Origin of the sequence: Coleofasciculus sp. H7-2, assembly GCF_042747725.1 — a bacterium.
Classification (GTDB): Bacteria; Cyanobacteriota; Cyanobacteriia; order Cyanobacteriales; family FACHB-T130; genus FACHB-T130.
Map to the genome: position 1 here is coordinate 1 of NZ_JBHZGO010000002.1, position 57,671 is coordinate 57,671.

A 57,671-nucleotide genomic window follows, 5' to 3' on the forward strand; every position below is an offset into this window, starting at 1 on the left:
CAGTCGCCCGCAATCTAGCTCTCAACCTGTATCGTGATTTAGGCTTTGACAACATGGCTCAAGCTCAGCGTCGTTGTGGGTTCAGCTTGAACCACTTGAAGTCAATCTTTAGAATGAAATAGCCCTGGGGTGAGTATGGTGTAGTAAATAAGGCTGTTTTTGCTGAAAAGTTACTATCTTCAAGAAGGAGTTAGAAAAGGTTGGGCTACTGAATTCCTTAATCAACTCCATACTTCAGTTAAATCCAAGATAAACCCAGGTAAAATATTTTCCCCTGACAAAGTTACAGGATTATTCAGCACTTCCACATCCCGACCTTGCCGATAAATCTCAACTTTCTTGTTTTTCCGGTCAATCAACCAACCTAAAGAAGCCCCGTTTTCCATGTATTCCCTCATCTTGGTTCGCAGGGGTTTCATGTTGTCACTTTCAGAACGTAGTTCCACCACGAAGTCAGGACAAAGAGGAACAAAGCTTTTTCGTTGTTCTGGGGTAAGGGTATCCCATCTGTCTTGACGTACCCAAGCTGCATCCGGAGAGCGATATGCGCCATTGGGGAGATGAAAACCAGTTGAAGAGTTGAACGCCTTACCGAGTCTAGTCTGACGGTTCCACAACCAGAGTTGTCCCTCCATATCCAGATTTCTGTTCCCTGTCTCGCCTCCTGTTGGTGGCATAACAATCAACTCTCCTGTAGCAGTGCGTTCTAATTGTAAGTCTCGGTTAGCGATCGCCAACTGAACGAACTGCTCGTGGGTGACTGTAAGTGTTAGTGTAGGTGGGATATTGACGGCAATGGCTTGGGGTAAGTTGACTTGTGTCATCGTTCAGTCCTCAAACTGACATAATTGTTGCGGTTCAACCCGCACACTACAGAAGCTTGAAATAGTCGGAAGACCTGCTACAGTAATCCTATTTGAGTTGTGAGAGAAGAATTTTTTAACGAACCGCAAAGACACTGCATAGCGCCAAGAGAAGAGAAGAGAGAAGCCTAAGTTTCACAAATGATTTAGGATTGCTATATTTTCAGAGTAACACCCAGACGGGAATCCTTAATGTTACATGGGTATTTCGCGTGTTTAATATTAAATGCAAGATGTCAGTTCACTCAAAAATTATTGGCTTCTGGGTATCGCGCTGAGCAAATGGTAACTCTTGGTTAATCGCATCAATTTCCAGTTGCTCCATTTCATTGATTTGATGGATGTGAGTCCGCAGAACTTGACCCAAACGCGGATTATAGAATCGATGCATACTGTAGTTGGAAGTTGCTGGGAAACCGCGACGTTTTTTATGACGCCCACCAGCACCGGGGTCGAAGCTTTGGATGCCATGTGCGATCGCCCACTCAATCGGCGTGTAGTAGCAGGCATTAAAATGCAGACAGTCAATGTCCTGGTAGCTTCCCCAGTAGCGCCCATACAGTTGATCGCCCTTGGTGAGGCAAAAAGACATTCCAATAGGCTGCCGGTCATCCTGCTCGTCGTAGGCTGCAACAAATAACACTCGATGACGATACTGGGGATGCAGCTGTTCAAAAAATCGCCGAGTTAAATACTTACTTCCCCACCAGCCAAACTTGTCGCACGTATCGGCGTAAAAGTCATACATTAACGAAAACAGCGGCTGAGGAATCTCATCACCCGTGAGGGTTCTGATTTGCAAACCAGCTTTCTCTACCGCTTTGCGTTCCCGTTTGATGTTGCGGCGCTGATTGGCGTTAAACGCGCCCAGGTAATCATCAAAAGTATTAAAGCCCGTGTTTTGCCAAATGAAACTATGGTGCAGCCACGGCGTAAAACCGTGCCGTTCCAGAATCGGTCGCCATTGGGGGTCTACATAGAGAAAATGACAGCCGCTAATCCGGTTCTTTTGGCAAAAATGGTCAATCGCCTCCACCATTAGCTCAGTTAGCTCATCCTCATCTTCACCGGGTGCAATTAAGAAGCGATAGCCTTCCGCTGGCGTCATCGGAGACATTCCCAGCAATTTTGGATAGTATTGCACCCCTAAGCGTTGAGCCAAATCTGCCCACTGATGGTCAAATACAAATTCACCATAACTATGCCCTTTCAGATAGAGCGGTGCAGCCGCAATGAGGTGCCTGTCTCGCCATACAGTCAGGTGAGTGGGTAGCCAACCCGCCTTAGCGCCGACGCTGTCTGAAGTTTCCATATTGTTGAGCCAATCCCATTCTAGGAAAGGCATTTTCAACGGCAGAGCCAGGGCGTCCCACTCGGCTTGGGGCACTTCAGCGATTTTACTAATCCAAGCAACAGAATAGCGGGGTTTAAGTTGTTCCACCATTTCAGGAATCGGGGGTAGAGCGATCGCTAGCGACCTTTCGGACTGGATGGGAAAGCCTCTTCTAGGGTAATGGAACTTTCCCGATCTCATCAAACAGAAGGCGATCGCTAGGGCAAAAACTTCTAAATTATTTTGAAAATTAGGGCGTTGCTAAAATCCTCTGCTGGCTAAGGTCAGGGAGTCACCTACAAAGCCTCGCCTACAAAACCGGACGTGAGACTTTCACCTCCCATTCGGCTCCTCCGTGACTTGGGTAGTTGACAGTACTACCTCCAACCAAACCATCAACGGCTGTTTTTACATCGTCAGGACTTACGCAAAGTTTATATATATAGCGTTTTTTCGGGTTCAATCCCCCTGTGGTTGCTCTCAGATGTGGTGATGTGCGGCGAGTCCTGATTAAACAGACCAGATTTATTCTCTGTTATCCTCCAAATTCTCAAGCTTTTTATGAGCATGAAGTGACGATACAACAGGAGTTTAATCCTAATACTTATTTAGATTTGGATGAGAAGGAGGAGTTTTAGGGGATTAGAGAGAGAACAAGTTCAATCGCCAAGGGCGCAATCTTACCAATTACAACAAAGACAAAATAAATAGATAGTAATCGCCCGTCTTTCAGGCTTTGTTTGTTTAGCTCCAGCATTCGATAGGGCAGACAATATTTTGTCTAGCGAGGCCAGGGAATTCTAGTATCGGCAGCGATTTGGCGAGCGATGACAGCAGCGCCATAGCGATTCAGATGGCTGGGGTCGGCAAAGTAGCCATTTTGGTTTGTCCACTGTCTGGATAAGTCGAGAAAAATGAATCCTTTAGCACTAGATTGGCGGGTCATATAAGGTCTAAATTGTTGCTCAGCTCTGAGGCGAGTTCGATCTAAGTAATCTCCACTTAAAGGCAGGTTGACAAAAAATACGGGAATCCGACGCTGCTTAACAAAGAGCATCAAATTATTTAACGCCACCTCCTGCTTACCTCCAAGTTGTAAGGCACTGTAATCACTGTCATAAGCGCCTGCAACTCGCGGCTTTTGTCGATAGTAAATGGCAGGATTAAATCGGATATTTATGGGGAGAAATCCATTGGCGTCGATTGCCGCTGCCGAGTAGTCGGGAGTCAAGTCTCCTACAGTATTTTGAGCCATTATTGTCTCCCTGGACGGCTGAGGATTCAAAAGGGTGCCATTAAATTGGCTTTCGTCCTTGGGAGTTTCGCCTAGGTTGGTATCGGCAACCCAGTCGGGGTTGGGAGGTGGGGTTGCTGTTTCTAGTGCATCCGGACGATTAGAGGGTGCAATGCCGCTGAAGAGGCGATCGCCCCTTGATAAGCGCTTGTAGCCCGGAGAAGCCAAAATCAGGTTATAAGTCCGATCCACGCGCCCGCTGTTAAAGGCTCGCACTCCATCCGCCCACACAATAAGTTTCGGCAATTGATCTTCGGTTAAGATTTTCCGGAGCAACAAATCAATCACTTGGGCAGTCGCGCCATTCACCCCGAAGTTAAAGATTTTCAATCCCCCAAAGCCTTTACCAGCTAAGGCTTGCTGCATCTGTCTGGGATCGACTCCCTGCAAAGAGCGGGAACTGCCTACAATTAAGATATCTGGTGGGCCAACGGCAGCTACGTAGGACAGATAAAGAACTAGCTGATTATCAAGCAACTGGTTGTTAAAGGTGGGATATTTTAACTGAAAGCTGGTTGCAGCAGCTCTTTTTTGGGCTACCTCCAAAAAAGCCATATACTCGATAATTTTCTTCTGAGCATAGACTCGTTGGGGACTATCGGGTGGCACGGCTTGCAGGGATGCGATCGCGCTCATCCATGTTTGGGCAACTTCATCCCAGTCCGCCGCCGATTTAGCCACTTGAGCCTGGGTAGCAGCGCTGTTAGCTTGGTTAATTGCCTCCGACAAGGAATTACTCTTGGCAGCTGCTGTTGTGGCAGCTAAGGGCTGAACAAGCAGGCTCGTATGGGTGGTTTGGGGTGCTAGCGTTGCCGAACAGCCAATCGATAGCAAGCATCCTGCCACTGAGGCAGCAAAGCGGTACAAGAAGCGATGATTCGCCGCAAAAATAATAAAGAGTCGATATATCATTGAGTTTCTCTCTTGCCTGAGATTGTGCATTCCTGACAGCAAGATAGAATAAATCCAGCAAATTGTTCTCAGTATATTAAGTTAGGTAAGGAGAACACGAATCGCATGGGCAAGGTAGTCGGCATTGACCTCGGAACAACCAACTCAGTCGTAGCTGTCATGGAAGGCGGCAAGCCCGTTGTCATTGCCAATGCGGAAGGCATGAGGACTACTCCCTCCGTGGTAGGCTTCAGCAAAGACGGGGAACGCCTAGTTGGACAAATGGCACGGCGGCAAGCCGTTCTGAACCCACAAAATACGTTTTATGCGGTAAAACGGTTCATCGGACGCAAGTATGCCGAACTCAGCCCCACCTCGAAGCAAGTTCCCTACACGATTCGCAAAGATGACGAGGGCAATATTAAAGTCAAGTGCCCCAGACTGAAGCGGGAATTTGCTCCAGAAGAAATCTCGGCAATGGTGCTGCAAAAGTTGGCAGATGAGGCGAGTCGTTATCTGGGAGTGCCGGTGACGGGGGCGGTGATTACAGTTCCAGCTTATTTCAATGATTCCCAACGGCAAGCGACGCGAGATGCTGGGCGGATTGCCGGGTTGGAGGTATTGCGGATTCTCAACGAGCCAACGGCTGCATCTTTGGCTTATGGTTTAGATCGCCAGGATACTCAGACGATTCTGGTGTTTGACTTGGGCGGCGGTACATTTGATGTTTCCATCCTGGAAGTGGGGGATGGAGTGTTTGAAGTGAAAGCCACCAGTGGCGACACGCAATTGGGCGGTAACGATTTTGACCGAAAAATTGTGGATTGGCTGGCAGAGCAGTTTCTGGAAAAAGAAGGGGTGGATCTCAGACGCGATCGCCAAGCCTTACAACGCCTCACGGAAGCCGCCGAAAAAGCCAAAATTGAGCTATCTGGCGTCACGGTGACGGATATTAACTTACCTTTTCTCAGTGCCACGGAAGAAGGCCCCGTACACTTAGAAACCAGGCTGACGAGGGCGCAATTTGAAGGATTGTGTGGGGATTTGGTGAGCCGATTGAAGGCACCCGTCAAACGCGCTTTAGTTGATTCTGGTCTCAATCCCTCCAAGATTGACGAAGTGGTGTTAGTGGGCGGTTCTACTCGCATCCCCTTGGTGAAACAGCTGGTTCGCAGCTTAATTGACAAGGAACCGAACGAGAACGTTAACCCAGATGAAGTGGTGGCAGTGGGTGCCGCAATTCAAGCGGGAATCCTCGCCGGTGAGGTCAAAGACGTGCTGTTGTTGGATGTCACGCCTTTGTCCCTAGGACTGGAAACAATTGGCGGCGTGATGAAGAAACTCATCCCCCGCAATACGACAATACCCGTGCGGCGATCGGATATCTTCTCCACCGCTGAAAATAACCAAACTTTAGTAGAAATTCACGTACTCCAAGGGGAACGGGAAATGGCGGCTGATAACAAGTCGCTAGGGCGGTTTAAGCTCACCGGCATTCCCCCAGCACCGCGAGGAGTGCCCCAAGTTCAGGTATCTTTTGATATTGATGCCAACGGCATTTTACAGGTGACAGCCTTAGACCGGACGACGGGGCGAGAGCAGAGTATCACGGTTCAAGGGGCTTCCACTTTAAGCGAGGCGGAAGTTAACCGGATGATTCAGGATGCCGAGCAATATGCCTCAACGGATCGGGAACGGCGCGAACGGGTGGAAAAGCGCAACCGCGCCGAAGCACTTGCTTTCAGTGCGGAACGGCAACTCAAAGAGGTGGCGCTGTCTTATGGAATGCAGTTTGCTGCCGGTCAGCGGCGTCGCATTGAGAACCTGGTGCAGGAAATGCGCCAGAGTATTGCCCGCGACGACGATCGGGCTGTGGATCGGGCACAAGGCGATCTTCAGGATGCTCTCTACGAGCTAAACCGAGAGGTGCGGCTGGAATCAATGGAGGACGAGGACGACTTTTTCGGATCGATCCGTCGCACGTTTTCTGGCGAAGGCGATTCCTTGTTTGGCAATTCGACACAAGATCGGTCTGAGGGTAGCCGCTATCAAGAGCGGTCTGAGGGTAGCCGCTATCAAGAGCGGTCTGAGGGTAGCCGCTATCAAGAGCGGTCTGAGGGTAGCCGTTCGCGCGATCGCTATGACGATGACCGTCGCAATAGCGGCTCTACAGGCGGTCAGCGGTATAGTCGGGATAGCGACACGGCTCCCCGCCGGACTTCGAGAACCGTTCAACCTGAGGATGATTGGGATGATGATGATGATTGGCTGTAAATTAGCTATAGCTGTTAGCAATTGAAGCGGTCTGGCACGGATAGTAGAGTATTTGTCTGCTAAAACTGTGAATATCTAGCGCTCAATCAGCTAATCGGTAACAGCTAATCGCTAAAAGCTAATCGTTAATTAACTATGCAAAATTTTCGGGACTACTACCAGATGCTGGGCGTTGCCAGAGATGCCTCCGGCGACGAAATTAAGAAAGTTTATCGGCGGCTAGCTCGGCAGTATCACCCCGATCTGAATCCTGGCGACAACACAGCAGAAGAAAAGTTCAAGGATATCGGTGAGGCTTACGAAGTTCTTTCCGATCCTGGGAAGCGATCGCAATACGATCAGTTCAGCCGTTTCTGGAACCGGAGCGGGTTTAAGGGCGCAAAAGGGACGAAGGGGAGTAAAGCCTGGGGGACTCGCTCTAACAACGGTCGCAACGACACACAGGAATTAAAATACGACGATTACCCGGACTTTAACAGCTTTGTCGATACTCTGCTAGGGCGTCGGGAAACCCGTGTAGCCACCGAGGCACCCAGTCCCAGCGCCAGGGTTGCCTCATCCGATCCCTTCCGCCCTGGCAACACAAAAACATCCTACACAGTGAGTTCGCGCCCTAGTCGCCGCGATGTCGAAGCCAGACTGACGATGCCCCTGGAAAAAGCTTATCAGGGAGGACGAGAGCGGATTCGTCTGGAAGATGGGCGATCGCTGGAAGTGGATATGCCACCCGGAATGGTCAACGAGCAACGCATCCGGCTGAAGGGTCAGGGCATTGAAGGTGGCGACTTATACCTCAAAATTACTGTATCGCCCCACCCCTTCTTTAAAGTAGAAGCTTCGGATATTTTCTGCCAATTGCCAGTCACTCCCAGCGAGGCAGTGTTGGGGGGAGCCGTGGAAGTGCCTACCTTGGATGGTTTGGTGAAAATGACGCTTCCTAGCGGTGTCGGACACGGGAAGCGCCTGCGCCTTGCTGGGAAAGGCTACCCGACAGGTAGAGGCGATCGCGGCGATCAGTTAGTCGAAATTCAGGTTGTGGTTCCCAAAACGGTGACTTCCCAAGAACGGGAACTCTACGAAAAGCTGCGGCAAATCGAAACTTTTAAGCCCCGTCTCGATTTGCCATAACGCTAAAAAATTAGCCCGCGCTAGCAGGGCTAATTTCTTGTATAGCCGCAGACTGAAGTCTGACGGATTCTGGGCTGCAATTGAAATACTGCTGTTTAAGCGCGATCGCGATAGCACAAACCCAACAACGTACCGCTAGCAATCAACTTCAACGCTTCTAATGTCCAGTAGCCCTCGTGCATTTGATTCATCCCGGCAGGAATACCAACAGCGGGTTCAAAAAGATTGAGCTGTAGCCCCATCGCGCTCATTTGTGGGGTTAAGAAATATGTATCAATAATGGCAATTGTCAGCAGGAACAGGGATAAGAAAATTACTCTCTGCCCTCCCAGCTTGGAAGTAGTATGAGTGCGGTGAAGAACCAACAGCCCCGTTAACACTAAGGCTGCACATAATAATTCAATCCGATTAAAAATCCAGAAAATTGAATAGCCAGCTGTTGCAAATCCAGGTTGAGTCATCATCCCTGTTGCAAACAAACTGGGCATAATTACCCAGTCCAAAAGCAGACTGCCGCTAAGCCAGAAAGCTAACGTCAAGGTGACGGTTGTTTGCCATGCTGGTTGCTTTAATCCAGCGCTAGAAAAAGCGGTCATATAATTGTCCTCAACTTTCTGTCTTCTTTCAGCTTATCGAATTGTTTTTAGAAATGATATGAAGTATTTTTTCAATTTTTCGCAGTTTTGATGTTATAAATTTACATTTAGTTAAATTCTCAGAATTTCAGTAAATTCCTCAGTGGCAAAGTCAGGATGCACTATCGGCTTGGTAAAGCGCGATCGCTTGCGAGCGAAAACGGGTGCGAGTCGCTGAATCATCACCGCCTCCAAAGAAGGCGATCGCGCTCCAGACCCGTTTAAGATGTGTGAAACCCTGAAACCAAGATTTCCGTCTAGACGTTTTTTAAGTTGAAATTGCGCCGCAACAGAGTTTGATGACGCTGCTCTAAAAGTTTTTTGGACTCAAGATCGCAAACAGGCTTAACATTTGCCTCGTTCTTCCGATATCGGTCAACTTGTGTTTGCAAATAAAATTAATAAAAAACATCTGTCTAAAGGATGAACTTTATTAGGTAAATATACCTTTAAGACAAGGATGGAATCAGATTTACAGAGTCTTTTGTGGATGCCCTTGCCCAACTAAGATGCTCATCTGGAGAACACTACAGGCTTTTCTTCACTGATGCGAGAAATACAATCAAACTTCGCTTTCTAAGTCTGGAAGTTGCTACTTGTTATCGTTCACCCTAAACCTCAGTCAATCGAAACACACCATAATGAAAGCTATCTTGCCTAAAAATGAAGCTGATCTAGTGTACGCAGCCACTGAGGGCAGCTCAGCAAAGCACTTGCATCGGAAATTCTTCTACAAGGTTGCAGGAGGGCTAGGAGTGGCAACCGTCCTACTGATTACCATTGGTGGGATTTCGTACCGGAGTATCGCCCAACTTGTGCAAGCAAATAACTCAGTAGACGACACCTTTACGATCATTAATCAGCTTGATGATGTGTTTTCCCGAATCAAGGACGCTGAAACTGGACAGCGTGGCTACCTGATCACCGGAGACAAGACTTATCTACAACCCTACTACAGGGCAACACTAGCGATTAATCAACAAGTTGAGTTTCTCAAGCGATTGACTGAAAATAACCTCAATCAACAGCAGAAAATCGATACCTTGGAGTCTTTGATTGCAAGTAAATTTGCTGAATTGAAGCAGTCAATCGAATTACGAGAAAACCAAGGATTTGAAGCCGCACAGCAGTTGGTGAAGACGAATGAAGGCAAGGCGGTGATGGATAATATCCGCCAGCTCGTCAATGACTTGGAAAATGATCAAAAGCAGTTGTTGAAGGAGCGGTACAAACAAGCGAAAAACCAGGCTCGTGACTCTCTGATTACATTTTTAAGCGGTGTATTCCTAAATTTTATGATTGTTTTGTGGGTTTACAGGCTTATTTATGGGGAGATGAGCGATCGCTATCGGACAGAGAATGAACTTCACAAAGAACGCGACTATACATCATTTATTATTCAGACTACACCAGCATTGGTTGTCGGGCTAAAGCTTGATGGGGCGATTACATTTGTCAATCCTGCTGTTGAGCGGGTGACTGGCTACCGCGCCGAAGAATTAATTAGACGCAACTGGTGGGAAATCTTTTATGCTGACGACGAGTACAGCGGCGTCGAGCAGTTATTATCCGCGCTGAAGCAGGGAGGCGTGAGCGACTATGAAACAGTTTTGACCATCCAGAATCGAGAAAAACGGATTATCAATTGGAATGTTCTGAAGCGGTTTGACGAGCAAGACAGATTGGTTGATGTAATTCAATTTGGCAATGATATCACCGAGCGCAAAGCCGCTGAGGAAATTCGCAAGGGCGCAGAACTGCTGCAACTGATTTTAGATAATATTCCCCAATATATCTTCTGGAAGGATAGAAACTCCGTCTACTTAGGCTGTAATAAGATTTCTTGTCAAATCACCGGAATTAGCAATCCAGAGAACATTATCGGCAAGACAGACCATGATTTGTGGTCGCAAGAAATTGCAGAAAAATACCGCAAAGACGACCGTCGCGTGATGGCAACGGATACCCCGGAACTGCATCGCATCGAACGATTGATTCAGCCAAACGATGAAGAATTATGGGTGGATATTAACAAAGTTCCCATTCATGATGCGATGGGGAAAGTCATTGGTATCCTCAGTACGATTGAAGATGTCACCGAACGCAAGCAGGCGGAGAAAGCCTTGCGGCAGAACATGGAGATGCTTGACTTAGCCAGTGACGCGATTATCATTCGGGATTTGAATGACAATATTAGCTATTGGAATCAGGGCGCTGAACGGCTATATGGTTGGACAAAAGCAGAAACACTAGGTCAGTACATCCACACCTTCTTGCAAACTGCCTTTCCCCTACCAAGAGAGGAAGTTCTAGAGATATGCCTGCGTGAAGGGAATTGGGAGGGCGAATTGATCCACACCAAGCGTGATGGCACTCAAATCACCGTAGCGAGCCGATGGACGCTGCAATTAGATGAATTTGGTCAGGTGTCCGCCAGACTAGAAATTAACAATGATATTAGCGATCGCAAGCAAGCTCTTGATGCCTTGCGCCAGTCGGAAGCGAAGGAACGAGAAAAAGCCCAACAGTTGCAGCAAACTTTGCACGAACTCAAAAAGACCCAATCCCAATTAATTCAGACTGAAAAAATGTCCAGTTTGGGTCAACTGGTCGCCGGGGTGGCGCATGAAATTAATAACCCCGTTAACTTTATCTACGGCAATCTCATCCACACCGAGCAGTATACGCAAGACCTGCTCAATCTAATGAAAGTCTACCAGCGATACTATCCCAATCCTGCGCCAGAGATTCAAGAGGAAGTTGAGGCTTTAGACATTGAGTTTGTCCTCGAAGACCTTCCTAGAATGGTCGCTTCGATGAAGCTAGGCGCTGACCGCATCCGCCAGATTGTCCTCTCTCTGCGAACCTTCTCCCGCCTGGATGAAGCAGAAATGAAGCCGGTTGATATCCACGAGGGTATTGATAGCACGCTGTTAATCTTGCAGAATCGGCTGAAAGCTAAACCAGATTCTCCAGGGATTACAGTAATTAGGAAATATGGCACGCTCCCAGAAGTAGAGTGTTATGCCGGACAACTCAATCAGGTGTTTATGAATATCTTGAGCAATGCCATAGATGCTCTGGAAGGGGTAATCTCTAAAAGTCAAAAGCTAATGGGTTCTGGGGGAAAAAGTTCTGATAGCCAATTCCCCATTCCCAATTCCCCATTACCGACAATCCAGATTTGCACTGAAGTTTTGAACGCGAACAAAATTGTTGTGCGAATTGCAGATAACGGTCCTGGCATCGGTGAGAACATCAAGGCACGACTTTTTGACCCGTTTTTCACCACCAAGCCAATCGGTCAGGGCACCGGGCTAGGATTGGCAATCAGCTATCAGATTGTCACAGAAAAACATGGAGGGTCGATAGGTTGCGTGTCGGCACCGGGAGAGGGAACCGAGTTCGTTGTGGAGATTCCGGTGAAACAAAGTCTAAAGCAAGGCAATTGACCAAAACAGGGCTGAGGACTCAGGACTGAGTAACTAGGGCGGAACACTGGCTGCTGTTGGGTTTCCTGCACCTCAACCATTCCCTACACGGAAAGATTTGTCAGTCAGCTAGCCCCGATTACAAACGACGGAAGGGATTTTCAAGGCAATCCTGGTTAGTGCTGTAATCCTTGGAAAGCAGGGCTTTGAAGTTATTTTCCCATTAATTCTCCGCTTTAGGAGCGGCTGTGGGTGGATAGATGAGCGATCGCTTAAAACTGGTTTTTGGGTTTGAGAAAGAAAAGCTTAAAAACCCGTAAAAACACAGTGTTTATTTTCTACAATCCTCTTAAGAATGAGGATTGAGTGAAAGCATGAATCTAAATCAGCGAACTAAAAATTTAAATCCTGATCTTTCATAGTACCACTTAATTTAGGATGCGAAAAGATTATATTTCAAAAAGTTTTGTTTTCATGATTTTGGAAAGTGGCATTATTCTCTAGACGCAGCAAAAATTTAAAAGGTAAACATAACCTTAAACAAAATGCAACAACATCTATCTTGGACACGGAATCGTTCCTACAGACGAGCAGTGACTTGCTTCATCCTAGCCTTGACAGTTACGTACAGTTGTGTAGCCTGTACTCAGCCAAGCGAAAACACCAGAGCCACCTCACCAAGCACCGATCCTCAGCCAGCGAGTGATAGTAGCAATACAGGGGACGAACTAACAACCCTAAATATGGCGGTGATTCCGTGGCAAGTTTCAGCAGAACAGGAAAAGCAACTTCAGCCACTAGCTGACTATCTAAGCAAGACATTAGGAAAACCTGTTAAATTCCAGATTACAAAAGACTACGACACATCTATAGATTTACTGGTGACAGGGAAGGTGGAAATGGCTTTTCTGGGACCCCTGTCGTATGTGAAGGCACATCTTCGAGATCCTCAAGTTCAGCCAATTGTTGCGCCGATTGAAAGAACAACTGGACGACCTTGGTACACAAGCGCGATCGTTGTTAATAATGCCAGTGGTATCAAAACTCTTAAAGATTTAAAAGGTAAGCGATTTGCCTTTGTGAGTAAATCCTCGACTTCGGGTTATTTAGTGCCTTTAGCTCACTTTCAAGACATTGGTATTAACCCCGAACGCGACTTTGCTACAGTCAAGTATGCGGGTAGCCACGACAAGGCAAAAGCAGCTTTATTAGCTGGAAACGTGGATGCGATCGCAGATGATAAACGGTCGTATCTCCAGCAACAAAAAGAGGGAAATATCGATCCTTCAAAATACAAAATTATCTGGGAATCTGACCCAATTCCTCTTTCGCCCATTGTCGTCTCTAGTAAGCTTCCATCCCACCTGATAATCGACCTCAAGAAGGCATTTGTCAATTCTCCAGAAGGACTGCTAGACCCTAGCGGTTCTCAGTCGGCTGGATATACTCTGGTAGAAGATCGAGACTATACACCGATTAGAAAGCTCCAAGAGCGTCTTAAGTTGAAATAAAGCCGAATGTAATGAAAATATTAACTAAGTTTATTGGTTCTTCTATTGCCGTAGTAGGACTAATTTTATCTCTCACAGTTGGGAGCGAATACTGGCTCAACCAAGTGGAAAAATCTACCGAAACCAGCCGAGAAAGAGCCGCTCAAGCTGACCGTATAGTCTTGAATCTAAAAGTTTCTTTAAGAGATCAGATCGCCGCACTGAGGAACTATCTCATCCTCAACCGCGACCCCTCAGACATGGCAAAATATCACAAGGCGATGTCTGATTTTATCATTAACTTGGATGACTTAGAAAGTCTGATGTCGGAAAATTCAGAACTGACAGTTGTTCGCCGTCGCCACAGTTTTCTTGTCCGCTTAGCCACAGAGCTGCGCGATACACCTTCTACCCTTAAAGAGACTCAGCAGGATTTCAGAACGATCAATTCTTTTAAAGAAGATATTGATTTCTCTTTAGATTCTCTGGTTAGTAGCGTTCAGCAGCAGTATACCCTAGCAAGCCAAGAATCAAATAAATTCAAACAGACTACCCACATCATTGGATATGCCACTACAGGTCTGATTCTTCTAATTTTTAGCGTTCAAATGAACTTAATATTAATCCCAGTCATTTTATCTATAAAAAAACTCCAATTGGGAGCCACAAAAATTGGTACAGGCAATTTAGATTATCGCCTAAATATTCAGACAGGAGATGAAATCGAAAAACTTTCTTGCGAGTTTAACCAAATGGCAGAGAAACTTGCAGAATCTTACCATTTTTTAGAGCAAAAAGTAATTGATCGGACTGCTGAACTGATTGCGTTAAACCAAAACTTAGAAATTGAAATTTCCGAACGCAAGCAGGCAGAAACCGAACTTCAGCAAGCTTTGCAAAACTTGCAACAAACCCAAGCCCAGCTTATTCAAACCGAAAAGATGTCTAGCCTTGGTCAAATGGTTGCTGGTGTGGCTCATGAAATTAATAACCCAGTTAACTTTATCCACGGCAACCTTGTTTATGTGAGCGAATACACGCAAAATTTGCTGAGACTGGTGCAGCTTTACCAAAAACACTATCCTAACCCAATTACCGAGATCAAAGAACAGACCGAAACTGTTGAGATTGATTTTATTATTGCAGATTTAGATAAAATCCTATCTTCGATGAAAATTGGCACTGAGCGTATCCGTCAAATTGTCCTTTCTTTGCGGAATTTCTCTCGCCTCGACGAGGCAGACATGAAGGCAGTTGATATTCACGAGGGGATAGATAGCACTCTTTTAATCTTGCAAAATCGATTGAAAGCTAAGCCGGAGCATCCCGCCATTGAGGTGGTTAAAGAATACGGGAATTTGCCTTTAGTTGAGTGTTATGCGGGTCAGATGAATCAGGTATTTATGAATATTATCAGCAATGCTATTGATGCTCTGGAAGCAGTTCATGGTTCATGTTTCATCGTTCATGGCAATGAACAATCAACCATGAACCACGAACAATCCCCTAGGATTAGGATTAGCACTCAAGTTTTGCACCCCGACCGTGTCGCTGTGCGAATTTCTGATAATGGACTAGGCATGACCCAAGAGGTAAGAAAACGGCTATTCGATCCATTTTTTACTACCAAGCCAGTTGGTCAAGGAACGGGACTGGGACTATCAATTAGCTATCAAATTGTAGTAGAGAAGCATTCAGGAATGCTTCGGTGCATTTCCGAAACGGGACAGGGAGCAGAGTTTTGGATTGAAATCCCGATGCGTCAAAGCCAGAGAGGCTCTACTGCAACTGAGCGAGAGAGGTCAAATCGGTCAAAACCTATGGCAATTTCTTAAGGGTTGTCCTCTTATAGTTTAAGGGATGCGTTAGCGAAGCTTAACGAAGTTATTGCTAAAAATTGGACAAATCCTTCGTTCGAGAATTGACAAAAGACTCCAATAATGCAGCCATTAGTACAGCGATCGCAGCGTTAGGAAAGGTACTCAATTTGAGACTGGTTGCGGAAGGCGTGGAAACAGAAGCGCAAAAAGATTTATTGCAAAATCTCCAATGCGAACAGATGCAAGATTACTTTTGCTGGCGACCCCAAGCGGCTGAGGATATTACCAAAATACTCGAAAAATCTTTCTCAAAGATAGCCAAGCATTCTAGTTGTGTATCCGTTTCTAAATGTTCCTGTAGCTTGAGACTTTCAGAGAAGGAGCCGATTCGATGATAGCTTTGGATGAGTAGGAGAGCGATCGCCTTTTTGTCACCAAATCATTCCAAGTCAGGTAGTTCTCCAAACCGTTCCCGATAACGAGCTAGTTTTGCCTCTAACTCTACTGCCTGCCGCTGAGCTTCATCTGCTCGTTGTCGTTCCTGTTGTGCCAATTCTTCAGGTGTTGGCAACAAGTCACCTTCTAGGGTTTCCCAGCGTAACCAACGGGCAGTTATTCCCTGGTAAATTCCCTCCCGGCGTACCAATGCTAATCCTAGCTGCTGGCTAATAAGTCGATTTTGGGCATCGGGTTGAATTTCTACATAGATACCATCTTGCAAGGCAAAACCCGCCCACTCACCGCTAAAAGGGTCGAACCAGAAATAATTCGGGACTCGCAAGCGATTTTGATAAACTTGCTTCTTCTCATTTTTATCCTGCTGGGCGGTGCTGTCTGATAATAATTCAATTACCAAATCTGGCCCTTTGCCTTCTTCCCAAATCACCCAACTCTTGCGTTCTCGCCTCGGTACATCTAGCACCACAAATACATCTGGCCCATTAAAGTCTTTGTTGCGTACTTGTTCCAGGCTGTAGTACACAAACATATTGCCACCAACGAAAACATCCTGGCGCTCTGCCCACAACAGCAATAAAGTGTTGATCAGCAGCTGCATTTGCAAAACATGGCGCTGGCTTTCCATCGTCTCACCATCATCGTAGGGCAGTTCATCTTGTGTGGGAGGAATTGTTATCCCGTCGGCTAATTCTGCTAAGGTCATCGGTTCTGACATTGCCAATCCCCGCGCTTGTATTATTTCAAGTTTAATTACTCAAAGACGATTCCCCAACCCCCCGCTCAATTGGGGGGCTTTAGCGTCAGCTTTTTTTATTAAATTGGTGTTGTAGATTCGATAACGGCTTCGGCTTGGTGAACTAAGTTTCTCAACTTATCCACCATTTCTCGATCGACGTTTTGCCACAATCCCCGCTGATTGGCTTCTAGCAACCGTTCTGCCATATCTCGCAATGCCCAAGGATTCTTCTGCTGGATGAAATCTTGCACAGATTGGTCGAATAAGTACGCCTCTGCAACTCCTTGATACATGAAATCTTCCACACAATTTGCTGTGGCATCGTAGGCGAAGAGATAATCTACGGTTGCTGCCATTTCAAATGCACCTTTGTAACCGTGACGCATGACTCCGGCAATCCATTTTGGATTTACGACACGGGAACGATATACTCGCGCAATTTCTTCGCGCAGTTGCCGCACTTTGGGGTTTTCAGGAAGGGAATTATCCCCAAAATAAGTTTGAGGATTTTTGCCACTCAACGCCCTTACGGCTGCTGTTAAACCGCCTTGAAATTGATAGTAATCATCTGAATCTAGTAAGTCGTGTTCTCGGTTATCTTGATTGTGCAACACGATTTGCATCTGGCGTAGACGCTGCTCAAAGGCTTCTGGGGCGGAGATTCCCCCTAAACCTCCTTTGCTAAGGGGAGGAGAAGAAATGTCTTCGTGCGCCTCCCTTTTTAAGGGGGGATTGGGGGGATCTACGGTGCTAGTGTAGGCGTAACTACTCCAGTTGATGTAGGCACGGGCTAAATCTTGGTCATCTGTCCAGTTTTGGGCTTCGATTAAGCCTTGCAATCCAGCACCGTAGGCACCGGGTTTAGAACCAAAGATGCGATAGCGCGATCGCATTTCTGCCTGTTCCTGATTTAACCCAGATGCTTGCCATAACTCGGTTTCTTGTTTAACTTGCGCTGCTAAAGGGTTTTGTTCTGGCGGTTCATCCAGCGCCGCTACAGCTGTCACCGCTTGATCGAATAGATCGATTAAGTTAGGAAAAGCATCGCGGAAAAAGCCAGAGATTCTCAGCGTGACATCGACGCGGGGACGATTTAAGACAGATATTGGCAAAATTTCAAAATCTACCACCCGCCGCGAGGGACTATCCCACACGGGTTGCACTCCCAACAATGCCAGCGCTTCTGCCAAATCATCGCCGCCAGTCCGCATGGTGGAAGTTCCCCATACGGATAGTCCTAGTGTTTTAGGATACTCGCCATTTTCTTGCGTATATCGTTCAATTAAGGCTTCTGCTGCTTTGCGTCCGACCAGCCAAGCCGTTTCTGTGGGAATAGCCCGAATATCAACTGAGTAAAAATTGCGACCCGTAGGCAGAACATCCGGGCGTCCCCGTGTCGGTGCGCCAGAGGCACCGCTGGGGACAAAGCGCCCATCTAAGCCTCGCAATAGATTGGCGATTTCTTGGGTGGTTTGTTGCAGGGAAGGAAGGAGGGAGTTGCGTATCCACTCCATTTCTCTTTGCGTAAGATCGCCTACGTCTACCCCACCCCAGCCCTCCCCGTTAACGGGGAGGGGGCAAGAAGGAATGACAGGGGGGGGGGCGATGAGTAAATATTCCACCAAGTTAGCTGCTTGTTGTTCTAATGCCTCAACTGCATCTCCGACAGTGCGGCAGGATGTCACCCCACGCCAACCCTCACCGCCGACAGGGAGGGGGAAAGCGGGATCGGCTGTCAAGGGGTCGAAATCTAAACCCCAATCTTGGGCTAGAGCGCGAGTTAAGCCGATACGATGAGTACCGGGATGACGAGCGATCGCCACTATCAAATCCCTGAGTTGTCGCCCCTGCGGACATTGCCCAAAAATGTGCAACCCATCTCGAATTTGAGCTTCTTTCAATTCGCACAGATACCCATCAGCATGGGAGAGAAGAGAGTTTTGAATGCTTACTTTTGAGTTTTGAGTTAAAGAGTCTGCTTGCTCTTGCCACCCTAAATCTTGCTGTAAGTTTTCTTGCAATATTAATTGAGTGATGCGATCGCTTATTACTGGCAGGCGCGACGGATCTAAACTCTGAGCTTCATAATACTCATCAATTAAACCTTCCAATTGTTGCAAAGAACCATAAAGTTCAGCGCGAGTCATCGGCGGCGTTAAATGGTCAATAATTACCGCTTGGGCGCGACGCTTGGCTTGCGAACCTTCACCAGGGTCATTAACAATAAAAGGATAAAGATGAGGCAACGCCCCTAACGCCACCTCTGGATAACAATTTTCAGAGAGGGCAACACTTTTACCCGGCAACCATTCCAAATTCCCATGTTTCCCCACATGAACGATTGCATCAGCTTCAAAATGTTGTCGCACCCAATAGTAGAAAGCTAGATAACGATGAGGCGGTTCCAAATCCGGGGCGTGATAATTCAAACTAGGGTCAATATCGTAACCCCGCGCTGGTTGAATCCCCACAAAAACATTACCCAGAAAAATACCAGGAACAGCAAAAAATCTCTCTTCTTCCCTCTCTTCCTTGGTGTCGTGGGCTTCGCCCCGCTTCGCTATCGCGTCTTGGCGGTTCATCTCCAAAACCGAACTCCAGCGATCGCCTATTCCCTTCTGCACTCCCACTTGCAACGTCGCAAAATACTGCTGATATTCTTCCTCACAGACAAATTGCCGTACTGGGCGCAATTGCCCCTCCGGATCGTTCGTCACCCCAGCCGTTAAAAGCCCAATCAATTCATCTCCAGTTGCCGGAATATTTTCAACCTGATACCCAGCCAACTGCAACGCCTTGAGTATTTCCACACAACTTGCTGGCGTATCCAACCCAACACCATTGGCAAGACGCCCATCTCGGTTGGGATAATTAGCCAAAATCAGGGCAATTCGCCTCTTTGATGGTGGAGTTTGGCGTAGTTTTACCCAATTAGAGGCTAAGTCAGCGACGAACTCAATGCGATCGCGTACCGGCTCATAAATCACCACATCCGTTTCCAACTGAGGATTCCGAGTTTGCACCGCCTTAAACGAAACCGCACGGCTAATAATCCGCCCATCCACTTCTGGCAGCGCTACATTCATCGCCATATCGCGTGGCGATAGCCCCTGAAACCCAGATTCCCACTGTTCCACCGTGCCACCGCTGAGGATTACCTGCAACACTGGTACATCTAAAGTGCTGAGTGCTAATGGCTCATTGCTAATCGCTAATTGACCATTAGCGATTGGTAATGAGCTAATCGCAAAGCTGGTGGTACTGAGCAAAACTTGTATGGGTTCTGCATCTTTGGGTTGGAGTAGTTGCAACACTTCTGCTTGCACATCCGGATCTCGCAGGGAAGAGACAAAAACAGGGACAGGTTCTAATTTGCGTGCAGCTAAAGCTTGGCAAAGAGCATCAATTACAGCCGTATTTCCAGCTAAATAATGGGCGCGATAGAACAAAATACCAACTTTCGCCTCTAACCTCTCCCCCAACCCCTCTGTGGCAAGGAAAGGAGAGTCATTCTCCCCCTGCCCTCGTAGGGAAGGGGGCTGGGGGGTTAGGTTTTTCTTAGCTAACCTCTCCCCCAACCCCTCTCCTTGCCGGAAAGGGGAGTCATTCTCCCCCTGCCCTCGTAGGGAAGGGGGCTGGGGGGTTAGGTTTTTCTTAATTGGAAATAGAAAATCAGTATTTCCTTCCTCATTCTCCATTTCCCATTGATAAAGCCCCACGCGAGGAACTTCTTGCGGTGCTGGGGGATTGTAGCTACCTTCTAGACAAACATCTGCAATAAATTTTAGGGCATTGGCGAAATTTTCCCCTCCGCCTTCGATGAGGTAGCGCCACAACTGGTTAACTACTGATAGAGAAACGGTAGAATGACTGATTAAATCAGGATCGGGGCGATCGTCTCCTGGCAAGACAATCAATGCTGCACCAGTTCGTTGCACTGTCTCGCGTACCACTTCTAACCCGTAAGACCAGTAGGAACGTCCTCCCAGTAGCCGTAGAATAATTACCTGCGCCTGCTCTAGCACTTCCTCAGCGTAAGTATCAATACTGAGCTGTTGCTGCAACTGCAAGAGATTGACGACTCGTAGCGCTGGAAATCCCTCTGGCAATTTGGATATGGCGGCGGCGAGAGTTTGAATATCGGTGTCAGCTGCGGTGAGAAGGACGATGGGAGCAGGGGTTTGCTCGATAAAAATGACACCTTCAGCGTCAGGATTCCATCCCCCAGGAGTAGCGGCTAGACGATGCATAATAGCGATTTTAGATTTTAGATTGGCTCTTGCCAAGGTATGAATTTCTCACACTTAGCTGAAAGTTGATTGCTCAAAGCTCATAGTTCGTTGTTCAATGTTCATGGCATTTGACGATGAACCATGAACCAAAATTCACAACGATTGAACGCTCTGAGTCAAGGTCTGATTGTATCTTGTCAGGCTCCGACTGACTCGCCTCTACATGAGCCGTCGGTGATTGCCGCGATCGCGCAAGCAGCTATCCTGAATGGAGCTGTCGGTGTCAGAATTGATACACCTGCTCATGTGCAGGCAGTACGGGAACGGGTAGCTTCCCCGATTATCGGGCTGTGGAAACAACAGATACCGGGGTACGAAGTATATATTACGCCGCAGTTTGAACACGCGGAAGCGATCGCTCAAGCCGGTGCGGACATTATCGCTATTGATGCTACTTTACGCGATCGCCCAGGCGCGGAAACGGTAGAAACACTCATTACCCGGATTCACGATGAATTAGGCAAGCCGGTGATGGCTGATGTGGATACGATAGAGAGTGCGATCGCTGCTGCTGCCGCTGGTGCTGATATTGTAGGGACTACGCTCTATGGTTACACTGCCCAAACGAAAAATTTTGTCCCTCCTGGCTTCGATCTTCTCGCCCAAATAGTAGAGCAGATAGGCGTTCCAGCGATTTGTGAAGGTGGCATTGCCTCACCGCAGCAGGCTAAACACGCTTTGGAACTGGGAGCTTATGCTGTTGTCGTTGGTACCGCGATTACAGGTATAGATTACAACGTCAAAATGTACCGTGCTGCTTTCCAAAATAGCGATAATTCATAAGTTTTAGCTAAAAAATATTGTAAAAATTACAACTTTAACTACTTAATTATCAGTACTATCCCGGAAACAGAAGTTGGTTTATAGATTTAGTCTAAGCACGTAGGTAGTTACTGGGATATACTACTTTAGGTAGAGGCACTAAAAGATCGCTCTAGTTATCTTGGTGGTCTAAAAAATTGTAAATGTGCTAGGGCGCTACCTAAGGTAATTATTATGCACGCTTTACCACGAGTCATCAGGAAAACAGGATTTTTATGGGCGTTGGTTGCAGTGGGTGCGTTTCAGGGATTGCTGATTACCTGGATGCTGCCAACCCAAAGTTTGGACTTTAAAAATCCGGCGCAATCGGTGCGTGCGGGAAATCGGTAGTTAAGCACAAAAAACAAAAATACCCTCGATGCCTCGAAGGTATGACCAAAAAAAGTATTTTATCTGGATTTGGCGGCACCGACGCAACAACTAACTCGCCGCTAGTAGACGCCGCTTCACAATCACTATCGTGTTTCCCACGACTGGGCTACGCGCTAGCAGGTTGCCTTGAGAATCGGCTAGTTGTAGCTTGCTGAAGTCGAGTTCTCTAGCACGTTGCAGCATTTCAGCAGCTAATTTGTCCTGCTTGGAGACAGGGAGATTGTACCAAGCATCTCCTAGCTTCACGATTAGCAAGCTGCCTGGAAAGTTAGCTTCAATCGACTGAATCAGCCCATTTTCATATTGGCTGGTAATTTCAGCGACTCGATTTTGGATAGACGCAATCAGGTTTTGCTCTGGAGTTAGCACTGGGGGAGGCGGCGTGGCAGTTTCCACGAGTTCCGGTGCTTCAGGCGCTTTTAATTCTGGTGGAGTGGTGATTTGTGAAGTCGGAATCGCCACGTCAGTAGGAGACTTCCCAGGTATCAGGGCGGCTGTTGTCCAGAGTACTACGAGAAGAACGCCTGCGATCGCTCCCGACAAAGCCGTATCAGACAGCTTTTGATTGATTGTTTCTGGCAGAATTGAGCGGATTCTCGCCAGCGTCGCATTCCACAACATCACAAAGCGCATCCAACTCTGACGGAACCTCTCTAGAGGACTCGGCGTCGCTGGCACAGGCACCACCTCAGCAGGCGGTGTCTCAGGTGTTGGCGTGTCCGCAGCTGTCTCTAGGGCTGGCGTCTCTGTAGCCAGTGCTGGTGCTTCTGTCGTCACTTCTTTTGTCTGCGTTGTCACCCCCTCAGTAGGTTGAAATACCACCTTTTCCGGAGGAGAAGGAGTCCTTGAGGGTAACTGTACGGTAGGTTCTGCCTCCAGTTTTTCGACAACCCCTTCCAGCACCTGAATTGTGCCACGCAGAGTTTTAAGGCTTTGCACTTTCAGAACGGGTTGGAATCTAGCCCAAATTTGCTGGAGGGCTTTTCCCGATTGGCTTTTTGCCCCCGTGGGCGTCGGCGTTTGGGATGCTGGTTTGGCTGCTTTTGGCTGTTTCGGTTGATCTTCTGACATCGAATTTCCCCTGAGGGCAGTGCAAATAGGTGCAATTACGGTAAATTTTTACCGAATGCTGCCTTCACAGCCCTAATCTACCACTTTGCTATTCTGCTTTAATCGACTTGCGCCCAACTTACGTAACTCTTAATCAAGTAATCCATGCCCCTTAAACGCCGTGACTTTCTAATTTTAAGTAGCCTCAGTGGCTTCGGCTTAGCTTTTTTGGTCAGAAAATTCCGCAGCCAAATCGCTCAGAGTCAGGATATCAACTCAGCAGAGGCTTTAAAACCCTCTCCCTCCAACTTAGGCTCCAAATCGACAACCGTTAGTTCATCACAATCCCCTCTCCTGCGCTTTGTCTCCGTAGCTGATACCGGCACCGGCTCGACAAGCCAGTATGCTGTGGCGGCGGCAATGGCTCGTTACCACGCGCTAAAACCCTTCGATTTGGCAATTCTTGCTGGTGACAATATTTATAACAACGGTGAAATCGAGAAAATTGTTGATGTTTTTGAGCGTCCGTATCAAGTTTTATTGCAGCGCGGAGTAAAATTTCAAGCTTGTCTAGGCAACCACGACATCCGCACCGATAATGGTGACCCCCAAGTGCGCTATCCAGGCTTTAATATGCAGGGACGACGCTACTACACATTTCGCCGCAACCCCGTACAATTTTTTGCTTTAGATACTAATGATAATGCTGACTGGAAATCGCAACTAAAATGGTTAGAAAAAGAACTCAGCAGTAGCGATGCGCCTTGGAAAGTTGTGTTTGGTCATCACCAGATTTATTCATCGGGTGCATATGGGGTCAATCAACCCTTTATACAAACCTTGACGCCGCTATTTAAAAAGTACGGAGTGCAACTTTACATCAACGGTCACGACCACCATTATGAGCGCACTCAGTCCATCAATGGTACTACCTATCTCATCTGTGGAGCAGGTGCAGGACTCCGCCCGGTGGATAGTTCAGAATGGACGGCACATTCTGCTAGTCAGCTGAGTTTTGCCGCATTTAATGTGTATCCAGACAGAATAATCATTAGCGGTATCGGCACCGATAACCGCATTTTCGACCAAGGCATCATTCCTCTACAATCAGCCTGATTCAAACTATGAAAGTCAAGCGCTTGAAAATGACTTCATTTCGGGGAATCAGCGACATGACGCTAGATTTCCAAACAGATGAGCCAAACGTACTCATCGGTATCAACGGAGTGGGAAAATCAAGTATTCTCGATTGTCTTGCCATTCTTTTGTATGGTTTTGTAGCAAGTATTCGATTCCCCTCAAGCACTGAACGTCTTTTCAGTGACCAAGACATTACAAATACACACCAAGAGACACACAAGGAGATTACAATTCAACTTGATTGGCAGCAAGTAACATGGTCTCTCACCTCAGTCCGCACAGGAAGCAGTAAAAAAGCAAGCAGCGAGCTGAGTCAGTTACCAGCGCTTGTTGATAACATACGCCAGCAATTGGAAACTAACAGTAATGCCAACATACCTTTAGCAGTGTACTACGGAGTCGATCGTACTGTTATTGAGACTCCTCTGGAGATTTTTCCAGAAGCATACTTTAAGCCAATAGATGCTTATGAGCAAGCAATAACTCTGAAGCAAATCAACTTCAGCAACTTCTTCCAATGGTTTAGGGCTTTGGAAGATGTGGAGAACGAAGAACGGCGGGATAACCCTGATTATCGCGATCGCCAGTTGGAAGCAGTGAGACTTGCGATCGCTTCTGTAGCACCAGACTTCTCAAAATTGCGGGTGAGAAGATCGCCTTTGCGAATGACTGTAACAAAACAAGGTCAGGAACTCACTGTCAATCAACTATCAGATGGCGAGAAATGCTTATTGGCAATGGTGGGAGATTTGGCAATACGGTTAGCGATCGCAAACCCATCTTTAGAAAATCCACTCCAAGGGGAGGGCGTTGTTCTGATTGACGAAATTGAACTACACCTTCACCCGAAATGGCAACGCAAAATTATTCCAGCACTAACAAGAACATTTCCTAATTGTCAGTTCATCGTTACAACCCATTCACCACAGGTAATTAGCGAAGTTAAACCTAATGGAATCTATATTCTAGAGGCAACATCACTTCGGCAAGGCTCAGTGACCACTGAAGGTGTTGTTGCCAAACGTCCAGAAAGTTCTTATGGGAGAGACAGCAATCGTATTCTAGAAGACCTCATGGATACTCCAGCACGTCCGCAGGAAATTAAGGATCATCTTTTAGAGTTATTTCGACTCATCGACAAGGGGGATCTTGACGGTGCTAGGCAATTGCGCCAACAAATCGTTGATGAAATCGGAGAGTCGGAGCCTGAGTTAGTCAAGGCGAGTGTGTCCATCCGACGCAAGGAGATTTTGAGTCGGTGAGATACATCCAAAAGGGTGAGGAACCGACAGGCTTCTCGGAATGGAAAGAGCAGAGGAACGAGGATTGGATACCCGCTTGGGATAACCTCAGTACACCACAGAAACCAATGGTGCATGATGCTTTGCTGCGGGAACAGGGTTATATCTGTTGCTACTGCGGGAGGAGAATTACCAGAGACACCAGCCATGTCGAGCATCTAAAGCCCAGGAAAACTTATCCAAACTTAGCACTAGAGTACACGAATCTATTGGCTTCATGCCAACGAGAAAGAGAACGTAAAGAACCCCTGCACTGTGGGAGCAAGAAAGATGATTGGTACGACGAGCATCTGATAGTTTCGCCTCTGGATGCGAACTGTGCTGAGTTTTTCAGGTATACCGATGATGGACAGATTATAGCAACAGAGGCTCCAGAGAAAAAATCTGCTGCCCAGACAACAATTGATCAGCTTGGACTCGATATTCCTAAGCTGAATGCAATGCGTCGTGCAGCGATTGAGGTCATCTTAGAAGACATTGACTCGCTCACAGATGAGGAGAAACAAAAGCTGCTCCAAGGCTTCGAGCAACCTGATGCCAACGGGTAATACGAAGAGTTTTGTGCTGCGATCGCGTATATCCTTAAGGCGTACTATCCTTAATATTGAGCTAGATTAATGGATAGGAGGAAGTACGCGATCGCATCTACAGCATTAGCCTATTTCACTGCGAACCCTTAACTTTTTAATCTCCCAACAAGACAAAATATTTCATTCTATTAAAAAATATAAAAAACAACAAAAATTATGAAATTGCAGAATCTCCAAATTAGATTATTACTTCTTGTCTTGGCTTGTGCAATTGGTTTCAGTATTCAATCACTATCCTTAGCACAAAAAGACACTCAACCACCCAGTAAACCTGTCCAATCTGCTCAGATTACCTCGCCGCCTTCCCAATCACTCGCTCAACAAGGCGACAAGTTAATTATTACTCAATTAAATAGCGAGTTTAACATAGGTTTGAACGAGACAGCTATCTTACGCGCTGAAAATATTTGGGTAAGATTTACTGAAGTTACAGAAAATTCACGCTGTCCTATTAATGTCCAGTGTATTTGGGCGGGACGAGCAAAAATTGTGGTAAATATTTGGAAAGATAGTCAAAATATAGGGGATTTTGTTTTAATTAGTGGTGGTGGAAGTCCAGCATTAGCAGTTCAAAACTTTGCTGGCAACTATAATATTAAGTTTGTAGACCTTCAGCCAGCTCCCATTAGTGGTTCACAAACTCGAAAATCAGCCTACATTGCCACCCTGATGATTTCTAAAACAACGGATAAGATTTGAGGTATAGCAGTCTTAGATGAGTTGTGAAATCTTCTTTTGTTACAAACTAACGTTCGCGTTCGCGTAGCGGCGCGGATGCGCGAGAGGGATGCGCTCTCTTCGCTTTAGGCGCGTTGGCGTAGGCTGCGCTCTCTTCGTTTAGGACACGAAGGAAAGAGAGAAGAGTTCATGAATGAATTAAGATTGATATATAGCAGTTCTAAATGATTCCTGAAGGCGAGATCCCCAACTTCGTAGGAGTTGTCAGGGATCTGAACCGCTGACATCTCACAATTCAAATAGGATTGCTATAGCAGTTTTTTTAACTGGAACCATATTTTGAACAGGATTTAATTTTTTTATAGTACAAGTAAGTAACTAAAAGATGAAGCGCATAAACATTATCATTTCAGGTTTTCTTCTAAGTACTAGCCTGACTGCTACAGCAGCCTACAGTCAACGCATTTCCCCAAGTTCAATACTACCTACATCCAGTCCTATTCCAAATTTTAATCAAAGCGAACCCAAAAATTGGGAGATAAATGTCAAAGAAATTTTAGAAACTCCTAATTTAGCTGACTGCAAATTTTGGATGATGCTTGGGGTAATCCTCGCTGCTGGAAGCCTTGGTGGATTAGTCTACGAACTGCTTAATCTACAGGGAAATATTGAGTTACCGCATAAGCCGACCGATGATGATTTGGCGGTAAAGTTTGCCTATGCTCATGCTAGAAATGTGATTGATTTAGGCGTGGTGGCGCGATTGCTAATTGGTGCCCTTGCTGCACCCCCTGCTATAGCGGTTGTCCGACCAGAAACGGCTTTTGTCCTGTTAGCAACCTCAGCAGTTGCTGGTTCCGCAGGTACTTTGATCTTTCGCGCTCTACAGGATCGACTATTGGTCGCGGTACTTCAAACTGGGATAGACGAGATGGGTGCAAGAACTATAAAGCCGCAACAACCTATTGATGAAGCGATTAAAGATTTTGACAAGCTAGTGCAGGAAGTGCGGAAGCATTCAGAAAGTCCCAGAGGATTGACTGAGCTGAAGTTTACCAAAGATGCGACTTTAGACCCCAGAGACTTCGAGGAAGTCAGTAAACATTTGAATCAAATTAAAGGAGTAAATCCTAAAGTAGACGAGGCGATTGAGGTTTTTAAAGAGCTGGTGCAGGAAGTCCGAAAACACTCAGAAAGTCCTAGCGGTACTACTAAACTAAAGATTATTAAGGGTACAGTTTTGCCATTTGAACATTTAGAGAAGATAAAAACACTTTTGTGGCAAGCTAAAAAAGATACTGAAACCGCTACATCCGCAAATGGTAGTACTGCTTCTCAATTAGCATCTGAGCCGACTCCACCCGCAGACGGTGGCACTCCTTCTCACAAATGAAATAAATTCAGGCATTGAGCTTGTACTGTAGCCTAATAAAAGTAGAATTATTAGGTTGTTGCTACATCAAGTTTAAACTGTGCAAGCTGCATGGCATTTTTTCAATCTATCAAAAGAGTGAATTCTTCTAAGAATTTATGATTGGAAAACATCTATCTAGAGATTGGTTTAGCTGATAAGCCAGATGAAGTAAATATAGGATGCTAAACCTAATGAGATTGTGTTCTATGAAACTGAATTATTTTACGAAACGGCTTTCGACTGTAGGACGCTGGCTGGCTACAACGCTGTTTTGTGTGTCAGCGATCGCCTTTGTTTGGCAGGGTGCATTTTTCTCAAACACCTCAGCAATGGCTGCTCCTACTGCAAACTTGATCGCATCGGCAGGCACGAGCGATCAGGTTAAAGGAAAAGTCCATGAAGATACTGGACGAGCCAAGAATTTCATCGAAGATGCCAAAGACAAGGTAAAAGAAACTGCAAATAAAAATGCCGAGCGAGTCGAGGACGCAACGGATGGCAATGGTAGTTTCGTTGAGCGCAAAGCCAACAGAGATGCGGCGCGAATTGAGAAAAGAGCAAATGAAGATGCGGCTCGGACTGAGAAAGCAGTAGATAACACAAAGAATGTTGTTGAACGTACTGTTGATAGCATCAAGGATGCCTTTAGTAACTAGAGATTAGTTATTAGGAAAGAAAGGTCAATGTACATTGTTCCGCTCATTGCATTGAATCTAAAGGAGCGATGTACATTGATTGGCTGGTGGCAATTCTACTTCTGTGAAGAGAAGTCAGAACAGAGAAACGAAACACCAGCTTAACTCTTTCGTTTCTCTGCGGCGGTGTCGAGGGGAAGGCGAATGCTGAAAGTTGCGCCCTGATCCGGAGTGCTAGTAGCGGTAATTGTGCCGCCGTGTGCTTCCACAATTCGCCGCGCGATCGCTAACCCCAAACCCGTTCCGCTGCCTTTGCGCGAGGGATCTGCTGTATAAAATTGCTCAAAAATGCGGGGCAAATCGCTCTCCCTAATTCCGGTTCCCCGATCTCGAATTTTTACTGAAACCTGGGCACCTTCTACATTGCCTGAGACAAAAACTTTAGACTCTGCAACTGAGAACTTAATGGCGTTGTCCAATATATTCAGAAAAGCTTGCAATAGTCGTTCTGGATCGCCTTGTATTTGAACATCAGCAACCTCCACGCTGATACTTACTTCCTTGGCTAGCATACGGGATTCCATTGCTCGTACCGCCCGTTCGATCAAGTCTCGCAGCTTTAGCGGCTGCTGTTCTAGTGGCGTTACGCCTGCTTCGAGTCGTCCCAAATCCAGCAGATCCTTAATTAGCCTGGACAGGCGCATGGTTTCATCCTGTGCAGTCTGGATGAAGCGATCGCGTAACTCCGGTTCCTCAGCAGCTCCGTTGGCGAGCGCCTCTAGCGTGACATAGACGTTGCTGACAGGAGTCCGCAGTTCGTGGGACACATTCGCTAGAAATGCCCGCCGCTCCTTATCTAGGGAAGCCAGCCGTTCGCTCATGCGATTCAATTCACTGGCTAATTGACCCACTTCATCATCTTGACGAATGTTCAGCTTCTCACCTAAATGACCTCCACCCACTTCAATTGCAAAGTGGCACATCGCCTGAATCGGTCTAGCAATATTACGGGCAAGGCTTTCGCTAATCAGCGCACAAAGCAAGAGCGTCACGAAGAGCGTTCCGAGAACGGTGAAAATGATGCGGCGAAACTGACGCTGAAACTGTTCTAAAGTGATCGACATCCGCAGCACACCGAGCAGACGACCATTCCGCAATATCGGTCGTGCTGCATACACTCGGTCATCGTTGGAGAGAATCCCTTTCGCCACTCCTTGCGTCGGCTGATTTTGCAGCGCTTCCCTCACGCCAGCAACAGCCAACCAGTTGGGGACTTGCCGATCTAGCCGGGGGGCGGAGGTGAATAGCAGGCGACCATCAGGTGCAAAGACGCGCAGGGTGACTGCTTCCGGTGAACCGTAGCGTTGTACTAGCACTCGCACCCGATTGAGATCCTTTTCCTCCAAGGCGTCAGCTACGCTCTCGCTGAGGGCTGTCGTCCAGGCATCTAAATCAGCCTGTCTCGTCCTCATGAAATAGGCATGGAAAGAAAACAGAATATAGCTTGCCAGAATGGAAGTTCCTAGTGCGGTGAGTGCTAGGTAGGTAACTAACAGTTTCCGGTAAATCGAATTCCATCGGATATGAATTGCTAACCAACCCCTTAAGTTTTTCAAAGGTGCAACTTCAATTTTTTTAATCTTCCTGTAGAGACTGTTGACCAACAGCGCGACCCCGGAGGACAGCTTTTATCCGTGCGAGGAGTTCGCGAGTGTTGAAGGGTTTGGTGATATAGTCATCTGCACCCGCTTCTAATCCCCAAACTTTGTCAATGTCTTGGTCTTTGGCTGTCAGCATCAAAATCGGGATATTAGAAAATGCTCGGATGCGCCAGCAGAGTTCCATCCCATCAATGCCCGGTAGCATCAAGTCTAAAATAATCACGTCTGGCACTTGCTTGTGGAACAACTTGAGGGCAGTCTGCCCATCCGCAGCAGTTGTTACCTGATAGCCTTCTTTAATTAAGGCGTAGCTGAGACTGGCACGTAATGCCTCTTCATCATCGATCAGTAAGACGTGTGTCATGCTGAGTTGACCTTTTCGTTCAAGTGTACCAGGTTGAGTTATTCCCTTTTGAATTTTAGGTTTTGGGTTTGATATTTTTAAATCTACCTATAGATAGTTTCTAAAATTAAATTTTTGCTTATTTCAAGGCAAGGGGGATGAGTAGAAAGGGAAAATTGGGACAGCGATCGCTTGAAGTCGGAGCAACACCCTTACCCATAAACTGCTATATTTTAAAATTATGCTCAACCGTCATCTATTTCAACCAGCTTATTTCTTGACGATAAACCCGATTTGATAATAATTCTTGATTTTGATACATTAAATTTTTTAGAGAGTATTTGAATTAACTCTTCATTCGCCTTACCATCCACAGGTGGCGATTTCAAATGTACCGTGAGGCTACCGTCCTCAGCTTCCTCGATGCTTTGGTTTTTTGAATTAGGTTTAACTTTTACTTGTTTCTTCATGGGATTGGGGTGATAATGATGTCGTTGCAGCCATTATCGGGGTTGGCAATAAATTTTCTAACCCACGCGATCGCTCAACGCCGGTTTTTGGGTATTCAAAGTTACAGATATAGTTTATATTAGCTTCCTTCTGGAGATAGAAGTTAGTCTCATTAGTATCTAATATCTTATTTTTTGAAGGGCAACGCCAAATTCACAAATTTAGCTGATTGTCAATCGGGTTTGACGATAACAATTAATCCAATAGGTAAGTCGATAGCACAACTCGTTCTAAATTTTGAGCGCTCGATTTTTGAAATCCACTGGTAGGTCCAAATTCGCTCTTGTACAACACCACACCAGCCACCTCCATCGACTGGATTCACATCATGGCAAAATATAAGACTAGCAACAGGAAGTGGCAAAGACAGCCCCGGTTTCAAATTACCCAAAATTCTTTAGATTTGGCGGAATTAGAAAAGCAAGATTCTGAGATATACCAACAACAACTAACAACCAGAACAGATTACCTGCTCACCAAATCATCTAAGCTAATCGACGAAAGTCAGGAGCTAATAGCCACGAGCGAAGAGCTGATCGTACTATCCGAGCGGCTAATCGCCCTGAGCTTGATGCTGAAAGAAAACAGATCGAGGCTGAAAAACTGGCGAGAAAAGTTAAAAAATTAAATCAAGTTAGGGCATCCCGTTCGGGTTAATCAGTCATTCGTCATTAGCCACAAACCAAAGGCTAAGAACTACTGAAAATTACCGATTATCTAATCACCTTACCTAGTTATATTATCTAATCGTGGTTTTAGCTTTGTCAACCCTGACAATTTGCCGTAACCATAACCAGCCGATGATGCAACCGAGCAGATAATGAGGGAAATCCCACCCAGAAAACGTGGTTCCGAGCAATAGTTTGCCCAGAAAAGTAGAGCGAATCGAGTCCAAAACAGGTTGGTGCCACAGTTGCAGAAATTCGATCGTGCAGGTGATGCCGAATACCCAAATTGGAATTTGGTTCATCGCTTTGCGACTCGGAATCAGCAAAAATACGAATAAACACCAGAATATTTCGTATAAAATATCACCTGAGAAATCATTGACCCAGCTGCGACCAAAGCCGGTGTATCTCTTCGATAGCAATCCCAGCGGCACAATAATCAGTAGCGAGAGGATAATCCGTTTGATGTAGTTGGCGTCTCGAAGCATTGGCTATACTTCCAAGCAGTTCTGTACTCTATACATTTATAGGACTCGCCGCACATCACCACATCTGAGGGCAACCACAGGGGGATTGAACCGACAAGAACGCTATATGTATAAGCTTTGCATAAGTCCTGATTTAAACTAAAGTTGCGCCAACGAGCTGGCTGATGTCTTCATTCAACTGAATTATCTAGCAGAGAGAAGAGTTCAATTTTTCTTCCTTAACTAAGGGATGAATTTATATGCTAGTCGTAACTTATTTCGCAATATTATATATATTTTTTATACTTTGGCAATCTAATACTCAAGGTAGAGTATAAAGGTATACAAAAAATTATAGTCTTATTTTCTAAAGCTGATATGTTGGGAGAAAATACTCATGAATAATCAACCAGATAGCACAGACAGCAGTCAACGAGTTGGTGAGGATAACTACGATCGGGGGATTGTACCTGCGGAAACCGCAGCACGTAGAGAAAGAGAGGGGAATGCATTTAAAACAACTCCACAGAAAACTGATGAGAAAAAATCCCCCACTAACGATCAAACAAACGATGGAAGTATCGACACTACAGATGGCTACACGGTAGACAAAGAAGGTCTTTTAAATAACTATGCGGTAGAACCCGAAATGTATGTGGATGAACCTGGAGACTTGAGAGCAAAAGAAGAAGCCGAGGCTGCCGAACGCGCTGAAGCCCTCTCAGAATTAAAGGATGATGAGGAAGGGAAGCTGACGATGGAAGGTGATAAGCGTCATCAGGGGCCAGGAGTGATATAACATCAAAAATTTAGCTTTTGCTGCTTCTACCTTTTAGCTAAGCTACCCAGGCGTAGGAGAGATTTTTAAATTAGTTGGCAGGCGATGTGGATGTCGCCTGCTTATTTTTTCTATCTATTTGAATCGCCGTAGCCGATCACAGCAACTTTATGCCGATAGATTAGCTCGGCTCCGTACCAACCCGACAAACCGAGAAGGATCGCCACAATAATTGAGATTGTAAGTCCCGTAGGCACTATGGCTCCTGAGGTGTTGCCCCAACGCAGTGCAAAGTTGGCAATTGTCAGCCCTAAGGCGGCGACATTCAGTACCATGTGCGCCCAGCCAGCGCTGCGCTTGCGGACTCGTTCAATTCTCAGGAAGTCCATCATGCCAGTCAGGGCTGCCAGCACGCCGCTTGCCAAGCCAATGCCGATTAGCCAGATAGAGGCTTGTGCCCAGAAGAGATCCTTAGTCCACCAGTAGGCGAGATCGGCTGCTGCTGCCGTGGTCAGAAAAGCAATTGGAAAGGTGACGATCAATGGATGCAGGGGATGTCCTGCGATCGCTACTGTACTTGTCACCCCGCTATCTTGATAATCGCTCTCATCACTTTCAATCAGCGGCGGGAGATTGGGAGTTTGTGTCATGTTCTTCTCTATGGATTCTATGAGTTATACAAGTGAAAGCAGGCGATCGCTGTTAGCTTTAGCTTTGAGTTGTCGATCGTAACCCACTCGACTAAACGCGAACCGCGAACCGCTCATCACTAGCCTGAAGGAATTTGCTCCACGCGCGCTTCCGCCAAAAGCGTCATTTTTCCTGATTCTAAATTTAATTGTTTGATGCGAAGCGACATTCCTTGCAGATCGAAGTTGCTCAGGTTCAACAGTTCGCTTGCCTTTTCCAACAGCGCCGCCGTCAGTTCAGGGGATAGTTCTTTGCCTTCGGTATATTCAACGTCTTCCAGATTGACCTTCTGCCCGTTTGCACCAATTCGGGGCACTGCCGTAAAGGCAATTTGCTTGGTTTCTCCGGTTTCGCCCAGCAGCACGTTGGCACTCAATGCAACTTTGTTCTCACCTGGTAGGCGGAAATCTACCTTTTTGGTGTCAATGGTCATCGGTTGCCCATTGACTGGCACCTGCATATTTTGTAGCTTACTGCCGACAAATTCCGAGTTGAATGCTCGGTTGATGTCTGCTTCCGTCAACACAACGCGGGTACTTGCGTCAGTGGGTTTGGTTAATTCAATTTTACCAAAAGCAGCGCTGAGGGGATTGATGGAGATGCCAGTCATTTCCATCTTCATTTCCTCCATCCGGAGGTCTTTGTTCATCACCAAACCTTCGCCTTCAATGGTGACTGAATCCAGCTGTCCCTGAACCACTTTAAGTGGATCGGTCTGGACATCTACCTCTAATTCTTCCACTTCATCGAGTTGGCTAGATAATCCTATTTCAGCTGCTTTGTTAAGTGCCTGCTGCCCCAAAGAAGCATCCTTATTAGTCGTCACTCCGTATCTCCTGCCCTTGTCTTGTTGAGTCTGTTATTGAGTCAATCTAGCGACTTGTGTTAAGAAGTGTATCTGCCTGATGGTGGAATGGAGACAAAGTGATCGGCTATACACAAACTCAAAGCCAATATTTCATTCTTCAGATAGGGGTAAAAAGCTATCTTTAATAAACTAAACCCACTAATTCCTCGTGACTAACGTTCAGGCTATTTGAACTTTTCAAATCTGATTTCCGATAGATGACATCTAATCCAAAAAACAATATTCTAGAGCAACCTAAAAAACAAAAATCCTGAAACATCGAAGCTTTTCTATCTTTGGATAGAGCAAATGATAATTTGGCGTTCTTTCTCGGTTAGATTAGGGGGATCAGTCAAAAGAGAGATGAATCCACTGAAGTTGGATGACTATCTTCGAGATAGATTCCGATCCTGTGATTATTCAGTGGAGAACAAAGAATGGTAACGACACTAGATGACACCAAGCGCATGGCGATTGGCACGAAGTTGGCAGACATGAAAGCGCTGCAAAACTTGCTAATTGCTAACGAGCAAAAGTTCATCTCTGCGATCGCGGATGATGATCTTCGCAAGCGCATACAAGATATGCTCAATGACGATCAAAAAAACCTCGGCGTTCTCGACACTGTGATTGTTCAGTATGGTGTCAAATCCGAACCCAAGGAAACAACAACCAAAATGATTGATGAAGTTCAGAAACTAATGGAAGGTTCTGAACTGACTTTGTTTGAAAAAGTATCTCAGCATGAATTGCTTAAGCATAAGCAAACAATGGCTGGTCTACTCGTTCACAAAGCTGCTCAAGTGGTTGGCGCTGACGTTGAAGCTGCTATTACTCCCTTGAATACCATTAACTTTGAGAACCGCGCTCACCAAGAGCAACTCAAAGGTATGTTGGAAATTCTGGGTGTTCGCGAACTAACCGGACAAGAAGCGGATCAAGGACTGTGGGCACGGGTTCAAGATGCCGTTGCCGCATTATCTGGGGTATTTGGTAGTGCTGTCACCCAAACTTCCGATCGCTCCGATATGACCATCGGTGAGATTCTTCGCATGGATCATAGCAAGGCTAAAACCTTGTTTATGGAAATTGAGAATTCTAACGATGCTCAAAAGATCCAAGAATACTTCGGTCAACTTTACAAAGACTTGATGGCTCACGCTAAAGCCGAAGAACAAGTTGTTTATCCAGCAGTGCGTTCCTATTATCAGGACACGCAGGATCTGTATGATGAGCAAGCTGAGCAAGCTCGGATGCTGGACGAAATTAAGTCGATGAGTCCCTCTTCCTCTGAGTTCAAAGCTAAAGTTCGGCAGCTAAAAGACGCCATTAACCATCACATTAATCAGGAAGAAAACGATATGCTGCCTAAGCTGCGCGATAACTTCAGCAGCGAGCAACAACAACAAATGGCAAGCGAGTTTAAATCCGTTAAGAGCCAGCTACAAGACCAGATGGCAGCTTCTAGCAAGTAGTAGTGTCGGAACAGAATTAAATCTGTGGGGAGGCTTAGAAGATAGCCTCCCTAGATTTAATCAAGGCGATCGCTAATTCCCATCGGGGTAACAAAGAAATTAAATCTAGGATGGTGTAGAAGTTAGCCTCCTAGATTTAATGTTTTAACTGGTTAATCTTTCTAGAGTGCGTAATTTTACGGTTTCTATCGAATAAATAAAGTATGTCATCCTATTTTAGTGGAGAGATACCAGCGTTTCAGATCCGCGACTTCTTGGAGAAGTCGCGGATCTCGCCGTCACGAATCATTTACGGCTATATTTTAGGGAAACTTGCTTTTATGAATCCATGAAATATAGCCAAAAATAGTAATTTTGGTACCTATCAAAAGTAGAATTTTCAATAATTAGATTAAATAAATAGAAGGCTAACAATTAAAAATGTTCATCCTATCTATAAACAATACTTTAGGATTCAGTCGAGAGAAAGATGAATTAGCTTAAGAGCTTGTGAGATTGTTAAGAAAGATCCAAATTGCATAATATTTCAGAGGAGAAACAAAAATGGTATCAACACTTGACGATACAAAGCGCATAGCGATCGCTCAAAAATTGGCAGACATGAGAGCGACGCAAAATTTAATCATTTCTAACGAGCAAACACTGATCGGTGCCAGTCCCGATCAAGATGTGCGCGATCGCTTGCAGCATATGCTCAATGACGACCAGAAAAACCTGGGCATTCTAGAAACAGTAATTGTTCAGTATGGCAATCCTGCTGAAGCTCACGATACGGTCAAAGAATTTGTTAAGAAGACCGAAGAACTAATGTCTGGTGATAAGCTGTCTTTCTACCAGAAATTACTTCAGCACGAACTGCTCAAGCACGGTCAGGTGATGAACGGAATTGTGGTTCACAAAGCTGCCCAAGTCGTGGGTGCTGATATTGAATTGGCGATTGGACCTTTAAATACTGTTAACTTTGAGAACCGCGCTCACCAGGAACAACTCAAAGGAATGCTAGAACTCGTGGGTGTCCGCGAACTCACTGGAAAAGACGCAGATCAGGGACTGTGGGCACGAGTTCAAGATGCTGTTGCAGCCTTGTCAGGTGTGTTTGGTAGCGCCGTTACCCAAAACACCGATAAGCAAGATATGAACATCCAGACGCTCATCCGCCTGGATCATAGCAAGGTCAATACCATCTTTACGGAAATTGGGGCTACTAACGATCCTCAAAAACTCCAAGAATATTTTGGGCAGCTCTACAAAGATTTATTGGCACACGCTAAAGCCGAAGAAGAAGTGGTCTACCCCAGAGTTCGCTCTTTCTACGGCGACGACAATACTCAAGAGCTGTATGATGAGCAAGCCGAAATGGAGCGGATGTTGGATGAAATTAAAGCTATCAACCCCTCTTCTACCGACGAGTTCAAATCAAAAATTAAGCAGTTGATGGATGCAGTTGGCGATCACATCCGTCAAGAAGAAAGCACGATGTTCGCAGCCATTGACAAAAATTGCAGCAGCGAGCAAAAAGAGCAAATGTCTACCGAATTCAAAGCTGCCAAGAGCAAAATTCAGCAAGAAATGGCGGCTTCGATGAAGTAGTCGCAAGCGCGTTCAATCTGTACTCCATACCTCTTGAAACTTAACTGACATCTGCACTCCTGCCACTTAAGTGGTGGGAGCTTTCTTATTACCCTAGTCTCGTCCTCAAATTTGGCTTTAAGGCAATACGGTTCACGAAGAAGCTAAAAATCCAAAACTTGCGTAGGGAATGGTTGAGGAACGAAACCCAACACCCATAAACATTTGTTGGGTTTGACTGTCCTACCGCTACGCGGAAGCAAGCTACAACCCAACCTACTGCGCTGAGTTAATCAAAAAAAAATCGGGAGCATCCCGATGCGATCGCTAACTTCCAGCATCTATAGCAGTCCTAAATGATTCGCAAACCCCTGTAGAGACGCGATTAATCGCGTCTCTACTAAAGCAAATACTCGTGCACAACTTAAATAGGATTGCTATATCAAGAAACCCGTTTTCTGGTTGGAAAATGGGTTTCTGTTGCTTTCAAGAAGAATGGGGAGTCATTTCAGCCTTAAGCGTTGACGACTTCGCCGCCGTTGGGATGCAAAATCTGACCGGACATATAAGAAGAGTCATCTGACGCCAAAAAGACGTAACTAGGCGCAATTTCTTCTGGCTGTCCAGCCCGTTGCATCGGCACTTGTTTACCAAAAGAGGCAACTTTGTCCTCTGGGAAAGTGGAGGGAATGAGTGGCGTCCAGATGGGGCCAGGTGCCACGCCATTGACGCGAATTCCCTTTTCAACCAAAGATTGCGAGAGCGATCGCGTAAAAGCAACAATTGCCCCTTTAGTAGACGAATAATCGAGCAGCTGCTGATTCCCTTTATAAGCTGTCACCGAAGTGGTGTTGATAATCGCGCTGCCTTCTTTTAGGTGCTTGAGTGCAGCTTTTGTCAAGAAAAACATTGAGAAAATGTTAGTCCGGAACGTGCGCTCAAGCTGTGCGGCACTAATGTCTTCGATGCTTTGCTGAGGATGTTGTTCGGCAGCATTGTTAACGAGAATATCGAGTTTCCCGAACTCCGTAACCGTATTTTGTACGGCTTGCTGACAGAATTTTTCGTCGCCAATGTCACCAGGAATCGTCAGACATTTGCGACCTTCTTCTTCTACCAGCCGTTTAGTTTCTTGGGCGTCATCGTGTTCGTTCAGATACACGATTGCCACGTCAGCTCCTTCTTTAGCAAAAAAGATGGCAACTGCGCGACCAATGCCGCTATCACCGCCGGTAATCAGCGCCACTTTATCGCGTAATTTGTCGCTACCTTGATATTTACGATCGTCTGCCTTGGGTCTTGGCGTCATTTCTGATTCAATACCCGGTTGATGGTTCTGATGTTGCGGTGGCTGTAGCTTTTGCTCTGCTTGCATAAGTGTGTTTTTAAACGTGTCTAAAAAATTGAAAATCCAGAGGAGGATTTATTGTTTCTATTCACCCAACACGCTAACAACCCCTCAGATTGACTTAATCAATCTGGAGGGGGAAAAGAAAAGTTATGAAGTTAACTTTTCGTTGTAAATTGACTAGGCAGTTCTTTTTGATCTAGATCGGTAATCGGCGGGCCATTTAGTACCTCACCCGTAGGGCTGAAACGTCCACCGTGGCAAGGGCAATCCCAAGTTTTTTCGGCGTTGTTCCAGTCAACAATGCATCCAGCGTGGGTACACACCGGAGAAAGCGAGCAGAGATAATCTGTTTCGTCGCGGTAGACGGCATATTTCTTACCGTCGATGTCAAGAATTTTGCCTTCGCCTGGTGGCACGTCAGAGGGTTCATTGCCCTCCGACTTGAAAAGCCGATCGACCACAAAGTGCTTGGCGACGCCCAAATTCTCCGTCACAAACCGCTGGGCGCTGGCTATAATGTTCGCCCGATTGGGGTCGTAAAGTTCGCTCCAGGGATTCGTCCGTCCCAGAATCAAGTCGCTTGTCAGCATCCCGCCAACGGTGCCGAAGGTCATGCCGTTGCCAGAATAGCCGGTGGCAACGTAGATATTAGAATTAGCTGCGGTTGTCCCGATATAGGGTAGACCATCGACTGGCTCGTACAATTGAGCTGACCAGCGATAATCGATTGATTGCACATCAAAGCGATCGCGCACATACGCTTCCAACCGCTCGAAACACGCCTGATTATCTACATCCTCGCCCGTCTTGTGGTCTTCACCGCCAACAATCAGCAGGTCTTTGTAGCTGCGTGTATAGTGATACGGCTCCTCGGTGTCCCAAAACAGTCCTTCCGGTAAAGGCGATCGCAATCTCACTCCGATAACGTAAGAGCGATACGGGGCAATTTTCGTGGACATTACATACAAGTCGGGGAGGCTGTTCAGGTTATGAATCGGCGTATGAGTAGCAATAATCACATCTAGAGCCGTTACCGTGCCCTGTTCGGTAGAAACTCGACTCGGCTTGTCGCCGGTGATATCGACAACAGATGACTGCTCAAAAATAAAACTGCCACCGCCGTCAATCGCCTTCGCAAGTCCTTGGAGATAGGGAATCGGGTTGAACTGCGCTTGATTGGGGAACATCACCGCCGCTTTTACCGGAAATGGCAGTGGCACGTCCTTTGTCAAAGCAGCCGGAATCACCAACTTGCTAGCAGCTTCCGCCTCTGACTCAATTTCAGACACATCCTGGGATTTTTCAGTGTAAAGATATCCCGGCACTCGCTGAAAATCACAATCAATCTTCTCTTCTGCCACAAACTTAGCAATGCGTTCAATCGCCGCACGGCTGGATTCTGCTACCAGCTTGGCATCCGTGTCACCCAAGGAGGAAATTAGGTCTTTGTAGCGTTCGTCGGCCGCTTCGGTGAGGTGGGCAGTGGTATAGCCGGTGACACCGCTGCCAATCTGCGATGCCTCAATCACTGCAACCCTTAATCCAGCCTGTTTCAATAGCAACGCGGCGGTTAAGCCAGTGATGCCGCCGCCTACAATAGCGACATCGACGCTGATATCACTTGTCAATTGCGGGTATTTTGTCCCTTCTGTGGTGTCGAGCCAAACAGAGACCGAGGTTCCTGGTAAATTCATTCAGCGTTCTCCTTAAACAGTATAAATTTTTATACGTAGCGCTTCCCCTGTTACTGGGATAACGTCTAAAGTCAGAATCTGGTATCTGTAATTAGAAGTAAGTCAACTGGCACTTTCCCCAGCAGCAATCTACACATAGCCAGTTGATTTTTATTACAATAAGATATAAAAAAAAAGTCCTATCGTAGGGAATGGTTGAGGTCACGAAACCCAACAAAAATCAAGGAAGGTGTTGGGTTTCGCCCTGCTCAACCCAACCTACAAGCCTTAAGTCAGTGCCATTTATCTATACATAGCTTGTTTATTGTTATTCCTATAATATATAAAAGAAAAGTCTCTATTTCAGCAGACTTAAAGTTATATTTTTGCAAGCTAAGTGCAAGGAATTAAAAATGTCTAATTTTTTTAAGAATGTACTTTTATATAGTCCAGTCGTTTTGGGAATGGCTTTGCTGCTAGCAAACAGTGCAGTTGCACAGGAAGTTATTCCAAATTCTCAAACTGTGCCACCTCCAACAGAGCGTTATGGGTGTCTAAGTGGAAATAGCGATCGCACTTATCAAGGCAATCAACCTTTAACTCGGTATGAATTTGCCGCTGGTTTGAATGCCTGCTTAAATCAAGTCGAACAACTGATTAATAATTCTGTTACAAATCGAGTTCCTCAAGAAGGTTTAACGGTTACAAAAAGTCAATTAGAAACCTATAAATTAGAGCTGGAACGTTTGCGTAATCGAGTAGATAAGCTGGATACCGAGACAAGAGAACAGTCGATTCAGTAGTTTTTTTTAAGTAAAAAAGAACGTTTTTGATTGAGAAACCGGGTTTCTAATACAATACTTCTCGGTTATTGATGCTCAATCCCAAGAGATCCCCCCACCCCAACCCCCTCTTAAAAAGGGGGGGACTTTTCCAGTCCCCCAATTTATCGGGGGATGCAAGGGGGATCTCTGCGTAAGTCCTAGCTAAGACAAGTAAATTATCTAACTTCGATAAGGTTAGGATAGTTAAACCGCAACCATCTCTTGATGCTCGATCTTCGTTCCTAACAATTTCAAAAATTCTGCCAACCAGTTAGGATGAGCAGGCCAAGCGGGTGCCGTTACTAAGTTACCGTCAGCCATTGCCTCGTCTGGCGGAATATGCACGTAAAGTCCACCCGCACGGTTAACATCCGGGCCGCAAGCGGGATAAGCCGTGCAACTTTTGCCTTCCAGCACTCCCGCCGCTGCCAAAACTTGCAACCCGTGACAAATTGCGGCAATCGGCTTATTTGCTTCGGCAAAGTGGCGCGTGATTTCTAATACTTTCTCGTTCAAACGGATATATTCTGGGGCACGTCCACCAGGAACTATTAAGGCGTCGTATTCTGTCGCTTCCACTTCATCAAAGGTGGCGTTTAAGGTGAAGTTGTGACCGGGTTTTTCACTATAAGTTTGGTCGCCTTCAAAGTCGTGGACTGCTGTACGAACAGTTTGCCCAGCTTTCTTATCGGGGCAAATCGCATGGACAGTATGCCCAACCATTTGTAATGCCTGGAAAGGAACCATTACTTCGTAGTCTTCAACAAAGTCACCGACGAGCATCAAGATTTTTTTGGCAGCCATTTTTTAATACCAAATCTACTTTCCTAGTTTGGTTATAAAGAATTTGCAACACAAAGACGCAAAAAACGCTAAGAAATTTAATAGTTAAGGTAACTTGTAGCTAGATACTCGCACGACTAACTCGCCATCGCGGGGATTGCGGCTAAACACAAACGCCCCCTCCTCCTTTTCGCCACCAGAGAGAAAGTCGATCTGTTGTTCGCCAGTTTCCTCAACTTTCCCATTAACGCGCAACTCAGCGATAATTTGGACTGACTCAGCAGTTTTTCCGCCAATGTTAGTAACTTCAAAGGGAATATAGAATTGCTGTTGGTTTTGACGAATCTCTCTTTCTTTAGTGGTGACTGATAGAATCGGGGGTTGATTTTTCTGCGTTACCCAGTCATACAGCACCAGTCCCACCAATAGCGCCACAATACACGTAGCGATCGCAAAGGAAACCCATTCCGCAGGCGATCGCGGCGATCGCTGTTGCTGTTCGGCTGAATCGGGGTCTTGATGAGCTTGACTCATGCTACCAGCCTTCCTGCGGCACCGCCAACTGTTGCTGGTAGCCCTAGTATCAACGTGTAGCTCAACCACATTTGCCACGGATCGTCAAAGCTAAGTTGCTGAAAGAACCACAACATCAAGGCAGATGCCAGGATCGAGACTAAATAGGAAAAAACAGTTTCACTGAGAGGGCGTTGGAAGATCCCTTGCTGCTGCATACGTTGTTGTTGATTAGTAAAGCCAGCCTGAAAGACGATGCCATAGGAAATCAACACTGAGGCTACCATAATCGCCAGCAACCACGGGGGAGACGAGGCGGCGGCTAGCATAGAAACTTCGTCAGTTGGCGCAATGTTAAAAGCGATCAGGGTCGCACCAATCAAAGTAGCGCCGATGTCTGTAAAAGTAGCATTGATGGTTGTTTCGTTTGCCGATGAGGGATTGTCCTGGCTATTAGAAGACTGATAGCGATCGCCACTTAAAAGAGAACGCGCCAGCGCCACACCCAAAGCAAACGGTACACTCTCGAAGATTACTTTTCCCAGCGCTTCACCCAAAGATGTATCTAGAGTAATTTCCCGCAACAAAACTAGGATACAAGTCGCGCAGACAATCCCGATAGCGATCGCTTCAATGGTATCCATCACGGCTTCACTCTGTCGAATGTCCTTCGTTTTGCGGAAGCCTTCCGTGCGATTGAGCAGGAAAACGACGACAAACGTGGCAGCGATCGCTGCTAGCATCACCGGCGGTTCGGTGAACGACCCAATCCACCAGACTTCCATCGTGTACAGCAGTGGAATTCCAAATAAAAACCCACCAGCGGCACCCCGAATTAGGTCATCGCATTCTTTCAACCAAATTTTTTCGGGTTTATGTTTTCGAGCGCGTTTCATCGTCATTAAGGGGCATCGGCTTTTCATCCGCTGATGCCGAGCCAAAAGTCATTCTCCGGCAAAAAAGCCGGGAGCAACAACAGATGGAGCTGGCGGTAAGCCGTTCGTCAACTTATCTCTTAAATTAAATGTTATCAAACCCTAACTCTCAAATAACGTAAATCATCCGATAGCAGTCCTATTTGATTTGTGAAGAAACGAACTGCTCCAGAACGCCCAGGGCGCTCCAGAAAGAGAAAAAAGAATTTGACAACTGCTGCAAGGATTGCTGTCGAAGCCGACAAAAGCCAGGAGGAAGAGAAAATTCTCAATAGTTTGTTTTCTTAACTCCTGACTTTTCTCCCCGATTTCTAAGTTGGCTTGCGCCATCTTTTCCCAAACTCATCTAGAGTTGCTTTAGGAATCTGCGTCTGAAGCCACTCCAGCGCATCATCTTGATGAGGCAACCCTTGGTAGTATTTGCACATATTCACCAGATTAACTGGAGGTACTTGTGTGGGGTTGGTCAGCGCATTCCAGGTAGTTGTTCCCACAACTCCATCCGCCTTTAACCCTTGGGATTTCTGAAAAGCAATCACAGCCGCTTCTGTGCCCGTACCAAAACTACCATCAATGGGACCCGGATTAAAGCCTTTGTCTTTCAACAACTGCTGCAATTGTTTAACTTTTTCGCCTCTCGATCCCACCCTTAAAGAACCATCGTCCGTCGGAACACCGATTTCACCCAACTTTTGACGAACGGCTTGACGCAAACGCGGCAGTTGAGCGTATAGCCAATCACCAGGGCAATCAGTGGCAGAAAAATCTCGATGCCCTTTGATATTGTCAGGAGAAATCTTGCAGGAACTGCAAATCGAAGCGCATAAATCAACTAAACTATTCCATTGTTTTTCGCCCATCTGATGGGTCATGAACCTGCCTTCATTTTCAATTCCCGGCGATTCGTTGCCTAGAGAATTGCCAGCATGAGACGAGCGAATACACAAACCTCGTTTAATTTTTGCTAAAGTACCATTTCTTCCTTCTAAGAGAATGCCCCCAGTTGTATTCAAAAAATTGTGACCGGAATCCCACCAGCCGAAAACATCCATGTGGGTATTCTGGACACTTTTGGCAAATTTTTTCGCTCCATCCACAGTTCCTTTCGAGATATCGCTGGGGGGATTGGGCGTATCGGTATGGTGAATGACGACGTATTTGGGTGTGGTTTCCTCTGACCACTGTTTGGGGGGTCTGGCACCCCACTCTTGGCATGAAATAACGCTAGCGGTGAAAGGCATCTTGAATATGTCCTCTAAAGTTGACTGGCAGATGAACGATCAGCGCGATGGGACAAGGGTACAAACGCTTTCTCTAGCACTGCCAGCATCGTTTGTAACCTAATAACTATGCCGCAGCAAGGTAAGCAGCAATTTTTTTCACATTTCTTGATAGCTCAGATTAAGTGAAATTCTTGGAGTGCTGGTAAAAAGTTCTGGTTTTCGTGACTGGGGCGGCTGAGTTTGATTAGGGCAAAGCGCTGGGCTGGAGTGAGTTCTGCCCATTGTTGAGGTGTCAGTATTGCTCCAAATTCCGCTACCTTTTCCTGAATGCTAGCGGGTACTTTTGTGGCATCCATCCAGTCTGGGTGAGGTTCTATAGGAAGGTCACTCGGAGGGACGCCCGTGTGTTCTACAACTAATTGGTGCAGTAATTGCCGGTAGGCTTGAGCTTCATCTGTTGTGGTACAGGGCATCTCTACCAGGGTTTGCCGTTCCGCTTGGCTAAATTGGTGCCAGTGAGGCAATTTTAGTTTGACGCCGCAAGTGTCTAATTTCATCCGCACTTGCATAGGAATGCAACGCAGGGACTCTACAAAGTCGGCTTCAAATTGAAAGAAATTATCTGTAGATTCGTCAGGTTTCATTAATTTTTTGGGCAATTAATACATTAAAAACAACAAAAATTTTGATGAATGACTTCTCCAAGTAAAAAGCTCCTAAAGGCATAAAATGCGACTACTAGGAGCATTACCGCGAGGGTGAAAAGCTTTCAATGTCGGCAGGATTCAAGGGCTGATTTATGGAAAGTCACGAGCAGCGGCATATAGCGGCATCGGGCTGGTTTGCAACCCGCTGGGCGTCCGCGATCGCTGTGTTTGAATCAACGATACTTGGGTAGTCAACAGGAAACTGACAAAACTGGCAATCACCAGAACGGGCACCATCGCTGTGTCTGAAAGCACGCTGAGAATCACAGTGGTACTGATTGGTGTTTTTGTCACCGCCACGTTGACTGCCGCCATCATGCAGATCATACCGATTGTCGGGTGGATTTGGGGAAAAGCTAGAGAAATCGCCAAGCCAACTGCCGCACCAATGTAAAACAGCGGAAAGATGAATCCTCCCCGGAAACCGGAGTGGAGGGTGAAACTAACCGCTAGCATCTTCGCAAACGCGATCGCTAGCAACATTGTCACCCCAAACGTCGAACCTGTTTCGACAATCGTATGAATTTCCTTTTCGCCAAAAAATAGCGTTTGAGGAAACACTAAAGCAATCAGTCCAATCGCTAACCCTCCCAAAGTAGCAAGCGCAATCGTGTGATGTTCGATGTACCCAATCAAGTACCCAATACTACGGAACAGAACAATAAAGATCATCGCAATCAGCGCCCCTAGCGCCCCTAGCAGTGCGCCTTCGCCCAAATTCATCAGCGAAAGCTTAGGAGTTGCGGCAAAGTGATACATCCCACCAATCGTCAACCCCGTGTTAAATCGAAATACAAAAAAGCTTAAGATTGCCGAAAGCACGGCAGGGATGAGCGCTTCGTAGTATTCCAGTCCCCGACGATGGGGAATTTCTAGGGCGAAGAGTGCGCCACCCAAAGGCGCACCGAAGAATGCACCAAGTGCCGCACTCATGCCGCAGAAAGTCAGCACGCGGGTTGTCGCCAGAGTCAGATTGAGCTTTTGACCCAGCCAGCCGCCAAAACTGCCATTGATTTGCACCAGCGGGGCTTCAGGACCAGCACTGCCACCGGCTGTAATCGAAAACAGGGAGGCAACAATCATTGCCGGGGTTTGGCGCAGAGAAATTCGTCCTGGATCGTGTACTTTATCAACGACCAAAGAAACTTCACCGGGAAGACCCATGAAGTGCAGCGTGAGACCGACAAAAAATCCCCCAATTGTGGTAGCAATCCACACGTAATTCCAGGCGGGAAATCCGGTAGAAAAGTAAGGATTCAAAACATCAGGAAGCGTGTGCCAAACAAAATGCAGGCTGGCTTCCAGCACGTAGTAATAAACCGTTGCAACTAATCCTCCAGCAATTCCAATGACTGCGGAACAGAGAATGATTTGCTGATAGGTAAGTTCGCTAGTATCGTTGAAATTGTTTGGTAATGTATCAGCGTATACGTTATGTTCGTTGCTGGCGGTTGTTCGATCGGGAGATGACATAAAATCTCCTCAAAGTCACTAGCAGTGTGAGTGGGAAAGCAAGGTTAACTTAATCCCAAATCACCCGTCTATATGTATTCAAAACAACTTTCTCCAGCGAGAATACGAAGAATCTACCTAAATTGGTAAGGGAGCATCCCACCTGCTGAAGCTTTACATCTCTTAGCCCCCAACCACCGATAAATTGGGGGCTAAGAAAAAGTTGCACATGGCGCTATCCATGAGTAGCCAAACACATCGATAAACCCCTGCCTACACGCTATAAAAATGTAGGGGTGAGTTTCAATCCCACCCCTACCAAGCTGGCTTTAGAAAAAGTCAGTCATTAAACCTGATTGGGTATAAGTGCTGACACTTTATCTATTACCAATTAGCACTTTTGTCAAGATTAACTTTATTCTCGTTCGCGCGAGAAAACGGGAGCTTTTGACGATGCTATTCCGATTTCTTCACCTTCATGAGAGCCTTCCGGTTCTTTGAGCAGAAAGGCACAAATACTAGCTGAAATTAAGCCAACAATTCCCAGCATCTGGAAAAAGATGCGATCGCCCGCAGCATCCTGAGGTAAAAAGCTATAGACGGTGAGGTAAATGACCGCTCCGACGTTGCCATAAGCACCCACATTCCCAGCAATCTGGCCCGTTACGCGCCGCTTAATCAGGGGAACGATCGCAAAGGTCGCACCTTCTGCTGCCATGACAAAGAAGGAAGCAATCATGGTCATAATCACTACCCCAACTAAGGGGATATTTCCACCCAGACCGCTAAACACTAAATAGCCGACTCCCATACCAGCAAGTGTTGCCGCCAGAGTCCACTTCCGGCTGCCAATCTTGTCAGAAATTAAGCCGCCTCCGGGACGAGCCGCTAAGTTCATAAAAGCATAAGTTCCGGCAACTCCTGCGGCTAGAGCCTCTGTCAATCCAAAGCCTCTTTGAAAAAACGTTGGGAGCATGGAAACAACGGCTAGCTCTGAGCCAAAACAGGCAAGATAAGCGATTTCTAAATTGACGACTTGACCAAATTGATAGCGATCTTCAGAGGCGTATCGCTTTTTACCAGTCATCAAGCCTTTATTTGCTTTCCAACAGTTATAAGCTTGGAATGCATACAAGCACAGCAGCAGAAACCAGGTTACGTACAATTGAGTGACATTAAGGAATTTGACTTGATTTAAGCGCCAAGCAATTAGACCCAAAACGCCGACTAAGGGAATGTTTGATAGCAGCAGAAACCAGAAGTCTTTCTGGGTAGTGACTTCCATTCCGGCGCTGCTTTGGGGACGCTCGTAAACCTTGCCAGGAGGAGTATCTTGGACGTTGAAGTAATAAACGACTCCGTAGATAGCGGCAACAATTCCGGTGAGCGCGATCGCAAACCGCCAGTTAACTTGACCCGCCCCTAAAAAGGCTGCTGCTGCCGCAATTGTCGGTAGGGTAAACGCTGCACCCGCCGAGCCAAAGTTGCCCCATCCGCCATAAATGCCTTCTGCTAAGCCAATTTCTTTCGGGGGAAACCATTCCGCCACCATCCGAATGCCAATAACAAATCCACACCCGACAATGCTCAGCGCTAGGCGGCTTAAAACTAATTGGGAAAAATTCTGTGCAAAGGCAAACATCAGACAAGGAATCGCCGCATAAATCAAAAGCCATGAATAGGTAATCCGAGGACCATAGCGATCCAGAATCATGCCGATAATAATCCGAGCCGGAACGGTGAGTGCAACGTTACAGATGGCGAGAGTTCTGAGTTGGGCTTCATTTAAACCTAAATCTGCTTTCACCGCTGTGGCAAAAGGGGCGAAGTTGAACCAAACGACAAAGGTTAAAAAGAAAGCAAACCAGGTCAGGTGTAAGATGCGGTATCGACCGCTAAATGACCATAATCCGGACATTTCAGAACCTCTTTTTTTCAAGTAAAGTATGCATCAAAGCGCGGAGCTATTCTTGGGGGTTGGCGTAAATTTTATAGATTCAATCGTGGAGATAAATCCCAGGAGAAAAAATTTACGGAATTAGACAATTGCCACGGGGTTAGGTTTATTTTTTGCTTGAAAGTGTTCAAACATAAAATCTCACTTTATTGAGCCGAGCTGCTGACCGTTACTTTTTTTTAGCAATGAGCGCTTTTCTTAGATTAATGAACTGAATAATCTGAGTTGGTAGAATTTGTTACAAAAGGCAGATTTCTTTTTGAAATCTCTATCTTGTTAGGTATTGTATCTGTATTATGAAGTATTCTTTCTTCTATATTGCAAAATTTGCATAATTTGAATGCAAAATGTGTAATGGAGTGCTTATTCTTGAGTATTTACTGAGTTATAACCGTTCAATTTCTTAAGGCAAATAACTCCCCTTTGATGAAAGGGAGCTATGGGAAATTTTTATGAAAACTGCCTCGCTCTGTTGGGATTTCTAGGTTTATTTTTCTGTTGTTTTTTTTGTCACACGCTCTAGAAGCTGCCTGTTAACATCTGCACATCTTACTAAGTAAGAATTTATTAATAGATTTCGCGGATAGTCTTTGAGCGATTAGATTGTCAGGGCTTAAAAAAATTAAATGAGCTTAGAATGCGATCGCGTTATTTGGTCGGATGCTCAGAATCTCTAGCAAAATTAGAGTTTTGATACTCTTTGAGCATTTCATGACATTGCCCCATCTCTAGACACAGATTGCTGTTGCGTCCCTAATCGGGTTATGCCAACTCGATGAATCCGATCTCTTCCTGCCGATAGTTGCAACATTGACTTAAAGCCGTTAACGCCAAGGAAATTGAGTTCAGGCTATTTTAAACTTTTGTAAAAGAAGAATTTTGTATATTAAGCTACAGAATATTTGCTAGATTTAAAGAAAAGCACAATTTTTAGAAATTAATCAAAAGGTTTTGGTAATGAAAACGCAAGAACGCCCCGAAGTATTGATAGCGCGGCAAGAACCCTCTAACCCATTGATGCTGGTGCTTCTGGTTACGGTGGTATCTTTGATGTTTGGGTTGATTCCGATTGTTTATAGTTCAACTTTTGCCAACCTCCAATCCCAGACGCCAACCGCGCTGGGAGAGGCAGGCTTGTGGAGCGTTTTTGGAGAAAAAGTGGATAGGGTTCGGGTTGCCCCAAAACAGTAAACTTCTGGTAGAAACTTGCAGATTGCAGGTGAGAGAAAACCAAAGCTTTGGCGATCGCTTCAAACAGACAGCGGTGAGGACAAAGCTTTGGATTGAGTTTTGGTAAGCAAATACTCCTCAGACATCAGATGGGCAGCAATCGGCACCAGTTGCACGGCACAAGCTTTCAGTTCGGGTTGCAGGGAGTCGGGACAGGATGCGGGGTGAGTTAGGGCATTCGCTTCGGCACCATCCGCCCAAAGATCGCCCCAGTGGATGGGGACAAAGACCGTACCGGGAGAAATGGTCTTAGTGACCTTGGCTGGGAATCGAGAAGTGCCGCGACGACTTCGCACTTCCACCCAGTCATTCTCCTGAATCGCTAAATTCGCAGCATCGCGGGGATGAATCTCAATGAATGGTTGCGGATGCATTTGGCGGATTTTGGCAATCCGTCCGGTACGAGTTTGCGTGTGCCAGTGTCCGTAAAGTCTGCCCGTCGTCAGCACAAAGGGGAAGCTGGGATCGGGGGGTTCTGCGAGTCCCCGCGAATGCTTGGCAACAAAACGCGCCCGTCCATCCGGCGTCGAGAAGCGCAAGTCGGTGTAAAGCCTTTTAGGAGTGCTGAGGGAAGATTTTTCCGGTTCATTTTTAATTTTTAATTTTTCATTTTTAATGGGTTCGGGCCATTGAATGGGACCTTCTTTTGTCAGACGTTCGTGACTGATGCCAGTTTGGTCGCAGAGGCGATCGCGTGTTAGCTGCACAAATTCATCATAAATTTCCGATGAGTGAGTAAAAGCAAACTGTTCGGGATATCCCAACCGACGACCCACTTCTGCAAAGATTTCCCAATCTGCCCTCGCTTCCCCCAGGGGTTTGCGGAAAGCTGGACACAGGGTGACGACTCGTTCAGAATTTGTCATCGTCCCAGTTTTTTCGCCCCACTGCGCCGCCGGAAGTAAAACGTGAGCAAAGGCAGCAGTTTCCGTGGGATAGTAGGCGTCTTGATAGACCGTAAAAGGCGATCGCTTCAGCGCTGCTTTCGTTCGTTCCAAATCGGGCATACTCACTGCCGGGTTAGTCGCCGCAATCCAGAGAAACTCTACCTCTCCCGTCTCTAATCCGGTGATAATTTCCCAAGCGCTGCGACCCGGAACGGGCGAAATCTTCCCAGCGGGAAGCTTCCAAAACTGCTCGACTTCGGTTCGCTGCTGGCGATCCTTCACTAAACGATATCCGGGCAACAAATGAGCCAGACCCCCGACTTCCCGTCCCCCCATCGCGTTGGGTTGACCCGTCAGGGAAAAAGGGCCGCTTCCGGGTTTGCCAATTTGACCCGTCATCAGGTGCAAGTTGATCAAGCTGGATACTTTGGCAGTCCCTTCGGAAGATTGGTTCAAACCCATCGTCCACATGGAGAGGACGCACTTAGACTCAGCCCACATTTTGGCAACTTTTATCAGGTCATCCAGGGAAATGTCGCAGCGTTCGGCGACAACTTCCGGTGGATAGTGTTGAATAACCTCAGCGTAGGTGGGAAAGCCTGCGGTGCAATCCTCAATAAAATCAACATCCATCTTGCCCCATCGTAGAAGCAAATGAGCGATGCCATTGAGTAAATCGATATCGGTACCAGGTCGAATTGCTAGATGCAAATCGGCGGCTTCGGCTGTCGTGGTGCGACGCGGATCGACCACAATCATTTTGACGTGATGGTTCTGTTTATGGTGTTTCCGCAGTCGATTGAAGATAATCGGGTGACACTCTGCTGTGTTGCTACCGATGATAAAAGCACAGTCGGTTAGTTCTAAATCTTCGTAGCAACAAGGCGGACCATCCGAACCCAGGCTGTAAAAATACCCCGCCGTGGCAGAAGACATACACAGGCGCGAGTTGGTATCGAAGTTATTCGTGCCCAAGATTCCTTTAAAAAGCTTTTGGGCAAGGTAGTAGTCTTCTGTGAGGAACTGACCGGAACCATATAGACATAGGGCGTCTGGGCCAGTGGAGTTCAGGACGGAACCAATGCGACTGACAATTGCATCTAAGGCTTCCTCCCAAGAAGCGCGACGGAAGGGTGCATCCAGAGAGTCGCGCATCATCGGGTAGAGGAGACGGTTTTTATCAATCGATTCTGTAACCGTAGCTCCTTTGACACATACCATACCTTGACTGGAGGGATGAGAGCGATCGCCCCGCACTTTCCAGATCGGATTTCCTTGGCTATCTCGATTTGTCTCCCGATTTGCAGCCGCAGGCGGCGAAACTTCTAAGCCACAGCCAACGCCACAGTAGGGGCAGAGGGTTTTTGTTGAGTCACTCATGGCATTCGTCATTAGTCATAGGTCATCGGTCATCAGCCATCAGTCATCGGTCATTAGTAATTAGCAAGTGACGAATGACTAAGGACTAACGGCAACTTTCTCTGCGTCTAGCTTTTCTTGTGGCTGCTTGGGAATTGCCCCAAAATGTTCGATCAGCAAGTCTCGCACTACTGACTTGAGATCCTCGCAGGGAACCTTTTTCATAATCTCTTTGCCAAGGTGTGCATCTTTCCCTACCTTGCCACCCATCCAAATATCGACCGCTTCTACGGTTTGACCATCTTTGCGCGTCTTCGTACCGATGAAGCCAATATCTGCAACTTGCGGTTGACCGCAGGAATTTGGGCAACCTGTCCAGTGAATCCGAACCGGATGCGGTTGAATTAACTCTTCCTCCAGTTCCTGAATTAAGGCAAGCGCCCGGTTTTTCGTTTCGATGATCGCAAAGCCGCAGAACTCGCTACCCGTACAAGAAACTAGCCCCCGGTTCAAGATTTCTGGATCGATAGACAACCGTTCTTGAAGCAGTGGTTCTTCTAAGAAGGGACGTAAGCGCGTGTCGGGGATATTGGGAATAATCAAATTTTGTTCGACAGTCAGACGAATCTCCCCGCTGCCATAAACTTCCGCCATTCGGGCAAGTTCACACATTTCATGGGCATACAAGCGACCGACAGGGACGTGCAAACCGACGTAGTTCAGTCCCGATTGCTTTTGGGGATAAACGCCAATATGGTCGCGCTTGTCCCAGTCAATTTCATCTTTTTCAGCCGCCGATTCCAGCGAATGCCCTAGTTGTTTTTCGACCTCCGCCCGAAACTTTTCAATGCCCCAACCCTCAATCAGGTACATGATCCGGCACTTTAGCCGATTCTCGCGGGGACCGTTATCCCGGAAAACCTCCAGCATTGCCTTACTCAAAGGGACAACCTCTTCAGGAGGAACCCAAACATCAAGGGGAATGGCTTCTACATATTGATTGGGTGCAAAGTAGCCGCCGACGATGACATTAAATCCAATGGTATGGTTTTTGTAAGCGGGGATAAAGCCAAGGTCGTTGATTTCGGCATGAACGGAGTTGTCCCGACCCCCAGCAACGGCAATGTTAAATTTTCGGGGTAGGTTGCTGAGTTCGAGATTGCCCTCACCGTTATTGGTAATCATGTCCTGAAGGTTGCGGACGATCCCCCGCGTATCAATCAATTCAGCCGCATCAATGCCTGCAACTGGCGAACCCGTGATGTTCCGAACGTTGTCCATTCCCGATTGAATGCAAGTCAGACCGGCTTTTAACAAACGGTTGAATATCTCTGGGATATCCTCAATCCGAATCCCCCGCAATTGGAAATTTTGCCGGGTGGTAATGTCGGCGTTTCCTTGGTTTTGAAATCCCGAACCCGTGCAGTAGCGTTGCACGATTTCAGCTAGTACTTGCATTTGAGTGCTGGTCAAAATGCCGTTGGGTATCCGCATTCGCATCATAAACTTGCCGGGTGTCACCGTGCGATGGAAAAAACCCAACCACTTCAGCCCTTGGTTCCGTTCAAACTCGTCCATCGCCTCCCAGCCAATTTGTGCAAAATGCTCCAGTTCTTGCTTCAGCAATAGGGGATGTTTTGCAGCTTTGGCTTTTTCAATCTTGTTTAGTTTGTCCGTAGGCTTGGTTGCCTTTATTGCTTCTGTAGGCGTGGTTACGTTAGTCACGGCTTTTCCTCCTTGCGTACCTGTATCTGGCGCAATTGCACGTGTAACCGCACAGCTATTGCTCTGGCTGTTAAATACTGCTTTTTCTGCTAAGTTAGGCGCTTTTTTAAATTGAAACGGTAGACTTTGTTACAGAAGCTGCCTATTGCCAATAAAACCTTTCTTTTGAAATATTTAGAATTCTAAAAGTCTATGTTTATGGTTACTTGCCAAACAGGATTTTAATGGGCGCTGAAGATTAACTTTCAACTCACACTTGCTTATAACTTATATTTCCCAGGTTGTCGTTTTCCTAGTTGGTATTCTTAGAAATGGCTGTAAGCTTTAGCGTGTAAGATTTATGAAGGGATTTATCTACAAGCAAATCCCTTGAAATAGCTGATTGACTGAGAAATCTCGGATCTGTAGGCTCTCTTTGAGGCAACGTTACCCAGCACTGGTGAAGTTTGTTGGGTTTCGCTATCGCTCTACCCAACCTACGATTTTTATTCATGTTTCAGGAGTTTTTTCCGTCAATCAGGTTGAAATACTCATCATTTGGAACCTCACCCCCAGACCCTCTGGGCCAGCTCTAGGGGTTTGCCTGAGACGGGATGAGGTTCTCCTAGAATACTGAAGTAATTAGTAGGATTTCTATAAGTAAGTTAATCACAAATTTGTTGAAAAAACTGCCGTATTTGATACATTTTTAAACTTTTTAATCGGTTTGTCTGGTTGAAGATTCTTGAGTGCTGCCTTATCGGGTCAGAATTCTCAGAATCGTCGATCTAGCGCAGGCATTAAGAATTTTTAAATTCTCAGTCATTCTTGGGGATATATAGCAGTCTTGGTTAATTTGGGGGAAACGAACCGCCAAGGACGCCAAGAGCGCAGAGAGAGTAAGAGAAGAGAGAATTTTATAGGGGAAACCTATACTGCGTCAAGTTCGTAAATCGCCACTGGCTCTTCTTTGCCTTTAACCCGAACAAACTTATCGACTAAGCGCAGGGGGAAAGTGTCGGGGTGGCGCAGCGCTTCGACGATTGGCTTGGTGACGAGGATGGTGCTGTCGTAGTTTTTGGTGAGGCTCTCGACACGAGCTGCTACGTTTACGGCATCCCCAATGACTGTAGACTCCATGCGGGAGCTAAATCCAACGGTACCCATGACTACCTCGCCTCGATGGATGCCGATGCCGATGTCGATGATTGGCAAACCTTGGTGCGATCGCTCTTCATTAAGTACTTTAAGTCGCTGTCGCATTGCTAATGCCGCGTGCAATGCATTGTCTGTCGCCTCATCGTCGAAGAGCGCCATAATCGCGTCGCCGATATACTTGTCAATGAAGCCGCCGGACTTGTCAATCACTTGTCCCATGCAGGCGAGGTAGTCATTCAAAAATGAAAAGGTTTCTAAAGGCGTCATTTGTTCTGACATTGCCGTGTAGCCACGAATATCGGCAAATAGGATTGTAATAATGCGCGTCGAGGCAAAGCCGACTTGGATGTTCTCGATGCCGTCGGGTGCAATCACTAGGAGAAATTTCTCTGGCACGAATCGATGAAATGACTCGATGGTTTTTTGTAGCCGATTAAATAAACTTTGTAGCGCTGCCGACATATCATTGAAAGCGATCGCTAAAGCGCCAATTTCATCTTTGCGGTAAATTTCAGCCCGATGGTGTAAATCGCCAGCGGCAATTTTGGCAGCACTCAATTGTAACCGCCGCACGGGACTACTTAGCTCCCTCGCCAACAGGTAGGAACCGAAAAGACCGAAGGAGAGGGCAAAAACACCCACCAAAAGCGCTTTTTCTACAGCGATCGCTACCGCTTGATTCACCTGCCGCAGTGACATTCCTATCCGCAACGTCCCGATTTTTTGCCCGGAAGAGTTGCGAATTGCGGCAGCAACTTCGATGGCAGTTTCCCCCCGACGTGCCCGCACCTTGCGGTTGAAGGTAATGTCGCGCAGCAGGAATGTCTCGACAACGCGGGTATCTTCATACACTGCCAGCGCCGAGTTTGTTACTGGCACAGGCACAATATCGGGAATATACTGTTCCTGAAGTGCGCTTTCGCTGGCGGCGACGATTTGATTTGACAAGCGCACATCGGAGATCAGAATGTACATAAAGTCTGGGTTGCGCTTCAGTAGCAGATTGAAACCGAGCCGAATCTGACCCCAATTTTGGTCTTCAAGTTCGTTCGTCCAGGTATTGGATAAGGCGATCGCTAGCTGCTGGATTTCACGCCGCTTATGATCGCGGTAGAGTTGTCTCTCGTTCTTCGCCCACAGCCACAACACAGAACCGACAATCGCCACAATCAAGAGTGTCGTGGCGGTCATAATTCGTGTGTGAATTGAGCGGAACGCGGCAACTTTCATAATGGCTAATTGGTAATGGGTACTTAGTAATTGGTAAAAAGTTTTAAGTTTTAAATTTTTAGTTTTGAATGAAAAAATTTTCTTTTAACAGGACTTACGCTGCATAGCACCACATCTATGAGGGCAACCACAGGGGGATTGAACCCGAAAAAACGCTATATGTATAAGCTTTGCGTAAGTCCTGTTTTAACTCAAAACTCAAAACTCTCATTAGCCATACTTCTATTATTTGCTAACCTCAAGTTGTTCTACAAAAGTCAGCCAGCGCTGATTCTCGTACCTAGCTTGACAATTGCTGGGGAAAGCTAGCGTCACCGGACCACCCATTTTGGCAGGAATCGGGTCGCGTTCGTTACCCCAGTGCGTGGCCAACAAAATATCGCAGTCTCGCACTTCGTTGGCTGTCAAACGAATTGGATTCAGGGCATTGCGGGAGACGGGCGCTTTTCCCCGAATGACAACCATACCGTTTTCTGGTAGTGTGACACCGGCAGCTGCCAGAACGTCCCGCACGCGCACACCCGCGAGCTTGACTTTGCCAATAGGCCAGCCAATCGGGTAGCCAACAGCTTCTTCGATGGTGACTTGTGGCAGTTGGCTGATGGTTTTGGCATCAAGCGGGGTTTCGCCAACGCGCAGTCGCACTGCCTCTGTACCGACGATCAGGTTGGTCACGTAAAATGCCCAAAAACGGTCGGGATATTTTTGCTCAAGCTGCGGGTACTCGGTGTAGGGAAATACTAGGGAAAGCGGGCCGCCTTCGCTGCGGGAAATGGGCATCCCATTGCGCTCTAAAGCAATGATAATCGGGTACGCACGCAAATCTGCAATGCTGACGGTGGCTCGGTAGGCATCGAAGGATACAAGCGTCACTTCCGTACTATCAGTGATGCCGAACTTGTCGAGCAGTTTAGAGACAGCAACACCACGGAAGTCAAAAATCCGATCGGGGTTGTTGCTTGTATTATGGGGCGATCGCGTCCGTATATGGGTGGTGGCGATCGCGTCTAGTTCTTGCATGGTCAATCG

Annotated in this window: 46 protein-coding genes (1 of these 46 running past the window's edge); 20 read left to right on the plus strand and 26 right to left on the minus strand. The window is 46.5% G+C overall.

The window, feature by feature from the left end:
* Positions 1 to 221: 221 nt before the first annotated feature.
* The 3 genes from ACFW2W_RS00355 to ACFW2W_RS00365 all read right to left on the minus strand — a co-directional run bounded on the left by ACFW2W_RS00355 (position 222) and on the right by ACFW2W_RS00365 (position 4,402).
* A complete protein-coding gene (locus ACFW2W_RS00355) occupies positions 222 to 824 on the minus strand; it encodes a Uma2 family endonuclease (protein ID WP_378171847.1) in 603 nt (200 codons plus the stop codon).
* Between the two features lie 280 nt (positions 825 to 1,104).
* Complete coding sequence (locus ACFW2W_RS00360; protein WP_378171942.1) at positions 1,105 to 2,307, minus strand: GNAT family N-acetyltransferase; 1,203 nt, start codon at positions 2,305 to 2,307, stop codon at positions 1,105 to 1,107.
* Between the two features lie 670 nt (positions 2,308 to 2,977).
* Entirely contained in the window at positions 2,978 to 4,402 is a 1,425-nt protein-coding gene (locus ACFW2W_RS00365; RefSeq protein WP_378171849.1) for a hypothetical protein, read from the minus strand.
* Between the two features lie 105 nt (positions 4,403 to 4,507).
* Between ACFW2W_RS00365 and dnaK the strand changes: the two genes are divergently transcribed.
* Positions 4,508 to 6,655, plus strand: coding sequence for a molecular chaperone DnaK (dnaK, locus tag ACFW2W_RS00370; RefSeq protein ID WP_378171851.1), 2,148 nt, complete (start codon positions 4,508 to 4,510; stop codon positions 6,653 to 6,655).
* 135 nt (positions 6,656 to 6,790) lie between these two features.
* Entirely contained in the window at positions 6,791 to 7,783 is a 993-nt protein-coding gene (locus ACFW2W_RS00375; protein WP_378171853.1) for a DnaJ C-terminal domain-containing protein, read from the plus strand.
* A gap of 95 nt (positions 7,784 to 7,878) precedes the next feature.
* On the opposite strand, the gene ACFW2W_RS00380 is transcribed toward ACFW2W_RS00375, so the two are convergent.
* Positions 7,879 to 8,379 carry a DUF4149 domain-containing protein gene (locus tag ACFW2W_RS00380; protein ID WP_378171855.1) on the minus strand — a complete coding sequence of 167 codons (501 nt, stop codon included), beginning with the start codon at positions 8,377 to 8,379 and terminating at the stop codon, positions 7,879 to 7,881.
* Positions 8,380 to 9,173: 794 nt separating this feature from the next.
* Here ACFW2W_RS00380 and ACFW2W_RS00385 point away from each other — a divergent pair.
* The 4 genes from ACFW2W_RS00385 to ACFW2W_RS00400 all read left to right on the plus strand — a co-directional run bounded on the left by ACFW2W_RS00385 (position 9,174) and on the right by ACFW2W_RS00400 (position 15,554).
* Positions 9,174 to 11,870 carry a PAS domain S-box protein gene (locus ACFW2W_RS00385; protein ID WP_378171856.1) on the plus strand — a complete coding sequence of 899 codons (2,697 nt, stop codon included), beginning with the start codon at positions 9,174 to 9,176 and terminating at the stop codon, positions 11,868 to 11,870.
* Positions 11,871 to 12,463: 593 nt separating this feature from the next.
* Positions 12,464 to 13,360, plus strand: a complete 897-nt coding sequence (locus ACFW2W_RS00390; protein ID WP_378171858.1) for a phosphate/phosphite/phosphonate ABC transporter substrate-binding protein — start codon at positions 12,464 to 12,466, stop codon at positions 13,358 to 13,360.
* Between the two features lie 11 nt (positions 13,361 to 13,371).
* On the plus strand, positions 13,372 to 15,174 hold the full coding sequence (locus tag ACFW2W_RS00395; RefSeq protein ID WP_378171859.1) for an ATP-binding protein: 1,803 nt from the start codon (positions 13,372 to 13,374) through the stop codon (positions 15,172 to 15,174).
* A 62-nt stretch (positions 15,175 to 15,236) separates the two neighbouring features.
* The gene (locus tag ACFW2W_RS00400) at positions 15,237 to 15,554 is read left to right on the plus strand and encodes an EAL domain-containing protein (RefSeq protein WP_378171861.1); all 318 of its coding nucleotides are present in this window, start codon (positions 15,237 to 15,239) and stop codon (positions 15,552 to 15,554) included.
* A 44-nt stretch (positions 15,555 to 15,598) separates the two neighbouring features.
* On the opposite strand, the gene ACFW2W_RS00405 is transcribed toward ACFW2W_RS00400, so the two are convergent.
* Both ACFW2W_RS00405 and cobN read right to left on the minus strand, forming a co-directional pair.
* On the minus strand, positions 15,599 to 16,333 hold the full coding sequence (locus ACFW2W_RS00405) for a Uma2 family endonuclease (protein ID WP_378171863.1): 735 nt from the start codon (positions 16,331 to 16,333) through the stop codon (positions 15,599 to 15,601).
* 98 nt (positions 16,334 to 16,431) lie between these two features.
* Positions 16,432 to 20,604 carry a cobaltochelatase subunit CobN gene (gene cobN / locus ACFW2W_RS00410; protein ID WP_378171864.1) on the minus strand — a complete coding sequence of 1,391 codons (4,173 nt, stop codon included), beginning with the start codon at positions 20,602 to 20,604 and terminating at the stop codon, positions 16,432 to 16,434.
* Between the two features lie 123 nt (positions 20,605 to 20,727).
* Here cobN and ACFW2W_RS00415 point away from each other — a divergent pair, with 123 nt between their 5' ends.
* On the plus strand, positions 20,728 to 21,429 hold the full coding sequence (locus tag ACFW2W_RS00415) for an N-acetylmannosamine-6-phosphate 2-epimerase (protein WP_378171866.1): 702 nt from the start codon (positions 20,728 to 20,730) through the stop codon (positions 21,427 to 21,429).
* A 213-nt stretch (positions 21,430 to 21,642) separates the two neighbouring features.
* Entirely contained in the window at positions 21,643 to 21,798 is a 156-nt protein-coding gene (locus ACFW2W_RS00420) for a hypothetical protein (RefSeq protein WP_378171868.1), read from the plus strand.
* Positions 21,799 to 21,888: 90 nt separating this feature from the next.
* Here ACFW2W_RS00420 and ACFW2W_RS00425 read toward each other — a convergent pair whose 3' ends face one another.
* Positions 21,889 to 22,911: a hypothetical protein gene (locus tag ACFW2W_RS00425; protein ID WP_378171870.1), complete on the minus strand. Its 1,023-nt coding sequence runs from the start codon at positions 22,909 to 22,911 to the stop codon at positions 21,889 to 21,891.
* Positions 22,912 to 23,055: 144 nt separating this feature from the next.
* Here ACFW2W_RS00425 and ACFW2W_RS00430 point away from each other — a divergent pair, with 144 nt between their 5' ends.
* From ACFW2W_RS00430 to ACFW2W_RS00455, 6 genes are all read left to right on the plus strand, one after another.
* The gene (locus ACFW2W_RS00430) at positions 23,056 to 24,006 is read left to right on the plus strand and encodes a metallophosphoesterase family protein (protein ID WP_378171872.1); all 951 of its coding nucleotides are present in this window, start codon (positions 23,056 to 23,058) and stop codon (positions 24,004 to 24,006) included.
* An 8-nt stretch (positions 24,007 to 24,014) separates the two neighbouring features.
* Complete coding sequence (locus ACFW2W_RS00435) at positions 24,015 to 25,292, plus strand: AAA family ATPase (protein WP_378171874.1); 1,278 nt, start codon at positions 24,015 to 24,017, stop codon at positions 25,290 to 25,292.
* Positions 25,289 to 25,879, plus strand: coding sequence for a retron system putative HNH endonuclease (locus ACFW2W_RS00440; protein ID WP_378171876.1), 591 nt, complete (start codon positions 25,289 to 25,291; stop codon positions 25,877 to 25,879). Before ACFW2W_RS00435 ends, ACFW2W_RS00440 begins: the two co-directional genes overlap by 4 nt.
* 198 nt (positions 25,880 to 26,077) lie before the next feature.
* Positions 26,078 to 26,620: a hypothetical protein gene (locus tag ACFW2W_RS00445; protein WP_378171877.1), complete on the plus strand. Its 543-nt coding sequence runs from the start codon at positions 26,078 to 26,080 to the stop codon at positions 26,618 to 26,620.
* 364 nt (positions 26,621 to 26,984) lie between these two features.
* Complete coding sequence (locus tag ACFW2W_RS00450) at positions 26,985 to 27,992, plus strand: hypothetical protein (RefSeq protein WP_378171879.1); 1,008 nt, start codon at positions 26,985 to 26,987, stop codon at positions 27,990 to 27,992.
* A gap of 227 nt (positions 27,993 to 28,219) precedes the next feature.
* Complete coding sequence (locus tag ACFW2W_RS00455) at positions 28,220 to 28,669, plus strand: hypothetical protein (protein ID WP_378171881.1); 450 nt, start codon at positions 28,220 to 28,222, stop codon at positions 28,667 to 28,669.
* 140 nt (positions 28,670 to 28,809) lie between these two features.
* Here ACFW2W_RS00455 and ACFW2W_RS00460 read toward each other — a convergent pair whose 3' ends face one another.
* The 3 genes from ACFW2W_RS00460 to ACFW2W_RS00470 form a co-directional block, all read right to left on the minus strand.
* Positions 28,810 to 30,264 (minus strand): ATP-binding protein, encoded by a 1,455-nt coding sequence (locus ACFW2W_RS00460; protein ID WP_378171882.1) that lies wholly within the window; start codon positions 30,262 to 30,264, stop codon positions 28,810 to 28,812.
* A 19-nt stretch (positions 30,265 to 30,283) separates the two neighbouring features.
* Positions 30,284 to 30,673, minus strand: coding sequence for a response regulator transcription factor (locus ACFW2W_RS00465; RefSeq protein ID WP_378171884.1), 390 nt, complete (start codon positions 30,671 to 30,673; stop codon positions 30,284 to 30,286).
* A 224-nt stretch (positions 30,674 to 30,897) separates the two neighbouring features.
* Positions 30,898 to 31,122, minus strand: a complete 225-nt coding sequence (locus ACFW2W_RS00470; RefSeq protein ID WP_378171886.1) for a DUF167 domain-containing protein — start codon at positions 31,120 to 31,122, stop codon at positions 30,898 to 30,900.
* Between the two features lie 368 nt (positions 31,123 to 31,490).
* Here ACFW2W_RS00470 and ACFW2W_RS00475 point away from each other — a divergent pair, with 368 nt between their 5' ends.
* Complete coding sequence (locus ACFW2W_RS00475) at positions 31,491 to 31,790, plus strand: hypothetical protein (protein WP_378171887.1); 300 nt, start codon at positions 31,491 to 31,493, stop codon at positions 31,788 to 31,790.
* Positions 31,791 to 31,901: 111 nt separating this feature from the next.
* Here the strand turns inward: ACFW2W_RS00475 and ACFW2W_RS00480 are convergent, their stop codons facing one another.
* A complete protein-coding gene (locus ACFW2W_RS00480; RefSeq protein WP_378171889.1) occupies positions 31,902 to 32,318 on the minus strand; it encodes a DUF2809 domain-containing protein in 417 nt (138 codons plus the stop codon).
* Positions 32,319 to 32,694: 376 nt separating this feature from the next.
* Here ACFW2W_RS00480 and ACFW2W_RS00485 point away from each other — a divergent pair, with 376 nt between their 5' ends.
* Entirely contained in the window at positions 32,695 to 33,096 is a 402-nt protein-coding gene (locus tag ACFW2W_RS00485; RefSeq protein WP_378171891.1) for a hypothetical protein, read from the plus strand.
* 110 nt (positions 33,097 to 33,206) lie between these two features.
* On the opposite strand, the gene ACFW2W_RS00490 is transcribed toward ACFW2W_RS00485, so the two are convergent.
* Together ACFW2W_RS00490 and ACFW2W_RS00495 are read right to left on the minus strand one after the other, a co-directional pair.
* On the minus strand, positions 33,207 to 33,725 hold the full coding sequence (locus ACFW2W_RS00490; protein WP_378171893.1) for a DUF2231 domain-containing protein: 519 nt from the start codon (positions 33,723 to 33,725) through the stop codon (positions 33,207 to 33,209).
* Between the two features lie 119 nt (positions 33,726 to 33,844).
* Positions 33,845 to 34,591 (minus strand): DUF2993 domain-containing protein, encoded by a 747-nt coding sequence (locus ACFW2W_RS00495; RefSeq protein WP_378171895.1) that lies wholly within the window; start codon positions 34,589 to 34,591, stop codon positions 33,845 to 33,847.
* Positions 34,592 to 35,049: 458 nt separating this feature from the next.
* On the opposite strand from ACFW2W_RS00495, the gene ACFW2W_RS00500 reads away from it, so the two are divergent.
* Entirely contained in the window at positions 35,050 to 36,087 is a 1,038-nt protein-coding gene (locus tag ACFW2W_RS00500) for a hemerythrin domain-containing protein (RefSeq protein WP_378171896.1), read from the plus strand.
* A gap of 543 nt (positions 36,088 to 36,630) precedes the next feature.
* Positions 36,631 to 37,677, plus strand: a complete 1,047-nt coding sequence (locus tag ACFW2W_RS00505) for a hemerythrin domain-containing protein (RefSeq protein ID WP_378171898.1) — start codon at positions 36,631 to 36,633, stop codon at positions 37,675 to 37,677.
* Between the two features lie 493 nt (positions 37,678 to 38,170).
* Here ACFW2W_RS00505 and ACFW2W_RS00510 read toward each other — a convergent pair whose 3' ends face one another.
* Both ACFW2W_RS00510 and ACFW2W_RS00515 read right to left on the minus strand, forming a co-directional pair.
* On the minus strand, positions 38,171 to 39,031 hold the full coding sequence (locus ACFW2W_RS00510; RefSeq protein ID WP_378171900.1) for an SDR family oxidoreductase: 861 nt from the start codon (positions 39,029 to 39,031) through the stop codon (positions 38,171 to 38,173).
* A gap of 131 nt (positions 39,032 to 39,162) precedes the next feature.
* On the minus strand, positions 39,163 to 40,701 hold the full coding sequence (locus ACFW2W_RS00515; protein ID WP_378171901.1) for an FAD-dependent oxidoreductase: 1,539 nt from the start codon (positions 40,699 to 40,701) through the stop codon (positions 39,163 to 39,165).
* Between the two features lie 392 nt (positions 40,702 to 41,093).
* On the opposite strand from ACFW2W_RS00515, the gene ACFW2W_RS00520 reads away from it, so the two are divergent.
* Entirely contained in the window at positions 41,094 to 41,483 is a 390-nt protein-coding gene (locus ACFW2W_RS00520) for a hypothetical protein (protein ID WP_378171903.1), read from the plus strand.
* 225 nt (positions 41,484 to 41,708) lie between these two features.
* Here the strand turns inward: ACFW2W_RS00520 and ACFW2W_RS00525 are convergent, their stop codons facing one another.
* The 7 genes from ACFW2W_RS00525 to ACFW2W_RS00555 form a co-directional block, all read right to left on the minus strand.
* Positions 41,709 to 42,308, minus strand: a complete 600-nt coding sequence (locus ACFW2W_RS00525; RefSeq protein WP_378171904.1) for a DJ-1/PfpI family protein — start codon at positions 42,306 to 42,308, stop codon at positions 41,709 to 41,711.
* A gap of 84 nt (positions 42,309 to 42,392) precedes the next feature.
* Positions 42,393 to 42,821: a TIGR02588 family protein gene (locus ACFW2W_RS00530; RefSeq protein ID WP_378171906.1), complete on the minus strand. Its 429-nt coding sequence runs from the start codon at positions 42,819 to 42,821 to the stop codon at positions 42,393 to 42,395.
* Positions 42,818 to 43,702, minus strand: a complete 885-nt coding sequence (locus ACFW2W_RS00535) for a TIGR02587 family membrane protein (protein WP_378171944.1) — start codon at positions 43,700 to 43,702, stop codon at positions 42,818 to 42,820. The genes ACFW2W_RS00530 and ACFW2W_RS00535 overlap by 4 nt, the downstream gene beginning before the upstream one ends.
* Before the next feature lie 344 nt (positions 43,703 to 44,046).
* The gene (locus ACFW2W_RS00540; protein WP_378171908.1) at positions 44,047 to 44,976 is read right to left on the minus strand and encodes an N-acetylmuramoyl-L-alanine amidase; all 930 of its coding nucleotides are present in this window, start codon (positions 44,974 to 44,976) and stop codon (positions 44,047 to 44,049) included.
* A gap of 155 nt (positions 44,977 to 45,131) precedes the next feature.
* The gene (locus tag ACFW2W_RS00545; RefSeq protein ID WP_378171910.1) at positions 45,132 to 45,602 is read right to left on the minus strand and encodes a nitrate reductase associated protein; all 471 of its coding nucleotides are present in this window, start codon (positions 45,600 to 45,602) and stop codon (positions 45,132 to 45,134) included.
* Between the two features lie 153 nt (positions 45,603 to 45,755).
* Complete coding sequence (locus ACFW2W_RS00550; protein ID WP_378171912.1) at positions 45,756 to 47,138, minus strand: chloride channel protein; 1,383 nt, start codon at positions 47,136 to 47,138, stop codon at positions 45,756 to 45,758.
* Positions 47,139 to 47,532: 394 nt separating this feature from the next.
* Positions 47,533 to 49,035: a NarK family nitrate/nitrite MFS transporter gene (locus ACFW2W_RS00555; protein ID WP_378171914.1), complete on the minus strand. Its 1,503-nt coding sequence runs from the start codon at positions 49,033 to 49,035 to the stop codon at positions 47,533 to 47,535.
* A 996-nt stretch (positions 49,036 to 50,031) separates the two neighbouring features.
* On the opposite strand from ACFW2W_RS00555, the gene ACFW2W_RS00560 reads away from it, so the two are divergent.
* The gene (locus ACFW2W_RS00560) at positions 50,032 to 50,265 is read left to right on the plus strand and encodes a hypothetical protein (RefSeq protein ID WP_378171916.1); all 234 of its coding nucleotides are present in this window, start codon (positions 50,032 to 50,034) and stop codon (positions 50,263 to 50,265) included.
* Positions 50,266 to 50,324: 59 nt separating this feature from the next.
* On the opposite strand, the gene ACFW2W_RS00565 is transcribed toward ACFW2W_RS00560, so the two are convergent.
* The 4 genes from ACFW2W_RS00565 to ACFW2W_RS00580 form a co-directional block, all read right to left on the minus strand.
* Positions 50,325 to 52,571 carry a molybdopterin oxidoreductase family protein gene (locus ACFW2W_RS00565; RefSeq protein ID WP_378171917.1) on the minus strand — a complete coding sequence of 749 codons (2,247 nt, stop codon included), beginning with the start codon at positions 52,569 to 52,571 and terminating at the stop codon, positions 50,325 to 50,327.
* A 78-nt stretch (positions 52,572 to 52,649) separates the two neighbouring features.
* Positions 52,650 to 54,275, minus strand: a complete 1,626-nt coding sequence (locus ACFW2W_RS00570; RefSeq protein WP_378171919.1) for a ferredoxin--nitrite reductase — start codon at positions 54,273 to 54,275, stop codon at positions 52,650 to 52,652.
* Positions 54,276 to 55,184: 909 nt separating this feature from the next.
* A complete protein-coding gene (locus ACFW2W_RS00575; protein WP_378171921.1) occupies positions 55,185 to 56,603 on the minus strand; it encodes an adenylate/guanylate cyclase domain-containing protein in 1,419 nt (472 codons plus the stop codon).
* Between the two features lie 264 nt (positions 56,604 to 56,867).
* Positions 56,868 to 57,671, minus strand: partial view of a molybdopterin-dependent oxidoreductase gene (locus ACFW2W_RS00580; protein WP_378171923.1) — the 3' portion only. 165 nt of this gene lie beyond the right edge of the window; 804 of the gene's 969 nt are visible here — the last part of the coding sequence; the start codon falls outside the window, past its right edge; it ends in the stop codon at positions 56,868 to 56,870.

Bases quoted from the DNA above. Each gene is read 5' to 3' on its own strand.
- cobN (WP_378171864.1), bottom strand. From the start codon at position 20,604: ATGCATCGTCTAGCCGCTACTCCTGGGGGATGGAATCCTGACGCTGAA.
- ACFW2W_RS00530 (WP_378171906.1), bottom strand. From the start codon at position 42,821: ATGAGTCAAGCTCATCAAGACCCCGATTCAGCCGAACAGCAACAGCGA.
- ACFW2W_RS00575 (WP_378171921.1), bottom strand. From the start codon at position 56,603: ATGACCGCCACGACACTCTTGATTGTGGCGATTGTCGGTTCTGTGTTG.
- ACFW2W_RS00510 (WP_378171900.1), bottom strand. From the start codon at position 39,031: ATGCAAGCAGAGCAAAAGCTACAGCCACCGCAACATCAGAACCATCAA.
- ACFW2W_RS00480 (WP_378171889.1), bottom strand. From the start codon at position 32,318: ATGCTTCGAGACGCCAACTACATCAAACGGATTATCCTCTCGCTACTG.
- ACFW2W_RS00535 (WP_378171944.1), bottom strand. From the start codon at position 43,702: ATGACGATGAAACGCGCTCGAAAACATAAACCCGAAAAAATTTGGTTG.
- ACFW2W_RS00555 (WP_378171914.1), bottom strand. From the start codon at position 49,035: ATGTCCGGATTATGGTCATTTAGCGGTCGATACCGCATCTTACACCTG.
- ACFW2W_RS00550 (WP_378171912.1), bottom strand. From the start codon at position 47,138: ATGTCATCTCCCGATCGAACAACCGCCAGCAACGAACATAACGTATAC.
- ACFW2W_RS00425 (WP_378171870.1), bottom strand. From the start codon at position 22,911: ATGTCAGAAGATCAACCGAAACAGCCAAAAGCAGCCAAACCAGCATCC.
- ACFW2W_RS00380 (WP_378171855.1), bottom strand. From the start codon at position 8,379: ATGACCGCTTTTTCTAGCGCTGGATTAAAGCAACCAGCATGGCAAACA.
- ACFW2W_RS00520 (WP_378171903.1), top strand. From the start codon at position 41,094: ATGTCTAATTTTTTTAAGAATGTACTTTTATATAGTCCAGTCGTTTTG.
- ACFW2W_RS00420 (WP_378171868.1), top strand. From the start codon at position 21,643: ATGCACGCTTTACCACGAGTCATCAGGAAAACAGGATTTTTATGGGCG.
- ACFW2W_RS00455 (WP_378171881.1), top strand. From the start codon at position 28,220: ATGAAACTGAATTATTTTACGAAACGGCTTTCGACTGTAGGACGCTGG.
- dnaK (WP_378171851.1), top strand. From the start codon at position 4,508: ATGGGCAAGGTAGTCGGCATTGACCTCGGAACAACCAACTCAGTCGTA.
- ACFW2W_RS00540 (WP_378171908.1), bottom strand. From the start codon at position 44,976: ATGCCTTTCACCGCTAGCGTTATTTCATGCCAAGAGTGGGGTGCCAGA.
- ACFW2W_RS00445 (WP_378171877.1), top strand. From the start codon at position 26,078: ATGAAATTGCAGAATCTCCAAATTAGATTATTACTTCTTGTCTTGGCT.
- ACFW2W_RS00365 (WP_378171849.1), bottom strand. From the start codon at position 4,402: ATGATATATCGACTCTTTATTATTTTTGCGGCGAATCATCGCTTCTTG.
- ACFW2W_RS00490 (WP_378171893.1), bottom strand. From the start codon at position 33,725: ATGACACAAACTCCCAATCTCCCGCCGCTGATTGAAAGTGATGAGAGC.
- ACFW2W_RS00415 (WP_378171866.1), top strand. From the start codon at position 20,728: ATGAACCAAAATTCACAACGATTGAACGCTCTGAGTCAAGGTCTGATT.
- ACFW2W_RS00475 (WP_378171887.1), top strand. From the start codon at position 31,491: ATGGCAAAATATAAGACTAGCAACAGGAAGTGGCAAAGACAGCCCCGG.
- ACFW2W_RS00435 (WP_378171874.1), top strand. From the start codon at position 24,015: ATGAAAGTCAAGCGCTTGAAAATGACTTCATTTCGGGGAATCAGCGAC.
- ACFW2W_RS00395 (WP_378171859.1), top strand. From the start codon at position 13,372: ATGAAAATATTAACTAAGTTTATTGGTTCTTCTATTGCCGTAGTAGGA.
- ACFW2W_RS00360 (WP_378171942.1), bottom strand. From the start codon at position 2,307: ATGGTGGAACAACTTAAACCCCGCTATTCTGTTGCTTGGATTAGTAAA.
- ACFW2W_RS00355 (WP_378171847.1), bottom strand. From the start codon at position 824: ATGACACAAGTCAACTTACCCCAAGCCATTGCCGTCAATATCCCACCT.
- ACFW2W_RS00375 (WP_378171853.1), top strand. From the start codon at position 6,791: ATGCAAAATTTTCGGGACTACTACCAGATGCTGGGCGTTGCCAGAGAT.
- ACFW2W_RS00515 (WP_378171901.1), bottom strand. From the start codon at position 40,701: ATGAATTTACCAGGAACCTCGGTCTCTGTTTGGCTCGACACCACAGAA.
- ACFW2W_RS00500 (WP_378171896.1), top strand. From the start codon at position 35,050: ATGGTAACGACACTAGATGACACCAAGCGCATGGCGATTGGCACGAAG.
- ACFW2W_RS00470 (WP_378171886.1), bottom strand. From the start codon at position 31,122: ATGAAGAAACAAGTAAAAGTTAAACCTAATTCAAAAAACCAAAGCATC.
- ACFW2W_RS00565 (WP_378171917.1), bottom strand. From the start codon at position 52,571: ATGAGTGACTCAACAAAAACCCTCTGCCCCTACTGTGGCGTTGGCTGT.
- ACFW2W_RS00525 (WP_378171904.1), bottom strand. From the start codon at position 42,308: ATGGCTGCCAAAAAAATCTTGATGCTCGTCGGTGACTTTGTTGAAGAC.
- ACFW2W_RS00430 (WP_378171872.1), top strand. From the start codon at position 23,056: ATGCCCCTTAAACGCCGTGACTTTCTAATTTTAAGTAGCCTCAGTGGC.
- ACFW2W_RS00560 (WP_378171916.1), top strand. From the start codon at position 50,032: ATGAAAACGCAAGAACGCCCCGAAGTATTGATAGCGCGGCAAGAACCC.
- ACFW2W_RS00465 (WP_378171884.1), bottom strand. From the start codon at position 30,673: ATGACACACGTCTTACTGATCGATGATGAAGAGGCATTACGTGCCAGT.
- ACFW2W_RS00485 (WP_378171891.1), top strand. From the start codon at position 32,695: ATGAATAATCAACCAGATAGCACAGACAGCAGTCAACGAGTTGGTGAG.
- ACFW2W_RS00405 (WP_378171863.1), bottom strand. From the start codon at position 16,333: ATGTCAGAACCGATGACCTTAGCAGAATTAGCCGACGGGATAACAATT.
- ACFW2W_RS00545 (WP_378171910.1), bottom strand. From the start codon at position 45,602: ATGAAACCTGACGAATCTACAGATAATTTCTTTCAATTTGAAGCCGAC.
- ACFW2W_RS00505 (WP_378171898.1), top strand. From the start codon at position 36,631: ATGGTATCAACACTTGACGATACAAAGCGCATAGCGATCGCTCAAAAA.
- ACFW2W_RS00450 (WP_378171879.1), top strand. From the start codon at position 26,985: ATGAAGCGCATAAACATTATCATTTCAGGTTTTCTTCTAAGTACTAGC.